Origin of the sequence: Desulfobacula sp. (assembly GCF_030145145.1) — a bacterium.
Taxonomy (GTDB): domain Bacteria; phylum Desulfobacterota; class Desulfobacteria; order Desulfobacterales; family Desulfobacteraceae; genus Desulfobacula.
Map to the genome: position 1 here is coordinate 1 of NZ_JAQYWD010000042.1, position 57671 is coordinate 57671.

Genomic DNA, 57671 nt, shown 5'->3' on the forward strand with positions numbered 1-57671 from the left:
GTGTAAAAACGAAAAGATTGAATGCAGCTTTAGACCCGAAATATCTGGAGGAAGTCATGTTCGGCTGACCATTGCCAGTTACCAAGACCATAGGGACCTTATAATATTTACTTGCGTTGGCCCTGCACTGAAAATACCCTTGCTTGCCATTTTCGATAAATTTGATTATCATGTGAAAAATTTTATGGATTGAATCGAGAAAATGCAGACTTCAGATACACTGGATAATACACCGTCAATGTCAGACCCATCAATTATTATAGACGTCCAAAATATCAAGAAAAAATACAATGGGCATACGGCCGTAAGTGGTATTTCCCTTGCCATTGCCCAGGGCAGTTGCTTTGGCCTGCTGGGACCCAACGGTGCCGGGAAGACCACCACCGTGGAGATGATGGAAAATATCATTGACCAGGATTCCGGGAAAATTTTTTACAAGGGCGGCCCGAGGAACAAAACCTTTAACCAGGAAGTCGGTATCCAGTTCCAGCACACAGAACTGCTGGCATTTTTAACCGTGGAAGAAACCTTAAAGACGTTTGCTGCGTTTTATGATACCCCTCTACCGGTGGAAGACATGATTGCCCTTTGTATGCTGGAAAATATTAAAACAAGCCTGAACAATAAAATATCCGGTGGTCAGCGCCAGAGACTGTTACTCAGCCTTGCCCTGTTAAATGATCCAGACCTTATTTTTTTGGATGAACCCTCCACCGGCCTGGATCCCCAGGCCAGAAAGCATATCTGGGAAATCATCCGGGACATGAATCAAAAGGGAAAGACCATTATTCTCACCACCCATTATATGGAAGAGGCAGAAACCTTGTGTGATACCGTTGCCATTATGGACAAGGGTCGTATCATTGCCCAGGGATCTCCCCAAAGTCTCATAGATACCCATTGTCAAGACATGGACGGCCCCTGGAACCTGGAATCCGTCTTTTTAAAACTAACGGGTAAGCGGCTGAGAGACTAAAATCATGAATTTTAAAAGAATGTGGGCCTTGTTTGTGGCCAGGAATTTTGAGTTTATACGAGACCGGGCCGGGTTCGGCTGGAATATTCTCTTCCCGTTTTTAATTGTGGCCGGATTTGGTGTGATGTTCAGTTCAGATTCCCGATCAGAGTTCAAGGTGGGGGTTTTCCCGGTGGTACCGGATCAGATGGTTGTCACGGATCTTGAGATCCCTGAACGGCTTAAAACCTATGATTACATCAAGATTGTTCCGTTTGAAACCTATGATGCCGCCGTGGACAAGCTCTTGCACCACAAGATCGACATGCTGCTGAAAAATAGCGGCCCGAAACTTCACTACTGGATCAATGCGTCCTCCCCCAAGGGAGCTGTATTGGAGAAAGTGGTCAAGGAATCTGTCATATCCGAAGACATGTTTGCCGAAAGAATGGTCAAGCAGCAGGTCAAGGGCAAGCAGATCCGGTATATTGACTGGCTCTTTCCGGGCATTCTCGGGATGAACATCATGTTTTCTTCGCTTTTCGGGGTGGGGTATGTCATTGTTCGATACCGGAGAAGCGGGGTGTTAAAACGATTGAAGGCCACTCCCGTGACCGCCTTTGAATATTTGACCGCCCAGCTGGCCTCCCGGGTGTGGATCATGCTGTGCACCTCTTTTCTGGTCTGGTTTGGATGTGATCTTTTGTTCGATTTTCAGATGGAGGGATCTTACCTGGATGCTGCGGTTATATTTCTGGCAGGCACCCTGTGCCTTGTCTCCCTTGGACTGATCCTGGCCTGTCGGGGGACCAATGAAGAATTGACCAATGGCATTATCAATTTTATCTGCTGGCCCATGATGTTTTTGTCTGAAGTCTGGTTTTCCCTGGAAGGGGCATCTGAATGGGTGAAGAGTATCGCCCGGGTGTTGCCCCTGACGCATTTTTTATCGGCAGTCAGAAAAATTGTCAATGATGGTGCCACCCTGGCAGATGTCTCATCTGAACTGGCCATTCTCCTTGTGATGAGTGTTGTCTTTTTGACCATCGGTTCCCTGCTGTTCTCCTGGACCAAATAAAAGCAATTTGCCGGCACACGCTCAGCAATTCTCATTATGGCCATAATTAAACCGGGTCAGGCTTGTGTTATTGTACTTTTGGCCTTAACCCGGACAATTTTATAAAGACTGCACAGCCAAAGTGTCAATAACGCAAGCCTGACCCATTGTCCGGCGACTATTACGTCTTATATGTAATGTGAATTGCTGGCACAGGATCATTCCTATTTATAAATAATTCAATATATTGTATAAACCAATAAAGACGTTGGTTTAATTTTCGGAGGTTAACATATGAAACCGGTTGTGGCCCTTCTGGGCAGACCCAATGTGGGGAAATCCACATTGTTTAACAGGATAATTCGCTCAAGACAGGCCCTTGTTGACGATTTTCCAGGTGTAACAAGGGATAGACACTATGCAGATGCACAGTGGAACGATATTGACTTTACCGTGATCGATACCGGTGGATTTTTAAGTTCGGATGATGATTATTTTGCCGTCCGGATTAAGGAACAATTGACGGCTGCAGCAGACCAGGCAGATGTCCTTATTTTTATTTTAGATGGCCGGGCCGGATTATCCCCCTATGACAGGGAGCTGGCGGATTTTTTACGCCGGATGGCCAAACCGGTATTTTACCTGATCAATAAAATAGAAAATTATTCCCAGCACAATGAGTTGTCCGAGTTCTATTCCCTGGGTATTGATCATTTCTACGAGGTTTCGGCCGAGCACGGCATTGGGGTGGGGGATTTTTTAGATGACCTGGTGGCGGCGCTGCCGAAATATGAGCCAGTGGCAGATGACGATGAGACAACCATCAAGATTGCCATTGTGGGCCGCCCCAATGTGGGAAAATCTTCCCTTGCCAACCAGCTGTTTGGTGAACAGCGGGTGGTGGTGGATGAAAAGGCCGGTACCACCCGGGATGCCATAGAGTTGGCTGTTGAGCATAAGGGCAGACAATTTGTCCTGGTGGATACCGCCGGTATCCGGCGCAAGGGCAAGGTCACCCAGAAACTTGAAAAATTTTCCATCCTCAAGGCATTAAAAAGCCTTGACGAGTGTGATGTGGCCTTGATTCTGATTGATTCCGATGAGGGCATTACAGACCAGGACATCACCATTGCCGGATACGCTGAAGACAGGGGGTGCGGCGCCATGTTCCTGTTCAATAAATGGGATCTCCTGGACAGGGACCGGAAAAGTGTCAAAAAATATATGGAAGACTTGAGGTATAAGGCAAAATTTTTATCCTATGCCCCTGCCATGACGATTTCCGCCCTTACCGGACAGCGGTGCCATAAAATTCTGGATGAAGTCGTTACCATTCACAACGAATATTGCCACCGGATTAATACCGGCGTTTTGAACCGGATCATTGGGGATGCGGTTTACAGGGAAGAACCCTCGTTGCATAAAGGCAAACGATTAAAATTCTTCTACGCCACCCAGGTGGCGACAAAACCACCCTGTTTTGTCTGTTTTGTGAATTTTCCCGGGGCGGTTCATTTTTCCTACAAGCGCTACCTGGTCAATCAGTTGCGCCAGATGATTCCGTTGTCAAAAACCCCCATCAAGCTCTTATTCCGGGAAAAGACGGGCAAGATTAAATTTTCCGGGGGATCCAGGGAAGATGAAAGAATTTTCAAGAAAAAGAAACGACAGATCACCCGAAAAGGCCAGCAGAGAAAAGAACAAAGCAAGCGAAAACGAGAAAGGGATACAGACAGCGCTTAAAAAACATGGATCTTTTTGAATCTCATCATTCCCGGGACGATGCGTTAACCCGTCCCCTGGCGGACCGGATGCGCCCCATGACCCTTGATGCGTTTGTGGGCCAGGGGCACCTGGTGGCAAAGGGAAGTCTTCTCCAGAAAGCTATAGCAGATGACAGGGTGTTTTCCCTTCTTCTATGGGGACCGCCCGGATGCGGAAAGACAACCCTGGCCGGAATTATTGCCAATGAAACAAAATCTGAATTTATTAAGATATCCGCTGTTCTGTCCGGGGTTAAAGACATCCGTGAGATCATTGCAACTGCCAAAAAGATGCGGGCGTTGTATCAAAAGCGAACCCTCTTGTTTGTGGATGAAATCCACCGGTTTAACAAGGCCCAGCAGGATGCCTTTCTTCTTCATGTGGAAAACGGGTTGATCACCCTTGTGGGGGCCACAACGGAAAATCCTTCTTTTGAAGTGATTCCTGCCCTGGTGTCCCGATGCCGGGTGTTTACCCTGGAACGTCTTGAAAAATCGAGTATTCTAACCCTTTTAAAACGGGCATTAACCGATCCGGAAAACGGCCTCGGGCTGTCCCGGGCCAGACTGTCGGATGACGCCCTGGACCATATTGCCCGGGTATCTGACGGGGATGCCCGGATTGCGCTGACCAATCTTGAAACCGCTGTGCTGCATTTCGCACAAAAAGCGCCCATTACGGTTCAGGATGTTGAGACCGCCATTGAAAAAAAATCATTCTTGTATGACAAGGCGGGTGAAGAACATTACAATCTGATCTCCGCCCTCATTAAAAGCATGCGGGGCAGTGATCCGGATGCCGCGATTTACTGGCTGGAACGGATGCTGATGTCCGGGGATGATCCCTATTTCATGCTCAGAAGAATGATCCGGTTTGCCACAGAGGATATTGGCATGGCAGATCCGGGGGCATTGACCATGGCTTTGAACGCCAATGAAAGCTTCCGGATACTGGGTCATCCCGAAGGGGAGGATGCCCTGTTTCAGGCAGCGGTTTATTTGGCCACCGCTCCCAAGAGCAATGCCGTGTATGCCGCCCATAAACAGGTAAAAGAAGTGATCCGGAAAACCGGTTATTCACCGGTCCCGCTTCACATCCGGAATGCCCCCACAAACCTGATGAAAGACCTGGGGTATAAAAAAGGGTACAAATATGCCCATGATTATACGGAGGGCTTTGTCCCCCAGTCCTATCTGCCGGATGAACTTGGGCACCAGCGGTTTTATTACCCCACTGACCGGGGATATGAGCGAACCGTAAAGCAGCGTCTGGATGTCTGGATCAAATTAAAACAGGATAAGGATTGACAGGTCCGGCTGGATTAAAAACAGCATCAGTTATGGGGCTGCCTGATTTTTTTGATCCTGCCCAGGGCCAGGTCATATTCGTTCCAGTCATCCAGATAGGAACTTAAGGCCTCCCGGTAATGGTGAACGGCTTTTTGTGTGTCTTGGTCGGCTTCTGCCCACAACCCCAGTGCAGTATGCAGGGTGATCAGTCGTTCCGGTGCCTTGCCGGCAAGCTTAATGGTCCTGTCCTCATCTGTTTTCATGATCAGGTGTTTGATGATAATGCGGTACCAGTGGGTATGGATCGCCTTTGAAAATTCTGTCAAATGGTCCAAGGCGGCCTGATTTTTCCCTGAAAGTTGCAGCAGTTCGCCTTTTAACAGCCCCAGGCTGAGACTTAACGCTGTTTCCCGGGAGGGCAGCTGAAAATATTGATCAACCGCGTCAACCGCTGCTTGCCAGTCACTGTGGGCGGCATGGAAAAAAGCGACATTTCCAATCAGGGTTCGGTTTTCCGGTGCCAGTTCAAGTAATTGGTCATAGATCGGAATTTTTTTTTCGTACGGGAGAAGGGCCGACTCCAATTGGCCCATCAATGTGAGGATCACCTGCCGCTTTTCCAAGATCTGCTGTCTGTTTTTTTTGGCTTTCTGCCGGAAAACATCCCTGGCTTTTTGATGGGCCAATTTGTCTTCCAGCACTGTGGCAAATCCGTCCTGGATATGGGAAAATCGTGAAAAAGAAAGATAATACACCCAATCATTGATATCGGCAGCTAAAATCGACTGTTCAAACGAGTTCACAGCCATATCCAGGGTATTGTTTTCTTCTGAAATAAGCCCTTCAATGAACAAACGCCAACTTTTTTCAGCCAGGCTTTCAAATTCCATGAATCCCGGGTCCATTCTTTTCCTTTGGTTTAATACGGTTGCCAGGTACCCTAGAAATTCATCTTCTTCATACCAGGCCATGGCAAACAGATCTTTTGTAAGGTCAGTGATCTGGTCCTGTCCTGAAACCCAGTCAATCATGTAGAGCATCAATTTTGACGTGGTGTTTTCCGGTTCAATCAGCGAAAGGGTTTTGAAAAACTGTCTGCTTTTATCCATATCCCGGGTGCAGAAATTCAGCATGCCTGCGGCAAACAGCAGAACAGGATCATTGCTTGTTTTGAGCATGGTTTCACTTAATTCTGCCGCTTCTTTGAACTTGTTTTCAAGCGCCAGGCCGGTAATCTGTTCCATTTTTAATTCCAGGGAAAAATCAATCCGGCCATCCCATTTGGGCCGGCCTGCTTTAATGGATTCAATAAATCGTGCCGGTCTTGAAATCGGCAGGATGAGGCCAAAATCTGACAGGGGTGTTGTCACCTTAAAATAGCCGGGTGTCTGATCGGCTATCACGCCGGAGGCAATCCCGATGACATGACCCTGGTCATTGATCGCAGGTCCACCACTGTTACCCTTATAAATCGAGGTGTCCACCTGGATAATTTCTTTGGAGGTCCTCCTGACATATCCCCTTGTGATGCTGGTATTGATATGGTCATCCTGTGTCAGGTGTCCCAGGGGGAATCCCAATATGACGACGGGTGAGAGGCGCTTGATGTCCTCGGGCGCTGTTACGTCTTCAAGAGGCAGTGGTTTCAGGTGGGGGGGGAGGGTATCAATTTTCAAGACGGCAAAATCATTTTTAAACGGGGATTTTATCCGTTCGCCGGTTTTGGCGGACGACCGGGGAACCCCGACGATTCTCAGGTTGCCCGGTCCGTTACTACTGTATGCCGAAGACAGATAATAGGCATCTGACAATTCCGGGCTGGTCCTTAAGGCCGGCAGCCGGTTAAAGGCTTTTTCCCCTTCAAACCACAAAAACATCCGGTAATCAAATTCAATGGGTTTTTTTAGTGTAGCAGACTGGTTATACGCCTGGAAAAGGAAAGGATCATCAAGCCAGGGGCAGGCCACATGGCGGTTGGTTAACAGGTATCCCCGGCTGTCCACCAGAAAGGCGGTGCCCTCCACCTTGCTGGTATAGACGATCTCGGTGCCATCCGACAGCCAGTATTCCACCATGATAAAGGCAACAGAACCGGCATAGACGTCTATGAAATCAGAAACACGGGTTTCTCGCTTGTTTTTATCAAAATGGACATACAGCCATGAGACAGAGCTCGCGGCAACAATTCCCATCATAATGACCACCAAAATCACCACCATTTTTTTAAACCATCGCAATTCTTTAACCAGACCGGTTTTTTTTTTATGGGCAAGGGATTTCGGGGGTGAATCGGGCAGCCGGTCCAGAATCCCTGCCAGGGCCGAGACCACTTTGTCCATGGTTTGAGGCCGCAGGTCCGGGTCATCCGACAGCATGATTTTGATCAGAACGGCCAGTTCCGGGTCAATTCCCTTTAATTGATCTACCTTTGCGGAAAAATCTTTCAGGTTGGGGTCAGCAGATAACATCTCAACAAAAATTTTCCCGAGAGACCAGATACCGCTTTTAAAATCAATGGCCTGTTGATTGATGATGTCCGGGTGGCATTCCAGCAGTTTTTCCATCATGGGGCCATGGTGGGTTGCCCTTGCGTTTAAAAATCGGGAGAGCTTGTAATTGATTTTAACCTGGAGATTTTTTGTCTTTTCTTTGGGAATCAGGATATCGTCCAGAATCAGGTACGGCATGAAATGATCCTGTCGATGCAACAGCGCAAGCACAGAGGCGATATTGTGAAAAAGGGTGACCATGTGGCGGGGGTCTTTCAATACCCCGGACATAAAGATAGACCCCCAGTCTGCTGCATCAACCCATTCGCTGACCCGGTACCAGAGCCCTTCACTGCTTTTCTTGATGGCATAATGCTCGACAAAGTGTTCTGACGGCAGTCGTTTGAGCTCTTCCAGCTCTTTTTCAAGCCGAAGGGCCACCTGATCATCTACACCTGATTTTTCTGTAAACAATCGGATGGATACAGATGGTTCACCAGTGCCTTTTACGGCTTTACAGACAAGAGATGCCTGACCTTCATGGATAATGGCCTGAATCCTGTAATCATCTATATAGGTGATGCCGCCCAGGGTGGGGCTGCCACAGTCAGGGCAGGTGGTAACCTTTTCAGAGAGAATTTGTCCGCATGATTTGCACTGTTTCATAAAAAGGCCTCTTTGTTGAAGTTATCCGTCTGCATGAAGACGGATGCAACCTTTCTCTTCTACCATAAAGTGCCCGGCAGAAATAGTCAAGAACGGCTGAAAGATCCGATCCCGATCAAATCTATTGCTTGACAGGTTTGGAGAATCGGTCTATTCAGGAGAGCAGGGAAAAGATTTGTACGGGAGCATGCGTTTCATGCTGAGAGGGAGTTGGCCCGACCGTTCATAACCTGATCCGGGTAATACCGGCGGAGGGAACGAATTTACCTTTAACCATCCTCTGATGATCCAATCTTTTTTGTCAGGGAATGGTTTTTTTGTTGGGAGAGAAGAAAATGAAAGTCAAGTATGTCTTATGGGTGTTTAGTGTGCTGATGGTCAGCCTTCTGGCCTGCTCAAACCAGGAGCAATCCCAGGAAGTACCCCAAATACAAGCAACAGCACTGCCGGTTATCACCATCATGACCCATGACAGTTTCAGTGTCAGCAAAGCGCTTGTTTCCGCCTTTGAACAGACGGTTCAGGCCAAACTGGTCATCCTGAAATCCGGTGATGCCGGTGAAGCACTGAACAAGGCGATTCTGTCAAAAAACAATCCCCTGGCAGATATTTTCTACGGGGTGGATAATACGTTTTTAAGCCGGGCTGTGGCAGCAGATATGTTTGTTCCCTATGCCCCTTTGCATCTGGATGCCGTGGACAATGCCTTGAAACTGGATCCGGAAAACCGGCTGATTCCCGTGGATTTTGGCGATGTCTGTATCAATTATGATATCTTCTGGTTTAAGGCCCATCATCAAGTGCCGCCGGTCATGCTGGAAGATTTAATCAAGCCTGAGTATAAAGGCTTGACCGTTGTTGAAAATCCGGCAACATCGTCTCCGGGCCTGGCATTTTTACTGGCCACCATCAGCCGGTTCGGTCAGGACGGGTATCTGGCATATTGGCAACGGCTGAAAGCCAATGACGTCCTTGTGACCAACGGCTGGAAAGAAGCCTATTGGGGACACTTCACGGCAGCCTCGGAGGGGGATAAACCCATTGTGGTCAGTTATGCCTCCAGCCCGGCAGCAGAGGTTTTTTATGCTGAAACAAAACCGGACCAGGCGCCCACAGGCGTTATGATCGAGAACGGATCTGCTTTTCGACAGATTGAATTTGCCGGTATTTTAAAAGGGACATCCCATCTTGCCCTTGCCCGGAAGGCCATGGACTTTATCCTGTCAAGGCCATTCCAGGAAGATATCCCGTTGCAGATGTTTGTTTTTCCGGCCAATGGCACCGCCGTATTACCGGCGGTGTTTCAAAAACACGCCCGTATGACAAAAACACCCGCGCTTCTGGCGCCCCGGTTAATTGATGACAAACGGGATGTCTGGATCAGGGAATGGACCGAAACGCTGCTTTAGTAAAACCCGGGTTCCATATCCATCCGTACGCCCTGGCCGGATTGGTTCCGGCCGTTTTTTTCCTCGTGTTTTATTTTTATCCCTTGTCCGGGATTTTTTTAAAAAGTTTTTTCCAGGAAGGGAGAATGGACCTTTCTTTTCTGGACCAGGTCTTCTCCTCAAAACGGATAATGAAAATTATAGGGTTTACGGTTTGGCAGGCCGGGCTGTCTACGCTGTTAACATTGGTCTGTGCGCTGCCCTGTGCTTTTGTCCTGTCCCATTATGCCTTTAAGGGGAAACGGGTGATTAAACTGCTGGCATCCATTCCCTTTGTCCTGCCGGCAGTGGTTGTGGCAGCAGCGTTTCAGGCCGGATTTGGAAAAAATGGCGGGTTGTTCGGGATAAAAATAGACCACCCGTTGGTGTTAATTCTTCTGGCCCATGTGTTTTATAATTTTTCGGTGATGTTACGGATTTTGACCGGGTTCTGGTCTTCTCTCCAGGGGCGGATCAGGGAGGCGGCCATGATGCTGGGGGCAGGACCTGTGCAGGTGTTTCTAACCATTACCCTGCCCTTATTAAAACCGGCCATCTATGCTGCCTCAACCCTGGTGTTTATCTTCTGTTTTTCCAGCTTTGGCATTATCCTGATCCTTGGGGGGCCTTCGGTTTCCACCATTGAAGCGGAAATATACCGCCAGGCCGCCCATTTGTTTAATCTTCCGGTGGCCTCTTTTCTGTCGTTGATTCAAATCGGGTTTACATTTGCCCTGATGTGGGTGTATACCTCGTTTACCCGAAAGGCTGTGCGGTTTTCCCCGGATGCGGAACAAGCAAATCTTAAGACACCGGTTCTGGTGTGGGAAAAACTGATCATCGCAGGGGTGATTCTCTTTATCCTCCTGCTGTGCGTTGCCCCGTTACTGGCCCTTGTGATCAAATCATTGACCCATAACGGCCAGTGGTCATTTGTCTTTTATACCGCATTGTTTGACAACCCATCGGATTCCATTTTTTATATTCCCCCGTTTCATGCCATCAAATTTTCGTTTCTGTTTGCCGGCACGTCTCTTGTGATCGCCCTTGTCACCGGGGTTTGCGCTGCCGTGTTCATCCGGTTTTGTGACCGACGATTCAACAACCAATGGACCGCTTTTTTTGATCCCATTTTTATGTTACCCTTGTCCACATCTGCCGTCACCCTGGGATTCGGCATTATTATTACCCTGGATAAACCCCCTTTGAATTTGAGGACCTCTATTTTTTTAATTCCCATTGCCCATGCCCTGGTGGGATTTCCCTTTGTGGTAAGGGCGATATTGCCGGCCCTGCGATCGATTCCCCAGCAGTTTACAGATGCGGCAGCCATGCTCGGGGCATCTCCTATGACCATATTTAAAACCATTGATCTGCCCCTGGTTGCCAGGGCCCTTGTGGCAGGGGCCATTTTTGCCTTTACCATCAGCCTGGGGGAGTTTGGGGCCACCATTTTTACGGCAAGACCGGAAACCCCCACCATTCCCCTGGCCATTTATCGATTCCTGGGTCAGCCCGGGGCAATGAATTATGGACAGGCCATGGCCATCTCCGCTATATTGATGGTCATTACCGCCATGGGGTTTGTTGTGATTGAAACGTTTAGAATTGACAGTTCAGAAGGATTTTAACTTTTTTTTTGATATCCGCTGGGGGTAACCATTGACAGACCGTGTTCAAGTCCATGAAGATTTTCAGACATTCCCACGAAAAAGTAGCCACCGGGATTCAAAGACTTGCACAGGCGGATGACAACCTTTTGTCTTGTGGGTGAATCAGAAATATCAGATGCATGGATCGTGAAGGTAAAGGAATTGGCCAGCTCCGGTTACCGTTTGGATACCAGTTTGAAAATGCCATGAATGTCAAGAATCAGTCCCACCTGCCCGTCAGCAAGGATAGCCCCCCCGGCAAGGCTTTCTAAATCCTCAAGATTTTTGCCAAGACTTTTGATGACATATTCGTCCTTGCCCAACAGCTCATCAATTAATAAGGCTCTTTTTTCATTCTTTGACTCAACCACAACAACAAGGCTGTCCCAGACAGATTTATTCTGACGGCTGGTGTTGTAAAGTTCACTCAATCGGATGACGGGAATCAAATTCCCTCTGTCCCTGACCATTTCATTTTTTCCTTCCACTGTAAAACAGTCTTCCTGGTCAGGCTTAAAGGCTTTCTGGATGGCCATGGTGGGAATGATATACTTTTCCTGGTCAACCCTCACCAGCATTCCATCAATAATGGCCAGGGTGAGGGGCAGGCTGATGGTAAATTTTGTTCCCACCCCTTTTGATGATTTGATATTCAGCTGTCCCCTGAATTTTTCAATTCCATCCTTGACCACATCCATTCCAACGCCTCTACCGGATACATCAGTGATCTGTTTTGCGGTGGAAAACCCGGGCTGAAGAATCAGATCGTAAATTTGCGCATCCGTCATCTGTTCATTTCCGGTAATCAGATCAGTGGCTTTTGCTTTTTCCAGAATTATGTCTTTATCCAGTCCTTTGCCGTCATCTTCGATTTCAATGATAATATGACCGCCTTTGTGATAGGCCCGGAGAATAATCGTCCCCTGGGAAGGCTTTCCCTGTTCAAGACGATGGGAGGGGTGTTCAATTCCATGATCAACAGAGTTTCGGATCATGTGCACCATGGGTTCATACAGTGCATCCACCACATTCCGATCGATTTCAGTCTCTTCCCCCACCATGTCCAGGGCAACCGTTTTTCCGGATTTACGGGAAAGATCCCTGACAAGCCGTATCATTTTCGTGAACGTGGTTTTAATGGGAATCATTCTCATGGACATGGCAATATTCTGCATATGGGTTACAATCTGGCCGAGTTGTGACACATTCTGACTCAAAGAGGGGTCATTTGAGGTCTTCTGTCTCAGCATGGATTGGGCAATGACAAGCTCTCCTGCATAATCCACCAGGTCATCCAGCTTTTGAGTACTCACTTTTATCTGGGAGGCTGTTGGGTTTTTGGGCATGCTTTGTTCCATAAGGGCTGAGGCCACTTGTTTGGGTTCTGTCTGTTTTCCCTCAACCAGTATTTCTCCGATCTTTTTTTCCGGATTTTCTGTCTGGAATTCAAGGGCCTGGTTAAGCTTTTCCCGACTGATGGCCCCTTTTTGAACCAGTATTTCTCCCAAAGGATGGCTATCCCCCCTGGTCATGGCCATCTGGATGTTTTGAAGTTTTTCCCTCAAGACACTAACATTGATATCCTCATCCGGCTGTTTGATCCTGGTTTCAGTACTCAGTTTTACCCTGGCTAAAAGGGCTTTCAACATGTCCACGGCTTCCAGAATGGCATCTGTTGCCATATCATCGATGACAAGGTCACCGCTGCGGGCACTGTCCAGAAGGTTTTCCGTGGTATGGGCCAGTGTGTTTATTTTTTTCAGGGATAAAAATCCGGAAACCCCTTTAATGGTATGAAACGGGCGGAAGATATCATTGATGATATCCTTGTTGGACGGGTCCTGTTCCAGATCAATCAGGCTGACTTCTATTGTATAAAGGTTTTCCTCCGCTTCAGATACGAAATCAATGAGGATCTCCAGATCGTCGTCTGATATTTTTTCCGGTTCTTTTTGGGCATCAATTACCGGGATTTTTTGGGAGTCTATTTTTGGATCGTCTTCCTTTTGTGTGCTATTTTCACGGGTCTTTTCCTGTTCAAGGCCGGTATTTAATATGTCCAAAACATCTGAATATTCATACCCAAAAATTTCCCCTTTTTTCAGATGACGCATAATGGACTTTAATAGTAGCACGCCTTGTTCCAGGGGGGCTGTTGCAGGGATGTTTTTCAGTATCATGAATTCTACATACCGTTTACAGGCAAGGCCAATCTCATGGAAAATGGCGAACTCTTTCTCTTCTGACCGGTCAATCAGCGTATCCAGGGTATTGAGCATTTCACCCAGATGGGGGATATCTCCAGGACAAAATTCAACCATCAGATGGGAAAATGTATCAAGATCTTGTTGAAGTTGATCCAGGACAAGTTTCGCTTCTTCCGGATCAGGGGGCAAGGCCTTTGAAATATCTGTTATCATTTCTCTCGTCTTTAAAATTTCGTTGGCCTTACCGGTCAATGAAACTTCCATACATTTTCCATGGAGCCGTTTGAGAATCGGCAACAAGCAAGACAACGTTTCCGGCTCCTTTGGGTCTGCCAGAATAAAATCACAAGAGATCGTCTCCATTAAATTTTGAATAATTTCAACTGTCATAACATTGCCTTTGTTTTTTGCATTTTCCGGGACTACCGGGGGGGCATCATTTTATCACTGCAAAGGGCACAGGGCATCTGGGCAGATCCCCTGTGCCGGGGATTCATTAATTTAAAAATTTTCAAAATTATCGTCATCGTCAAAGGGAATGACCTGATCCGGTCTGACTTCATTGGGTCTTGAGGATAGTTGCTGTCTTTTTCTCACCGGCCGGGCAGGATGATGCGGAACAACGAGACGCGTAGTTTTTTCCGTGGTTATTGCCGGGGTCCTCTCATGGGTGCCGGAAATTACCCTGACCAGGTCCCCCAAATATTCCTTGAGCTGCTCTGCCTGGGCATTCATTTCCTCAGATGCGGATGCGGATTCTTCGGCAGTGGCAGCATTCTGTTGCACCACCTTGTCCATTTCCGACACCGCAATATTCACCTGCTCAATTCCCTTGGACTGTTCACTGGATGCTTCGGAAATCTCAGCCACGAGATCTCCAACCTTTCCGGCACTGACGGCAACCTTGCCAAAGGAGTCATTGGACTTTGATACAAGTTCTGACCCTTCTTTAACCTTTTTAACGGTTCCTTCAATGAGTTGGGCCGTATTTTTTGCGGCGTCCGCAGCTCTCATGGCAAGATTTCTCACTTCGTCGGCCACCACGGCAAACCCTGCCCCGGCTTCACCGGCCCGGGCAGCTTCAACCGCTGCATTCAATGCCAGAAGATTGGTTTGGAAGGCGATTTCATCAATGGTCTTAATAATCTTAGATGTCTCTTCGCTGGCCTTGGAAATATCTTCCATGGAGTGCGTCAGTTGTGTCATGGAATCATTGGCCTCAACCACCAGATGCGCGGCGTCTTTCATCAAATTGTCCGCATGTTTTGCATTTTCAGCATTTTTCTTGGTCATGGACGACATCTCTTCCATGGACGAGGAGGTTTCCTCAATGGACGCGGCCTGCTCAGACGCCCCTTCGGCCAGGGACTGGCTTGATGAGGAAACCTGGCTTGATGCGGCTGCCACCTGGTTGGACCCCTCACCTAGTCCCGCGATAATCCGGTTGATGGGCAATGTAATGCTACGGGAGAACCAGAGTATGCCCATAAGGGTTATGAACAGAAAAATTCCTCCGGCAATCAGAACTAGATTTCGAATGGCATGGACCGGACCCATAAATTCTGCTTCATTCTGGGTCACTCCAATACTCCAGCCTGTCATTGTCACCGGCGCATAACCGGCAATTTTCTTGATACCCTTAAAAACATAATGGTCCACACCGGATTTATGGGCCAGCATCTGGCTTGTTATGGATTCCATACCATTGACCTGGCTAAGGTTCAGTACAAGGATATTTTCTGTGTTGGGATGGGCAATGGTAAGGCCGGTCTTGTCCATCATAAACGGATAACCGGTCTGGCCTATTTTTACTTGGCTAATTCGTTCAGACAATATATCCAGCTTGAGCACGGCTCCGAAGATACCGACAATTTGGCCGGCACTGTTTTTTACAGGTACCGCCACCACGAACACGGGTTTACCGCTGGCCTTGGATTGCACCGGTTTGCCAATGCTGATCTTTCCGGTTTTGGCTGAAATAAAATAATCCCTGTCTACCACAGATAATTTTTTTGCCCGAAGGGCACCGCCCAAGCTGTCCGATACGAGCAAACCACGGGTATCCGCGATAAACAGAGTATCATAGCTGCTGCCGATCTGTTCAAAAACCGTTACGAAAAAACCGTCCACAGCCTCTAATTCGGCACTGGTATTATCCATCCCGTTTTTTGACAGCTTGTCGAGCGCATCCACTATTATTGGCACAAGGGCCATCTCCCTGGCCAGCTTGACTTCCTGCTCAATGGTCACATCTGTCATGGCTGCCAGATTTTCAGCGACTTGTGCTGCCTGTCCTTTTGCAGCGGTCACCAGTGCTTTTGAGGATTGATTGATTGAAAAGATACCCACAACCGCCAGGGGAACAATAACCGCTAGAATCCCGCCAAAAATTAATTTGAATTTAAGTGATCGTTTTTTCATTTGTATCCGTCTCCATTTAAAATTTTTATTTAATGATTTTTGTAATTTTCATTTGCCGTCTGATCCAATGAGGACACTTCATCTGCATTCAACACCCGGTTGATATCCAGAAGAATTTTGACGTCCCCTTCCATTTTGGCCATCCCCAGAATATACGATGCATCCAGATTGGCGCCAAAATTCGGGGTGTCCTCAATATCCCGGGATCTGATATTTAAAACTTCGGAAACCGCATCCACTACACAGCCCATATGGATATGGCCGGCGGCCCCCTGGATCTCCACAACAATGATGCAGGTCCTGTCTGAATACGCTGTGGCCGCCATCTTGAATTTAACTCGAAGATCTATTACCGGAATGACTTTCCCTCTAAGATTGATGACGCCTTTTACAAATTCAGGTGTCTGGGGGACCGATGTGATGGGCATCATTCCAATGATTTCCCTGATTTTTAAAATACTGATCCCGTATTCTTCCTTGGCCAGAATAAAGGTCAGGTATTTGCCCTCCCTTTCTGCCATGACCTTTACGGCCTGATTCATTGTTTCCATCGACTCAGCCATGTTGCTTTTTCTCCTTTGTTTTTTTTAATATTTGTTTTAAAACAGAGGCGACATCCTGCAAATCACTGTCAACATAACTGACAAAACTGGGTTTCAATTTACACCCCAATGCAAGTGTCTGTTTTTTTCTGTCAGGCAATATCAAGATGATCTTGATATCGTCAAAAAGTGTGCCCATCAAATTGAATTCAACCAGGTCATTTATAGAGGCAATCCAAAGGATAACCACAGACAGGTTGTTCAATGGTTTTCGGAGTATTTGAAACAGACCCTCAATTGAAGTGCAGGTTTTAATCTTTATTCCATTGACTTGTGCATGGATGATGGTTTCGAGATGGTCTCCCATCTTGTCTATCCCTTTCGCATACAAAACTGTTTTCATACCGCATTCCCCTTGTGCCGTTCCGTCTTTGTTATTGAAAAAGAGGTTGTTGATTTATATTCAGGTATAGCAGAAAGCATGCCACGGGGTGGCATCTTTAAAATTTTAAATAATAACAGGTAGTTGTGATTGTTAAGATAGGACGATGCAACGGAATTGAATGGCGCATTCCTATAAACAGGAAAAATATTATTCCTGTTTATAGGAATGGAGAATCAGAAGCTTGAATAACCCTTAGGTTGAGACTGTCTAATATTTTCAGGAGGCGCTGAATCCGGACAGATGGTGCTTTTTTAGCAGGCTGTATAGCCGGGACTGGGAGACCCCGGAAATCCGGCTTGCTGCCTCCCGGTTTCCCTTAGCCCTGCGCAGCAGTATTTTTAGATACGTTTTTTCAATTTGATTTCGATACGCCTGCAAAGTGGGCAGGTCATCTCCGGCATCCAGGCTTTCAACCGTCTGCGGCCTGGGGTTTGTTCCCGAAACCGGATCAAACGCCAGCCGGGCTGCCCGGTATTCCGGCGGAAGGTGTTTGGGAAATAAGGTGGGGTCCTGTCCTGCCGAAGCCAGTACATATTCTAGAACATTCATCAGTTCGCGCACATTTCCAGGCCAATGGTGGGCTGCCAGGGTTTGAAAAAATTCTGGAGAGATTGCCTTTGTTTCAATGCCGTAGCGCTGTGCCAGCACATGTGTCTTTTTAATGGTGATGTCTTCAATATCCTGCTGCCCCCGTTCCCGTAAGGGAGGAAGCTGGATTTCCATGGCCCGGATCCGGTATAAAAGATCTTCCCGGAATGTGTTTTTTTTGACCATTTCATCCAGATTCAGGTTGGTTGCTGCAACCAACCTGAAGTCCACCCTTTTTTCCGATTTGCCGCCGATGCGTCGCACATAGCGTTCCTGGAGCGTACGTAAAAAAGTTTTCTGGATATTCAATGGCAGATCCCCCACTTCATCCAGCAAGAGTGTCCCGCCATCCGCCTGGGCAATCAAGCCATCCTGTCGATTATTCGCACCTGTAAATGCGCCTTTTTCATGACCGAACAGGGTGCTCTCCACCAATGTTTCGGGCAGTGCCCCGCAATCCACGGCAATAAAAGGCTTTGTGTTTCTTTTACTGTTTTCATGGATAGCCCTGGCAAATAACTCCTTGCCAGTACCGGTTTCACCAGTAATCAAAATACTTGCATCGGTCACTGCGGCCCTGGCAACATTTTCCAGGCATTTGCGAAGGGCATCTGATTCCCCCACAATATTTGATCGAATCAAAGGAACCGGAGGGCTCGAGGTCTGTTTTTCCCTGCGGTATTGCAGGGCCCGGGTAATGGGAAGAGACACCTCGTCCAGAAGAAAGGGTTTTTGCACATAATCCCATGCCCCGTATTTAAACGCCATTTCAGCTCCCCTGATATCTCCTGTACCCGTAATAATGATAACTTCAGGTCCGGACGGTGCCTTCATCAGGTCCGGCATGATTTCCAGACCATTGCCGTCGGGAAGCTCCAGGTCCAGAAGGATAAGGTCAAAACACGATTCAGTGTTGAGATCAAGACCTTTTTTCAGGGTATTGGCAACATAGGGCTCATGCCCCATCTGTTTTAGCAGCTGGCTGAAGAACAAACAGATTTTTGGATCGTCATCAATTATTAATACCTTGATCATACCACTCCCTATTTTTTAGTTTTTTTGCCCAGGGCCTTGGTGACGACCTGGGCGAGCTCGCCGGCGATCATGGGTTTCATGATCATTTCAAAAATTCCATGATCTTTCATCCGTTGTGCCGTTAACCCCTCGCTGAAACCCGTACACAGGATGATGGGGATATCCGGCCTTAATGCCATTATCTGTTTTGATAATTCAAGACCGTTCATTTGGGGCATGGCCATGTCGGTTAACACAAGATCATAACCCTTGGGGTTTTGTTTGAATTTTTTAAGTGCAGCCAGGCTATCGCTCATGCTGACCACCTCATATCCGAGTTTTGACAGCACCTGCTGCATCCAGTCAACAATGGGTTTTTCATCATCCACCAGAAGTATTCTGCCATAGTGGGTCATCAAAGTAAAATCAACAGGCACTTCACCTGTTAAGGGGGCTCCCGAATGTTCCGGCAGCAACACCTGAAATGTGGTTCCCTTACCCAATTTGCTGTGAACTAAAATCGCCCCCCCCATATCTTTAATGATCCCGTAAGCCATGGACAGGCCCATTCCAGTGCCTTCAACCCGTCCTTTGGTGGTGAAAAAGGGTTCAAAAATTTTTGAAATCACCTGTTCCGGGATACCGCACCCCGTGTCGGCAACCGTTAATTGAAGATAAGGGCCCGGTTTTAATTCTTTTGCCTGGCAGATCTCAGCGGAAAGGGTCTTCATTGCGGTGAGTCGGACATCAAGAATTCCCCCGTTTTGTTTCATTGCATAAGCTGCATTGGTAAAAAGGTTCATGAGAACCTGGTGAATCTGGGTGGCATCGGCCATCAAAAGGCTGTCCGTTGTTTCAAAATGATGTTTGATTACTATGTTGGTTGATACCGAAGCCCTTAAAAACTTCAGACATTCTTTGATCAATGGCGTGATTTTTATTGATTGTTTCTGGACGTCTGCCCTTCGGCTGAATGTCAATATATGCCTGACCAGATCCCTGGCCCTGATCCCTGCGGCCAGGACTTGATCCAGGTTCTCTTTTGTCTCCTCATCTACTTTGTTTCCCAGTTTTGCCAATTCTGTAAACCCCAGGACAGAGGATAGAATATTATTAAAATCATGGGCAATTCCACCGGCCAGGGTTCCCAGGGCCTCCATTTTCTGGGCCTGTTGAAGCCTGTTCTCCATCTCTTTGCGTTGGGTGATCTCCCGGGTGATCCCCAATACCCTGTCGGGTTTTCCATCTTTGTCCCGTAAGAAACGGGCTGTCACCTCTGTCCATATGGTTGATCCATCTTTTCTGACCTGATCCAGCTCCAGCACCCGGTGTCGGTTGGGATCCTCCCCGTCCCTCCTGTCTTTTTTCAGTTCTTCGGATATGGTTGCAGATATTTTTTTCAAAGCAGCCGGGGTCATAAATTGTCCCATATCCAGTCCAAGGAGTTCCTTGGGGGTATATCCCAAAATTCGTTCCATGGAGGGGCTGACATAGGACAAGGAAAAATTGGAAAGCTGCAATATCCAGAGGCTATCCGCTGCATTTTCCGCCAGCAGCCGATACCGTTCTTCACTTTCACGCAAGTCATCTTCAGCCTGTTTTTTTTGAATGATGTTCCACATTCCGTCCATCATCAATTGCACCTGGCGGAGATCAGATTCATTATAGGCCTCATCTTTATTCCCGACTCCGGCCAGTGCCACAATCTTTCCATTGTCGAATATGGGGATATTCATCACCCGGGAAATCTTGATGTGCCCGGGGGGATATCCCTTTTTATTCGGTGAGGTATCATAATCATTGGTAATAACAGGCTTTTTGAGTCTTATGACGTCGGCCCACAGCCCTGTTTCCTCTACGGGGCACACCAATGGCTTATCCGTGATGCCACATTGTTCCATGGCTTGTTTTGACCAGGTATGAAGGGTCAGCTGGGTTTCATCCGCATTTAAAAATGCCAGGTATCCAATACAGCTCTGGCTCAGTTTTATGGCTTCCTCCACTGCGAACTCCGTCAGTTCTTTTTGTGATGCATCGGTCATTCGACTCAATTCCAATAATTTTTCAAGACGCACCTCATTGAGATATCTGGCTGTTTCCGCCCGGCTCTTTTTCTTTTCGATTTTAACGGCCTGCCAGGTGATATAAAATGACAGGAGAATCACAATGAACAGCACGCCCGTAAACAGTTTGACAAACCCTTGGAGGGTCACTGCTGTCTCCTGGCGGATATCTTCGATATAGAGGCCGGTTCCAATGACCCAGTCCCAGGGAAGAAATCCCTTTACAAAAGAAATTTTAGGAACAATTTTTTTGGGATCATCTTTCCATTGCCATACATAGTCCACATACCCTTCACCGCTCATTTTGACCGTGTTGACAAAGGTCTCAAAAATATGCTTTCCCCTGGCATCAGTGAATTCTGTCTGATCTTTGCCTTCAAAATCGGGCCGGTAAGGATGCATGACCGCCTGGTTCTGCATATCCACTATCCAGAAATAATCCTTGCCTTCGGGGCCATAGCGCAAATTTCGAAGCGTTTTTATGGCGTTTTGTTGTGCCGCTTCAAGACTTAATTCTCCTGTCTTTACCCGTTGATCATATTCTGACACCAGGCTCCAGGTGATATTGGTCAGTTCACGGATCATTTCTTTTTTCTGATCCATCATGTGTGTTTTTTTCATGGGGATAAATATCAGAAAAATAGTCAGAACAAACAGACCATAGGTTGCATACATGGGAATAATAATTCTTAAAGATGCTGACACTGCTTTTTTTTTAGTGGCGATCATACCTCCTATTCCCTTTTTGGTGGTTCTTATAAAATATGATGGTGAATGGTCGTGGTTCGGCTTTTTTAAACCATCCCCGGCCGCCTTTTTGGGGGGGGGGGGAGGGGCGGTTGGATCGCCATCAAAGGATGACTATCATGCAACGATACGTATCAGGATGTCAATAAAATATTTTTTCACGGATTGAAGGTGCCAGGGACATCTATTGCTTGACTATGCCGGGGAATCATTCTATTCCGGAGACCAGGGAAAAAATTGTACACAAAGGGAGTTTAATGGAAAACGAACTTGTCCTTGAGCAGGTCAGTAAAAAATTTGATGATGGCAGTCTTATCCTGGAAAATATTCATCTAAGACTGCCCCGGGGCACAAAGCTGTCGATCCTGGGTCCTTCCGGCTCCGGGAAGACCACCTTGCTGAGACTCATTGCCGGACTTGAAACACCGGATTCCGGTACCATTGTGTTTAACGGTGTGTCCCTGGCAGCCTGCCCGCCCTATAAACGGAATTTTGGCATGATGTTCCAGGACTTTGCCCTGTTTCCCCATCTGAATGTAGTGGATAACATTGCCTATGGCCTGAAAATGAAAGGTATGGGAAAAGCGCAGATCGCGGCCCGGGTAAAAGAGATGCTGCTCATGACCGGCCTTACGGGGTTTGAACACCGCCATATGGATGACCTTTCCGGTGGGGAACGCCAGCGGGTTGCCCTGGCACGGACCCTGGCTCCCCAGCCCCGACTGTTGATGCTGGATGAGCCCTTAAGTTCCCTTGACAGGGTGTTGAGAAAGCGCCTGCTGTTAGAGCTGACAAGCATCATGTCCACCCTCAACATCACCACGATATTTGTGACCCATGATCATGAAGAAGCCTTTACTGCAGGCAACCGGGTGATGATCATGAATCAGGGCAGAATAGAGCAGACCGGTACGCCAATGGAACTTGTCCACACCCCGAAAAATCAATGGGTTAAAGCGTTTTTAGGGGTATAGCCCCTGGGAATAGACGGTGAGTTGACCAAATCCTTTATATCAGATCGGCTATATTCACGTTTCTATCAGGATCAAAGCGAAGCCTCACGCTGCGGCCAACCCAATTTTCAGAGGTGAGTGCCTTGAAGATATCCGGATGGTTGGGGGTGTGGGCAATAAATCGGAAATGATCCCGGGTTCGCCCATACACCACGGCATAGGAAGGGGTTTGATCGGTTGCATAAATGACCGTATACGTCTCAATGGTACCGGTTCCGGTGACCTGGTCTTTTATGTTAACGGGGGGGTTGCCGGCCAGATTTTCTTTTTGATCGGTTAGATCATGGGCGGTTAGATCACCCGGAGACGGCGTTGACCCATATATGCCGGCAGCATGTTTGTGCATGAACCAGCCCAGGGCCGTGACAAGGCCGTTGGCGCGTTCTCCCGTGGAAATTTTTTCAGCAAGGGTGGCCACTGCATGGAGGTTATAATTATTGCCCGGGCCGCCAAAAAACCCCAGGCCGCCTGTCAGGGTGAGGGGTCTTGGGTCATTATCAGCCAGGCCGATCATTTTTTTTGCAATGGAAACCGCACAGGGAAAGCAGGAATACAGATCAAAACACGCCAGGTGTTCCAAGGCGGTGCCGGACCGCACCAGGGCTTTCTCAACGGCTGCTTTGAGGGGGGGGCTATTCGTAAAGTCAGATTTTTCTATCATAAACCGCTGGCGGTCCTGGGCATACCCACCACCAAGAAAATAAACGGTCTGCCGGTTTTTTTGGGAATATTTTTTGGCCGTTTCCGCTGACATTAAAATGACGGCAGCCCCCTGATCAACCGTAACAAAGGAATTCATGTATTTGGTATAGGGAAAGGAAACCGGCCGGTTCAAGGGACCGGGGGTGATGATGTCTTCGGGGGTTTTTACGGTCCGTGTCCAGGCATGGGGATGATCTGCTGCGGTTTTGCTGAACCCGGACCACATTTGACCCACCTGCATGAGATAGGGTTTCAGATCCAGACCCGAGGCCGCCCATAAAGCGGTTTCGAACAAGGGAAATCCCTGGAGGGGGTGTTCAATCCCATGGCGCCGCTCCAGGGGGGTGGACCCGATCAGGTCATCACCGGGATAATCTTCGGGAATGCCCCTGAAAAGGGCGCTATCCACTCTTTTAGACCCCCCGTCTCGCTGGACATAGGCTTCAGCCCCCACAATGAGAACCGAATCCAGCTCCTGCCGGGCAATCATCCCGGCAGCGCGATTGATTAGGGTCTGGGGGGAGTTGCCGCCAATCCCGGAAACATGGGCGAACTTTGGGGTGGCCCCTAACCGCCGGGCCAGGTCCTGGGCCGGTGCAGCATAGTGGCGGCTCACGGTTCTGACCACCATGATCCCGTCCAGGTGGGTCAGAACCGTTTTCGACCCCATCATTTGTGCGGCTTGTCTGGACGCCTGGGCCATCAACCCCATGGGGTCCTTGGCGATTCCGTCTATGTGCTTGGGTTGCGTGACCTGCCCCCATCCTGCAACAACAATGTTTTGTTTCATAAGTGATCTTATCCTTGCGTCAAACTGAAGTGATGCCATGATTCAGGCGGGGAGAAAAAAATGGCAATCGGTAAAGATCCCCTTGTTTTCAGGGGAATAGGTTCGTTCTACCATCGTCAGGGAACCGCCCTGGTCCATGAGCATGACCGTGGAGGACCGTGTGCCGTAGGTATCACTCTGGATGAATATCGGGGACAGGATCCTTTCCCATTCACGGGTCACCCCGGTCTGGGGAAGCTGATGGTCATGGGGAACGGATTGATCTGCCAGGATCTCGAACAGGCCCTCTAAGGTGACAGTATCCCGGACCAGGGCCTGCAGTGCGGTTTTACCCGAGGTCACCTTGGGCCAGGGGGAGTCCAGAAACCGGTTGGAAAGCCCGTGGATGCCGGGGGATATGGGTTGGATCTGGTTTTTCAGATTGGAGTACCAGAAAAGGGTGCTTTTGTTGCCAAACAACAGATTAAATCCATTATATGCCCCAGCCTTCTGGGTAAATTCATTAAAGTGGGGTTCCGGGGGGGTGCCGGATGCTAGAAAATCAACGATAATTTCACCCCGTGAAGGGGCATCCGGCCGGATTGAGTCCGGGTCCCGGTAATTGGTAAGGGCCGCAAAGGTGCCGTTTTGATGCACCCCGAACCATGTACCGCCCTGCTCCAGATCTTTTCCTGCCAGGATGTCCGGGGGGGTATGCCAGAAATCCATGGCCGCAGTGGGCCTCTGGTAAAACTCATCCCGGTTGGCAGCCAAAATAAGGGGATATGGTTTGGACACTTTATATCCAAACAGGATTAAGCACATGTATAATTCCTTGTTTTTTATTGGTCTGTTTGATATTTATCTCATAATATAGTTAAAATGTAACTGTTAATGAAAAAAAAATCAATATTGATGGAGGCTTTAAATGAAAAATGTTGTTATCGTCAGTGGGTCTAGAACGCCGGTAGGGTCTTTTGGTGGATCATTAAAAACGGTTCCCGTGGTTGAGCTGGGGACGTATGTCATGAAGGATGTTCTCAAAAGAGTTGGGTTAAAACCGGTTGTGGATGCATCCCAGGATGAATTTTCTCCGGATACATTAAAAGATCAGGGCATGATTGATCTTGAAAAAAAAGGATATGATTATGATGATGCATTAACCCCGGTATGGATTGATGAAGTGATCATGGGCAATGTCCTCCAGGCCGGACAAGGCCAGAATACCGCCCGGCAGGCCATGATTGCATCGGGTATCCCCAGACAGACCACCGCGTTTACCGTCAATAAAATCTGCGGATCAGGCCTTAAAGCCATTGCCCTTGGTGCCCAGGCCATTATGGCGGGCCAGGCAGAGGTGATCCTTGCCGGCGGCCAGGAAAGCATGAGCAATGCGCCCATGGCATTGAACAAGGCCAGATGGGGTCATCGAATGGAACTCACCGGTGTGGGACAGGTCCATGACTTGATGGTATTTGACGGATTGTATGAGATTTTTTACGGATACCACATGGGACTGACGGCTGAAAACATTGTAGAAAAATACGGTATCACACGGGAAGAACAGGATCAACTCGCCTTAATGAGCCACAACAGGGCGTTCGCTGCGGTACATGACGGGACATTTGCCCAGGAAATCGTACCCGTGGTGATCAAATCCCGCAGGGGCGATACCATTGTGGATAAAGATGAACGGCCCATGGAAACCAGCATGGAAAAAATGGCCAAACTTCGCCCGGCATTTAAAAAAGACGGCAGTGTGACCGCTGGAAATGCATCCGGGATCAATGATGCCGCCGCAGCAGTGCTGTTGATGACCGAAGAAAAGGCAGATGCGCTGGGGCTTGAAAAACTGGCAACCATTAAAGCGTTTTCATCCGGCGGACTGGACCCGGCTTACATGGGATTAGGCCCTGTACCGGCCATTAGACGCGTGCTCAAACAAACGGGTATGAGCATGGATGATATTGATATGATTGAACTGAACGAAGCCTTTGCTTCCCAGGCCATTGGCTGCATGCGGGAACTCAATATTGATGTGGAAAAACCCAATGAACTGGGATCCGCCATTTCCATCGGTCATCCCATCGGCTGCACCGGGGCAAGACAAATGGTCACCGCCATTAACCAGATGAAAAGAAAATCCTATTCCACAGGCCTGATTTCCATGTGTATTGGCGGGGGGATGGGAATGGCAATGATTATCGAAAGATAAGCAGCAATTTTTATTATGGCTATAACTAAACAGGGTCAGGCTTGTGTTATTGTGCTTTTGACCAAAGCCTGAACAATTAAGGGCAGAAGCCGGCAAAAGTGTCAATAACGCAAGCCTGACCCATTGTCCAGGGACGAGCGTTTTATAATGAGAATTGCTGAAAGATAAGGTTTCCCCTTTACTTGGAAGCATTAAAATGGTAAAAAAATTTATAATTTTAACCGGGTATTAAACATTTGAAATGAGATGCATAAAGAGGTGTTATTATTATGGATATTCCCAGGAAATTAGGCATATTAATTTATACGGCAGTGCCGGCCATCGTTGGCGGTGGAATTGTATACCATTTTTTCGGAAGTTTTCTTCAAGTCATTATCTTTGAGATACTACTTGCCCTGGCAGCGTTTGGTGTGATCCGAAATTAAGGCAGGATGTTTGGCGTATTTATGTAAAGCCGCATTTGTGCAAATTTTTTGCATATTGCGGCTTTACATGGTTTTTTTATCCTTGATTTATTTCCTTGACCCCGGACGGATAGAGTGGTGAACGCCTTGGAGCAGAATATTTCTCAAAAAGCGGTGTTTGTTTTTTTTATTGTGCTGTTCTGCAGTGTGATTTTTCTTGCAGGCAAGCTGTTGGCGCCTTTTTTTGCCATTATCATATTGGGGGTGGTCTGCACCGGTGTTTTTCGACCCATTTTCAGATTTTTTTTAAAACAGCTGTCCCCCCGGGTGGCATCTGTTTTGACCTGTGCGCTGATTTTTTTTGTGATTTTTATTCCAGTGGTTTTTTTTGTGGGGGTGATTTCCAAAGAGGCGTTTACCCTGTATTCCATGGCCAAGGATGCGGTGTTTTCCAATCAATTAAAAACCCTGCTGGAAACGACCCAGGCCCTGGACCGGTTCAATGATCTGCTGGAAAGGTCAGGGATTGGCATTGTGGTGTCCTGGGATGAATTGATCCGCCCCATCTCAGAACTGGGAAAGGTGGTGGGATACTCATTGTTTGAACAGGCCAAGTTTATCACATCCAATGTGGTTAATCTGGTGCTGTATTTTGGACTCATGTTGATCGTGGTGTTTTATATGTTCATTGACGGGGATAAAGTGACGAAATATATCTACGACCTGTCTCCCCTGCCGGATGAACATGATGATAAACTCTTTGAAAAATTTATGAATATGGCCGGGGCAGTCATGATTGGAAATGGTCTTGGCGGATTGATTCAGGGGGTTGCCGGCGGGATGCTCTTTTTTTTACTGGGGTGGAACTCTCCCTTCCTCTGGGGGGTCATCATGGGATTTCTGGCGTTTTTACCCATTGTGGGGATCGGGATTGTGATGATTCCCACAGCTGCCATTTTGATGCTGAAATCACGGCTTGTTTCAGGGATTGTGGTGCTTGTGTTTTATGTTGTGCTGTCCTGGGGAATTGAGTATGTCTTTAAACCCAAAGTCGTGGGTGACCGGGTCAGCATGCATCCGTTAATCGTTTTTTTTGCCATTATCGGTGGTCTGAAAGCCTACGGCATTTTAGGTATTATTTACGGCCCCTTGATTGCCACCCTGTTTTTAACCCTTGCAGATATATATTTTTCAAGTTTTCAATTTATGATTGAGCCTGGAAAGGTTCTCAAAGAGAAGTAATTGGAGTTTTAACGTTGATGACGAATACAGACAGTAACGTGACCAGCATTGAGAAGGAAATGAAACAATCCTATCTCGAATATGCCATGAGTGTCATTATCGGAAGGGCACTGCCCGATGTCCGGGATGGCCTGAAACCGGTTCACCGGCGCTCGTTGTATGCCATGCAGCAAGTACGGAACGACTGGAATAAACCCTATAAGAAGTCTGCCCGTATTGTCGGTGATGTCATGGGTAAGTATCATCCCCATGGGGACTCTGCCATATATGACACCATTGTTCGAATGGCCCAGGATTTTTCCCTTCGATACATGCTGGTGGAGGGTCAGGGGAACTTTGGATCTGTGGATGGTGACTCTGCCGCTGCCATGCGGTATACCGAGATCCGGATGCAGAAGATTGCCCATCAGATGCTGGCTGACCTTGAAAAAGAAACCGTTGACTTTATTCCCAATTATGATGAAACCCTTGAAGAACCTTCGGTCTTGCCCACCCGACTGCCGGCACTGCTGGTCAACGGCTCCACGGGTATTGCCGTGGGAATGACAACCAATGTCCCTCCCCATAATTTGAGGGAGGTGGTTTCCGCATTAATCCATTTGATTGACACGCCTTCAATGGACGTCAATGACTTGATGGAATTCATTCCCGGGCCGGACTTTCCCACCTATGGTCATATTTATGGTACCAAAGGCATCCATGAGGCCTATAGCACCGGGCGGGGCATTATTACGCTGCGTGCCAAAGTTGAGGTTGAAGAAAACAAAAAAAACAGCCAGGAAACCATTGTTGTGACCGAGCTTCCCTACCAGGTCAACAAGGCAAAGTTAGTTGAGAAAATAGCGGAGCTCATGCGGGACAAGGTCATCACCGGTGCCTCCTTTGTCCGGGATGAATCCGACCGGGAAGGGATGAGAATCGCGGTGGGGCTGAAAAGGGATCAGATCGCGGAAGTTGTGATCAACCAGTTGTTTAAGCATACCAACCTCCAGACCAGTTTCGGCATTATCCTTCTTGCCGTTGTCAACAACCGGCCCCAGCTGTTGACATTAAAGGAAATTCTCAATCATTTTATCGAACACCGAAGAAATGTCATTGTCCGGAGAACACGATTCGATTTAAGAAAGGCAGAAGAACGGGCCCATATTTTAGAAGGCTTGAAAATCGCCCTGGATCATCTGGATCAGGTGGTGGCACTGATCCGGGCCTCTCGTTCTCCTGAAGAGGCCAGAAATGGACTGATAGCGACCTTCAGCCTGACTGCTGTCCAGGCCCAGGCCATACTTGATATGCGTCTGCAACGGTTAACCGGGCTTGAAAGGGAAAAAATCATTAACGAATATGAGGCCCTTTTAAAGGACATTGCCTGGTATAAGGAGATCCTTTCAAACGATACCGTGGTCATGGGACTGATCAAGGACGAACTGGTCGAGCTGGATGAAGAATTCGGTGATCCCCGGCGGACCAAAATCGTTGAAAGCACAGCTGAAATCAGCATTGAAGACCTGATTACCCAGGAAGACATGGTGGTGACGGTGAGTCGAAGCGGGTATATCAAGCGAAATCCAATCACCCTATATACAAGCCAGCACCGGGGGGGTAAAGGCAAAACCGCCATGGGAACAAAGTCTGATGATTTTGTGGAACATCTTTTTGTGGCGTCCACCCATGCCACCTTTTTGTTTATCACCAATCTGGGCAAGGTGTACCAGTCTAAAGTGTATGAATTACCCATGGCCGGGCGGTCAAGCCTTGGCAAAGCCATTGTCAACCTGTTGAATTTTGATGAGGGGGAAAAACTGGCCACGGTATTAACCGTTGATGAGTTTGTTGCGGACAAATATGTGGTCATGGCCACTAAAAAAGGACGGGTGAAAAAAACCGACTTGATGGCCTATTCACGACGGCGATCCGGCGGACTGATCGGGGTGAAGCTGGCTGAGGGCGATGAGTTGATCGCCGCAAGAATTACCGATGGGAACATGGATGTTTTCCTGGGCTCTGAAGGGGGAAAGGTGATCCGCTTTCACGAGAAGGATGTCCGTGCCACTGCCCGGGGCTCCATGGGCGTCCGGGGAATGCGCATTGACAAAGACGCAAAGGTGGTTGGCATGGCTGTCCTGGAAACAGAGGATACCCTGCTGACGGTAACGGAAAATGGATATGGGAAACGGTCTTCCATTGAAGACTACAGGACTCAGACCCGGGGCGGTAAAGGTGTTTTTTCCATTAAAACCTCAAAGCGGAACGGCAAAATGGTTTCCCTGATGTTGGTGGATGACCATGATGAGCTGATGATGGTGACCGATAAAGGAAAGCTGATACGCATATCCATTGAAGGGATTAATGTGATCAGCAGAAATACCCAGGGGGTAAAACTGATTAACCTGTCGACCAAAGAAACCTTAATCGGCATTGCAAGACTTCCCGAGGACGACCACTCACTGGAAGCAGATGAGCAGGAGGGCGATCCGGACGATACGCATTCGGGAGAAGTGCCGGATGAAGAGGCGCATATTGACAAGGCAGATCCCACCGATTCATAGGGGCGAAGGCCACCGGAAGCGGCTGAAGGACCGGTTTCTTAAAAATGGCCTTACCGGATTTCATGATTATGAAGTCATTGAGCTGCTGCTGACCCTGAATACCCCGAGAAGGGATTGCAAACAGAGTGCAAAATTACTGTTAAAGCGGTTTAAGACATTTCAGGCAGTCCTGGAGGCCGGGCGGGAATCCCTTTGTGAAGTTGATGGTGTGGGTCCGGAAAACAGTTTGGGTATCCGGTTGATTAAAGAAGTGTCGGACAGGTACCTTGAAAGTAAAATCCTTGCCAAAGACGTGGTGCAAAACCCCAGAGACCTGAGGGAATATTTGAATCAGACCATTGGGCATAAAACAAGAGAAGTCTTTGTGGGGATTTTCCTGGATGCTAAAAACAGGGTCTTGACATCCAGCATCCTGTTTAGCGGAACCTTGACCACCAGTTCTGTGTATCCCAGGGAAGTGCTTATCAGTGCATTACAGCACAATGCCGCTGCCGTGATTTTTGCCCACAACCATCCGTCAGGGGATGTTGAACCGTCTGCCAGTGATATCCAGATTACACGGCACCTGTTTTTTGCACTCAAGTACGTGGGAATCGTTTTGCATGAGCATATGATCGTGGGGAATGAAGGGGTTTACAGTTTTGCAGCCCAAGGGTTAATATCAAAATTTAATACAGAGTTTGAACAGACAAATGAATAAAAAAAATGACATGCCCCCGTGTTTTGGTGATCTGGAACGCGTATTTCCCATGACCGATAAGGGGCTGCGGCAGACACCGGATGAGTGCTTTTACCACTGTCCGATAAAAACACGCTGCCTTCAGCAGGCCATGGCCACCCGGGCGGGGGGTCAAGTGGAAGAAGAAATCCTTGAAAGGGGAACCCGGTCCGGGGCCATCAGTTTTTTTGAACGCTGGTCCCGGAAAAAACAGATGGCCCGAAAAATGACCGACTAATTTTGGAGGAATCCGTGAAATCCTTACGAAATATTGATGTAACCTCAAAAAGAGTTTTTGTCAGAGTAGACTATAATGTCCCTGTTGATGAAACATTGACGATTACAGATGACAACCGGATAAAGGCAACCCTGGAGCTTATTCGATATCTCCTGGCACATCATGCAAAAATTATTCTGGCCTCTCACATGGGCCGGCCCAAAGGGAAAAACGTGCCCGCCCTCAGCCTGGCAACGGTTCGCCAGCGGCTGGCACAATTATTAAATCAAGCGGTCCTGTTTGCCGATGACTGCATTGGCGAGGACGTGACAAAAAAGGTCAACCAACTTCAGGACGGCCAGATTCTGATGCTGGAGAATTTGAGATTCCATACAGAAGAAGCCGATAATGATGACGGTTTTTCAAAAACACTGGCGGGTTTTTGTGATGTATATGTGAACGATGCCTTTGCTGTTTCCCACCGGGATCAGGCATCCATTACCGGTATTCCCAAATTCGCGCCTGAATCTGCCCCAGGATTTTTGCTTGAAAAAGAGCTTCAATTTTATTACGATTCGGTTGACCGTCCTAAACGGCCCCTGGTAGCCGTCATTGGTGGTGCAAAAGTATCCAGCAAGCTGGCAGCCCTGGAGAATTTGCTCAAATTCGTGGATCGGATGATTATTGGCGGGGCCATGGCCAACACCTTTTTGAGAAGCCAGGGCATTGACACCAAGGGGTCAATGATTGAAGCCGATCTCCTGCAGACCGCATCCGGTATTATTCAAACGGCCGAAGAAAAAGGCATCGCGTTTCTGCTTCCCCGGGATCTTGTTTGCGCGGATAAATTTGATGCCTCGGCCCGGGTGAAAAACTGCCGACTGGATCAGATCCCGGACGATTGGATGGCCCTGGATATTGGCCCTGAAACAGCCAAAGCGTATGCAAAAGCCGTTGCCGATGCCGGCACCATTGTATGGAACGGCCCCATGGGGGTTTTTGAAATGGAAAAATTTATGTCCGGAACCCAGGTTGTCGCAGATGCCATTGCCGCCTCCCCGGCGGTTTCAATTTTAGGCGGCGGGGATACCGGGCTGGCAGCGAAAAAATGTGATATTGCCGATAAGGTCAGTTATATTTCCACTGGCGGTGGTGCTTTCTTGCATTTGATGGAAGGCAAACGACTACCGGGGGTGGTGGCCCTGGAATAAAATGAGACTAGGACCGCAGATGGATCAATAGACAAGCAATTTCGCTCAAGTTATAAAATTTGTGGTCCTTAGCAAGAAAAAGGAACGATAGTGATATCCTATACGCACAGAGAGTGTTTGAGCCGGGAAGAAAGACTCCGAAGGTCTTATTATGAGGTGTTGCGCGACGAGCTGGACCAATTTGCCCTGGCATACGCCCTTGTGGGATCATATGATAATTTCATCCGCCTGCGGGAACCCTATCCGTTTGTAGAATTAAGGGAACTGAAGCCCCGGGCCCGAATTCCATCGGTTGAGTTTGACGCCCAGAATACCTTTTTGATCATTTTTTCCGAAGATTTTATCGATAAAAATCATAAAAAATACATTCGATATTTTGATGCCAATAAAACCACCAAAGAAAATTTATTAAGACATAAATCTTTTCCAGATGTGGAAAATTTTAATCGGAACCTGAAATTTTTCGAAACCCAGGGGTTTTTTTCTTTTCTAGGTTCATTACTGCCCATTGATTATGCATTGTTGATTCAACGGAACCAGCAATGCAAGGTCAGGTATGCATTGACCCATTTCCATGTGAGGATCGACTGGCCCATTGCGGATGCGTCTGAAGCACTTGCCAAGGATTTGCGGTATATTTCAAAAGATCTTTATGAAAAAGGGGATAAATATGCTGAAGATTTTCAAAAGAAATTTTTTGAATACTATGGGGTCCCGGTTCTGTCCGGGGGACGAAGAACCGCCGCCATCGTAGCGGCCCAATATTTCAGGCAACTGCCGGGAATCGCCACTATTTACCTGTCATCCAGTGAAGCCAGAACACTGTTGCGGATTGATGAAATCGGGGTCTCCAAGTCGGTGTTGGTAAAACTGCCGGTGGATGAAATAAAAAAACTGGCAGAGACGGCGGGTATTACCCAAAACAGTTTTACCAAAAATTATGTTGTTGCCCGGGAGCGGAAAAAATTTGTCTGCATGTTAAATGTAAAATACGATTATACCAGTCATGCATTGCCCTCGGAGGGGGGCAGACTTCGGGAGTTAAAGCCTGACACCAACTGGCTGACCGTATCCCAGGAACTGATATTACCCCGGCCATCCGTCAGCTTCCATCCACCGATTTCTTATAAAATGGTGTATGTATAACCTAAATTTCGAACGGGTGCTTATAACTTTTTAAGCATGGCAACTTCATCACAATTGGGGAAATGGACACAACTGATACAATCCGACCATACTTTGATGGGCAGTTCATTTTTATCAATGGTGGAAAATTCAAACCGCTGAAAAAAGCCGGGCCGGTAGGTAAGGGTAAACAGATCCTTTATCTTGAAATAAAACGCTTCCTGGATCGCCCTTTCAGTCATAAGTGTACCAATGCCCTGACCCGTGAAAGCGGGGTCCACGGCCAGGGATCGGATTTCCGCCAGATGTTCCCAGCAAAACTGCAAGGCGCAGCAGCCCACCACTTTATCCTTCTGGGGGTCGATAAATACCCAGAAGTCTCTTAAATGGTCGTATATCTTACTAAGGGGCCTGGCCAGCAACTCACCCTTTTTACTATAGAATTGAAGTAGCGCGTGGATGGCGGTTACGTCATCCAGTATGGCTTTGCGTATCATTTTTGATCCTTTGTCTTAATCAATACCTTTACTGTGTTCGACATTTTTTCAAGGGTTGTCTGCCCGGTATCGGGGTCCATGTATACCATTTTTGTGCCATCCGGTATATCAAAATATTGATAGGGTCTGTTGGACAGACCCTGTGTCATCACATCCATCCAGATGGGCAGGGCAGCCCTGGCACCGGTCTCATTTTGGCCCAGGGAGGAGGCATCATCATTGCCCACCCAGACGCCCAGGGCGATATCCGGTGAGAATCCGACAAAAAGGGCGTCTTTATAATTGTCGGTTGTGCCGGTTTTTCCGGCAATATCTTTTTGGATGATCCTGGCCCGCTTTCCCGTACCTTCCCGGATGACCGCTTTTAACATGTCCGTCATAATGGCAGCGTCTTGCCGGGACATGATGGCCTGCTTCTGGATCTCGGTTTTGTAAACAACCCGGCCGGTTGAATCGGTAATTTTAACGATGGCAAAGGGGGCGACCTTAATGCCCATATGGGCGAAGGGAATATACGCTGCCGTCAGCTCCATCAGGGTGACCTCCGATGTCCCCAGCGCCAGGGAAAGGGTGGGATGAAGAACCGATGAGATGCCGGCTTTTTTTGCAAATTCAACCACCCGGGATGGACCCATGGCCTCCAGGAGCCTGACCACGGGTGTGTTTTTGGATAAGGCCAGTGCGTTGCGAAGGGGGATGTCACCCCCATATTTTTTTGAAAAATTATTCACCTGCCAGGTTTGATTGTCGGGCAGATGATAGGACAACGGCGCATCCTGCACAAGATCTGCCTGGGAGAATCCCAGGGTAATGGCGGTGGCATAAACAAAGGGTTTAAACGCGGAACCGGGCTGTCGTTTCGCCTGAACCGCCCGGTTAAAGGGACTGGTATTAAAGGCCCGGCCCCCCACCATACTCAAAATGGCACCGGTTTTAGTCTCAATGGCCACCAGGGCACATTGGAGTTTTGAGCTGGACCGTCCCTGTTCTTTCATGCGGGTTTCAAGCTGGGCCATTCGGTTTGCCACCGATTGGTTGGCAGCCTTTTGAAGATCTAAATCAAGGGTGGTATAGATATTGAGGCCTTTTGAATAGAGGGTTTGCAGATCAAACTGCTGTTTTAAAATATGGGTCATATATGCGGTAAAATAAGCGGCAGGATGCAGCCGTGCGGTTTTCGACGGCGCTTTGACCGGGGTGGCTTTGGCGATAGTGTAGTCCTGGACAGGGATGAGGTTCATGGCCCGCATTTGCTTTAGAACCAGGTTTCGTCTTTTTTGGGCCAAATCCGGATGGTTGATGGGAGAGTAAACCGAAGGGGCCTTGGGGAGTCCGGCGATCAACGCTGCCTGGGCCAGGGTAAGGTTTGCCACGGAGGTGTCGAAATAGGTCTGGCAGGCGGCTTCAACGCCATAGGCCCCGGACCCCAGGTAAATCAAATTCAAATATAATTCCATAATTTCATTTTTTGTATACCGTCTTTCGATCTGCAGCGTTAAGATCACCTCTTTGATTTTCCGGACAATTGATTTTTCAGGCGTGAGAAACAGTGTTTTTGACAATTGCTGGGTTAAGGTACTGGCGCCCTGTTTGAATTTTCCGGCCTTAAGATCATAGATAATGGCCCTGACAATGGCTTTTAAATTGATGCCGGAATGGGTATAAAAGTTTCGGTCTTCTATGGCCACAATGGCATTGATGAGGTTTTTGGGTATTTGTTCAATGGCCACTGGAAATCGTTTTTCAGTATAAAACTGGGTAAGAATCTGGTTGTTTGATGAAAAAACCGTGGTGACAGCCGAGGGGTTAAATTGCTTGAGGTGGTTTATCTGGGGCAAATCATGGAGAAGACTGAAAAAACCGCCGGCAGGGATTCCCAGAAAAATACCTGCAAAAGCAATGACCCATAAAATGCGCCGGGGTTTGAGCATGGTGATCCCTTTATTGATCCTTAAATTGATAGAAGACGGAGTTAAGATATCTTTTTGGGGAAAAAAAATCGATATCATTTACAAGGGATTCCGTTGATCCGATGATCAGGTATCCATCCGGTTCCAGATGTTTTGAAATGTTATGGTAAATCCGTTTGCGAACGTGGCTGGAAAAATAAATCATCACATTCCGACACAGAATAATATCAAATTTATCCAGCCCGACCCATGGGTTGATCAGGTTCATTTTCTTAAATTGCACCATGGCCCTGACCTCATCTTTGATTTTATAGCCATTCTCCTGTTTGTCAAAGTATCGGTTCAGGCGGTTTTGATCCAGTCCCCGGGTCACTTCAAAGTTGTTGTACAGCCCATAGCTTGCCTGGGCGATGGCGGCATCGGAAATATCGGTGCCAAACAGTTTAATATGATACTGATCTGGTGTGATCCCCATTTCAAGCAGGGTCATGGCAATACTATAGATTTCCTGGCCCGTTGAGTTGGCGGCACTCCACAAACGGATGACCGGCTTTGAAGCCGGACTTTTTTTATTGTGTTTGTCGATGAGATCCGGGAAAATTTTATGCTGCAACAATTCAAAAGGGGCCTTGTCTCTGAAAAAATAGGTTTCATTGGTTGAAATGGCATCGATGATGTCATTTTCAATTTCTTTTTTGATATCAGTTTTTGCCTTTTGCAGCAATTGGGAATATGAAGAACAATTAAATTTGTGGACCAGGGAATTCAGTCGGGTTTCCACTAAATATTCTTTTCCCGGGTCAAGGACAATTCCGGAAATATCCAGAATATACGTTGAAAAGGTTTTAAATTCTTCCGGGCTGACTTTAATGTTTGTCATAGATTTGGTGTTCAAAAAATTAAAGCGGTTTCAAGCGTGAATGGTGTTTAAAATTTCCTGGGCAATGTTCTCCAGGGGGGCGACAATATCGGCGACACCGGACTCTACAGGTTCCTTTGGCATCCCATAAACGGTGCAGGTCTCCTGGTTTTGGGCAATCACAAACCCGCCCTTGATTTTCATCTGGATCAATCCTTTCAGACCATCTGACCCCATACCGGTCATAATGACGCCGGTGGACCGCCCTCCATACTGCCGGGCAAGGGATCTGAACAGGTAATCAACCGAAGGCTTACAGCTGTTTTCCGGCGGGTCATCGGTAATTTTGATCATTTTTGTAACCCCATCGGCCCGGGTAACAACTTTCATCTGTCGGCCGCCCGGTGCAATAAAAATCCTGCCGGCCACCAGGAGGTCTCCGCTTTCAGCTTCTTTTATCTCAAGGGGTGATTTGTTGTTCAGACTGTTGGCAAGGGACGCGGTAAACAGGGGCGGCATGTGTTGTACAATTAATACCGGCACCTTCAGGTCCCCCGGGAGCATGGGGATCATCCGGGTTAAGGCATTGGGGCCCCCCGTGGAAATGCCAATCCCGATAATGTCTGATCCGGACCTGATGACAGGGGGGTGAAGCTGCCGGGGCGGCTGTTTGAGTGAACTGACCCGGTGAGCCGGGGGCAATGGGCTGGGTTTCTCAAAGCGGTTAACCCGGGCTGTTTTCTGTCGCTTCAACGCATCAATAATGGGGACAAGGGCGGCATTAACGGTTTGCATATTTTCAGCCATACCACCGCCATCGGGTTTTGGAACAAAATCAAATGCCCCCAGCTCCAGGGCTTTTATGGTCATTTTGCTTCCCTGGTGCGTCCGGCTGGACAGCATGATCACAACCGGGGCATGGGCGTGGTCCTTTAAGGCCTGCAAGACTTGTATGCCGTTCATCTCCGGCATTTCAATGTCCAGGGTAATCAGATCCGGTTTAAGGGCCGCCATTTTTGATAGGGCGATTCTGCCATTGTTGGCCGTACCAACAACCTCAACCCCGGGGATGGCTTTTAAAATATCCCCAACGATTTTTCTGTAAACAATTGTGTCATCCACAACCAGTGCCCGGATCGGTGCCATTATTCTTTGAGTACCTCATCAATATCAAGGATGCCAATCAGCCGTTTTTCAGTTTTCAAGACCCCTTGGAAGTATTTCCTGTTAACCCCGCCAATATTGGACGGAACCGGTTCAATATCGGTGTTTCCGGCCCGGACCACATCACTGATCGCATCCACCAGCAGGCCGATATGTTCATCTTCTGAACTGACAATGATATTCCGATTGTCTTTTGTTTGTTTGACCGGTGCCAGGCCCAGTTTTTTACCCAGATCAATAATGGTCACGATGCGTCCGCGCAGGTTTAAAATCCCCTGGATATAGTCGGGCGCCTGGGGGACCTGGGTAATTTCAAAGTGTTTGTTGATTTCCTGAATATTTAGGATGTTAATGCCGCAAAGGGCGCCGCCAACATAGAAAGTGGAAAATTCCAAACCGTCAAAATAGCTGTCCATCGCCGTTCCTGCCATCTTTTCCTCCTTAGGGGTAGACCGGTGCGGTTACCGGGTCAAATTCAGGTGCTTTTTGATGATTTTTATCAGTTTTTCCCTCGTCCTTAAACCATTCAGGGTTTAGCATTTTTACCATTTCGAAAATATCGACCAGGAGCGTGATATGGCCATTAATAATTATAGACCCGCTGATGATCGATTGTTTCAGGGTGTTTTCATCGATATCAAGGGTCACTTCCAGCGCATCCACCGGCGGTGTTATCATGAGACCCAGTTCCCTGCCTTTGATTTTAAAAACAATGACTTCCTGCTGGTCTTTCCGGGGTAGCGGACTGAAATCAGCCACCTGGGAGAGTTCATAGAGGGGCAGTGCCTTTCCCCTGTATTGCACGACTTTTCGATTACCGAACTGTTCAATGTCGGTGGTTTGAATTCTTTCAATTCGTTGGACAATATTCAGGGGGGCAGCAAAGTATTCTGTTTCGGAATTTTTAAAGATCAGCAAAGCCGCCTTGTCCTTTGAGGCTTCTGCCGCTTGTTCGGCGGCCCTGGTCATCTGTCCGGCCGTGGAGATGGCTGCCAGGTCAGCCATTTGGGCAAGGTTTGAAATATCAAGGATCAGGGCCACTTTCCCGTCGCCCATAATGGTGGCCCCGGCATAAGCCGTACATTTTTTAAGGTGCCGGCCCACGGGCTTGACAACAATTTCTTCAGAATCATATAATTGGTCCACAATCAGGCCATATTTGAACGTCCCCGCAGAAACAACGGCAATGTTTATGGCGCTTTTCGCATGATATCGCCGGTCTGTGGCCCTTCTTTTTTGGGTCGCCTTTTTTTCAACAGCGGTTTCCCTGATCATTCCCTCCGGGGTAATGGTATGCTGTCTGGATCGCCTGTCTGCAATGCGTTGTCTCCGGTCCGGAAGCGGTTCATCATTTTCCGGGGAGTCATATGTCTTTTTGATGCCCAGGATGGCTGAAAGATCCAATAACGGCAGCAGTTCTCCTCTTAACCGGACAACGTCGGCATTTCCGACGGTTTCGATTTTCTCTTTGATCTGGGCTGCCGGTATTCTAAGCAGCTCATTCAGGTTGACCTGGGGGACGGCATATCTTTCGTTTCCCACAGCCGTAATCTGGCTTGGGATAATGGCCAGGGTCAACGGCAGCTTGATTTGAATATCCGTACCTTCTCCGTAAATCGAAGTCACGTCAATAATACCGCCAAGACTTTCAATGTTGGTCGTGACAACATCCATGCCAACGCCCCGGCCCGATACATCGGTAATTTGCTTGGCCGTTGAAAAGCCCGGCATAAAGATGAGTTCTATTTTTTGTTTATCCGATAGTCCTGCTGCCTGTTGTGCTGTGATCAGGCCTTTATCAATGGCCGCGGTGGCTATTTTGTTCGGATCAAGGCCTTTGCCGTCATCTGAAATGACAATGTTGACCTGGCCGGCCTCATGGAAAGCCCTTAAGATGATTTTCCCGGTGCCGTTTTTCCCCATTTGCTCTCTTTCCATGGGCGTTTCGATCCCATGGTCAACAGCGTTTCTTACCAGGTGGGTTAACGGATCACTGATGGATTCAAGAATTTTTTTATCCAGTTCAACCTCTTTTCCTTCAATAACCAGGTTAATGGATTTTCCCAGCTGGTGCGACAGGTCCCGGACCACCCGGGTGAATTTGTTTAAAATATTGGAAATGGGTTGCATCCGGGTTCTCATGATGGCTTCTTGAAGCTCAGACGTGATCATATCGATGCGCTGACTGGATAATTCAGTGGCTTTCAGGTTGGAAGCGCTGATTCCTTGAAGTAACTGGTTCCGGCTTAAAACAAGCTCGCCTGCCAGATTCATCAGGGTGTCTAAAAGACCCACATTCACCCGTAATGAGGATGGGGGTTTGGCCAACTTTACCTCACTGCCTGTTTTGGAAGACGGCGGGGGGGCAGAAAGGTCCTCTGCCGCCAAAAGGGGTGCCGGCTCTTTGGGGGACGGCATGGCCCCGGGCAAAGGATCCATATCCGGCCCTTTGGCGGAAACGATCATATCCTCTGATATGGCATGAATATAGCGCTTCTCAATATCAAACAGGGTTTCCGTCATGTCATATTCAAGAATGGACGCGAAAACAACCTGGAACGGTATCCTGCAGGCAACAGGACCATCAGAAAGGGTGCCCACCGCATCAAAATCGATTCGGGACTCGATAATTGTACCGGTTTTTTCCAGGGTGTTTAAAATGTTTAAAGGGTTTTTCCCTTTTTCCTGAATATCCTGGATTAAATCGTATTCAACAAGGAACAGGTTTTTGCCTTCTGATACAGGGTCCTGGATGTCAACGGCCGAAACCTGGGGGAACACCCTGCCATCGGTAAGAACAATATCCACGAATTCGGTGACCCCGGCGGGGTTGTCTAGGGGCAGGGAAGTGTTGGTGATGGCTTCCAGGGCTGAGATATGGTCTGACACATCCATGTCATTGCTGGTTTTAATGTTTTTTATCAGGGTTTCCAAAGTATCAAATCCTTCCAGCAGGACGTTGATCCGGTTTGAATCCGGTGTAAGTGATTTGTTTCGGATGAGCCCCAGGACGTTTTCCAGGTGGTGAGCCAGGTCTTTAATGGTGGTCAATCCCATGAAACCCGCACCCCCTTTAATGGAATGCGCGGCTCTGAACACCGTGTTTACCAGATCCAGGTTAATGGATTCGCCGGATTCCTCAATGGCTAAAAGGTCGCTTTCAATATCCGCCAGATGATCCAATGATTCTTCAATATACATTTGCAATGTCTCGTCATCATCAAACATACGCAGTCTCCTGATCTCGGTTATATTTTACGGATAATATCATGGGGGCGGCAGTTAATGTCAAGTTTGATCAGCACCATGGTATTGGGTTGGGCGCAGGGGATGGGGGTGTGATCCATGTCCAGCAGTGCGTTGATCTTTGTTCTTGCGGGGTGCCCCAAGGGGGACAGCACTTCAATGGTATCCCCAACACAGAGTTTGTTTCGAATGCCAACCCTGTAGGCGTGATCGTCTGTCCGGCTGATAATTTTGCCGATAAAACTATGGATTTTGCCGTGATGGATATTGTTATAATTGGGTAATTGTTCGTCTGAAGGACCAAAGTAAAAACCGGTACTGTATTCCCGGTGAAACACTTGATACAATTCAGCCACCCATTCCGGATCTGTCACGTATGTGTCTGGGGCTTCAATATAGTCGTCAATGGCATTTCGGTAGGTTTTAACCACAGACGCCAGATAGTTGATCCCCTTCATTCGGCCTTCAATTTTTAACGAGGTGATGTTGGCGTCAATCAATTCAGGAATGTGTTCGATCATGCACAAATCTTTTGAGTTGAAGATATACGACCCCCGGTCATCTTCCATGAGCGAATGATATTCGTTGGGCCGAAGGTTTTCCACCACAGCGTATTGCCACCGGCAGGGATGACTGCAAAGCCCCCTGTTGCTGTCCCGGCCACTTAAGGCAGAACTGAGCAGGCATCGACCGGAATAGGAGATACACATGGCCCCGTGAACAAAGGTTTCCGTTTCCATGGCACACCGGGTGGCAATATCGGTGATCTCAGTTAACGACAATTCCCTTGCCAGGTTAACTCTTTTTACCCCCTGGCTGTGCCAGAATCTGACGGCGTTCACATTGGTTGTATTGGCCTGGGTGCTCAGGTGGATATCGATATCCGGGATCATTTGCCGGGCCAGATAAAGGATGCCCGGATCGGATAAAATAATGGCATCCGGACCCATTCGAGCGGTTTGCTCTAAAAAGGTTTTCAACGCCTCCTGATCATGGTTTCTTGAGTAGATATTGCAGGCCAGGTAGACCTTTACCCCATGGTGATGGGCCAGGCGGACCGCCTCAACCAGTTCTGTGTCTGTAAAGTTGCCTGAAAAATTTCTCAGGCTGAAATTTTTACCGGCCAGGTAGACCGCATCCGCACCATAATGGATGGCAATTTCAAGTTTTTCAAAACTTCCGGCAGGGGCTAACAGTTCGGGTTTGATCGGGTGTTTTTTCATGGGGCCTGTCAATGGATGGTGCCCCCGGCAGGAATCGAACCTGCGCTCAAGGATTAGGAATCCTATGCTCTATCCACTGAGCTACGGGGGCATGGGTGTTTAAAAGTTTCGATATCATTAACATAATCAAGGCTTTTAGGCAATACCTGGAAGCTCCTTTCATGCTGGCTTTCTGCTTATAATGGATTATGGTTAAAAATTCAACAATTAAAATTGATAAGTCTGTTTTTTGTTTATTTTTCAATTACTTATTGTTAATTTTATCATTGGTTTAGTTGGCAACCATTTTTAACAGTTTTACCTTGATGGGCACAATTTAGGCACACCCAGGCACAAAATTAAAAGTTCTTTTTTCCGCTCTATTGAAGCATAACCGAGGTTAATTGTAGCGACCTGACTTTATGATCACCCTGGTCCGCAATTATCCTTGAACCTCGGTTCAAATTAATTGATTCTATCCGTTGAGCCTGGCCCAATTAAATGCAACTGAGACCACATTAAGTGATTTTATAATATTTTTTTGGGAATTAACTTGCAATAGCAATTGACTTCCGGATGAAATCCAAAAACATTCATGTTATAATAATCTGTATAATCATTCACTAAAAAAGGGATAGCTATGAAAGACGACAAGGGTAAAATATGGTTTTCTGCAATGACATATGGCTTTGGTTGGGGATTGCCAATCACTTGGCAGGGCTGGGTTGTATATATTCTATTCTTTATCTTAATTTTCATTGGCGTTCATTTTCTGTCAACCACTCCGATTGGAACTGTGCTGTGTGTTTTATACAAATGATGCTAAAATAAGTTTTATCCCGCGTACAATAATCCTATCGTTCTATGATAAATAAAAGTTGTAGGGCCTAGCACCTGCTTTCTAATTTTAATCAATTTCGGTGTTGTGATTCTATGATGATGGGTACCTGACCAATAAATATTTCAGGATAAACCAGGCACAATCATGGGCACAATCGATTTTTTTTCTAAATCTTCACGGGTTGGATTATTCAAGGATTAATTTTTGACCGGGGAAGATCTTGCTTTTTTTGTTCAAATGATTCAAGGCAAGGAGGCGATTTAAACTGATTTTATGCCTTTTGGCGATGGTAAACGGGCTGTCTCCTGACCGGACCTGGTATTTGGAGGCCTTTTTGGCCGCCACGTTTACTGGGTTAATGTTTGAGTGTTCACCCGATGTAATATAAAGGCTCTGACCGATGTTTAATGTGGTGCCGGTCAGATGGTTGGCGGTCATGATGTTTGTTGTTGTTGTGTCAAATTTTCTGGCAATATTCCAGAGATTGTCGCCCCTTCTGACCTTGTATTTGAGTGTTTTTGATGGTTGCTTCGGTTGATTGGCAGCCGTTGAATACGATTGTGCGCCGGATTTGCTGCCGGGAATTTTTAAGACCTTGCCGGCAAAGATTTTATGGGTTTTGTGAATATTGTTGGCCCTTGATATGGTGCGGATGGAGGTCTTATATTTGTCAGCGATTCCCGATAAGGTTTCTCCTTTTTTAACGCGGTGGAAGACCACCTTTGGCGGTGGAGAAACCGATGTTTTAAATGTATCAACCTTTGAAAGAAAGACCTGGACCTTTTCCCGGGGGACTCGCAGCTGATAGGTTTCCGGTGGGAGAAGCGCATATCTCAGTTCGGGATTCAACTCTTTTAACAGGACCGTTTCCACACCGATTTGTCTGGCAATATCTTTGAGCCTGACCTGCTTTGTGATTTCACAGAGTTGATAGTCAATGGGCTGTGCGGGATTGTTAATTTTGATATTGTATGTGTCCAGATTGTTGACAATATGGAGGGTGGCCAAAAATCGGGGAACGTACCGGGATGTCTCCCGGGGTAGAGACTGGTAAAGATCCCAGAAATTATCAAGGTAATTTATTTTTTGTTTTCGGATGATTTTTAATACTCGTGATTCCCCGCAATTATATGAGGCAAGGGCGGTTGTCCAGTCCCCGAAAAGATTGTGAAGTTCTTTTAAATAGGCAATGGCTGCCCGGGTGGCTTTTTCAGGATCTAATCGTTCATCAATATAATAGTTGCGGTTCAGCCCGAACTTGTACCCGGTGGAAGGGATAAACTGCCATAATCCCAGGGCCCTGGCTGGAGATAGGGCCCTTATTTTAAAGCCGCTCTCGATTAATGGAAGCCAGGAAAGCTCTTCGGGCAGACCGGCTTTTTTTAATTCAGCGACAATGAACGGTCGATACCGTTGGGACCGTTCAAGAGAGCGGACAAAAAACCTTTTTTCAGGACCGGTGAGCCGTTTTATTTCCGTTTGCACATAATTGTTCAGGGTAATGGGAATTTCATCGTATTGTCCGTTGACCACAATCTGCCGGGAGGCATAAATTTCAAGAATGCGTTTGGATATCAGATATCGGATGTCTTCTTTTTGCTGGTTGAATTCTGGCGTTACGTCCGCATCAATTTCAAGGATGGAATAATAGGCAGAATCAAGGTTGGCCAGCGCGTCTTCTAATTTACCGGTTTCCCACATCTGCTGGGCATAATCACAAAGTTCAAGGGCTTGATCAATTTTTTCCCGGGTGCTGAGATTGGATTCCTTTTCAGCAGGTGAGTCGGCGGAGTCGGCGGCATGAGCATCTGTCACCGTGACCTTCGCTGTTGTCTGTTCCGGTTCATCACTGCTTTGGATAACAAGGGTTTTCCTGTCTGATAGTGCGGTGTCAGGATGGGGGGGCGGGGTCAACATGTTCGAGGAGGCGGCCTTGTGGTATGTCTGTTGACAACCTGCAGTGATCATAAGTGCCATTAAGATTAGAGCAAGTTTGACGTTAAACATTTTTCTCCTTGAAGGGTACATTTATAAGTATATGTAGTATAAATGCTTTAAATATAAAATTCGGAAAGGCTTGTCAAGGATATATCTATCCCGGATGTGGCGTTGCAGCGCACCGTGTCAAGGTGCTTACCAACGATGAAGATAAATATCTTGTAACTTTTATTTTATTTGTGTATAATTAAGAGTTATTAAATTTTTAGTCCTGATTTATTACGGTAATTTCCGGTTGATTGGTGCTCGGCACACTAAATAGCGCTGAATTTAAACAAAAGACAGGAAATCGGAGTAAAAAGGGTGAATATGCTGGTAAACTTAATATTCGAATGTTTAATAGCCGAAAACACCAGGAATTTAGAGTTGATTATCTTGAGTTGCTCTGATATTATCTGCCGGTCTTTTCGATGTGACAATATTGTTGCAAACACAAGATAGGCCGATATAGCTCAGTTGGTAGAGCATCTCACTTGTAATGAGAATGTCCTCCGTTCGATTCGGGGTATCGGCTCCAAAAAAAATCGGTGGGGTTCCCGAGTGGTCAAAGGGATCAGACTGTAAATCTGACGGCTCAGCCTTCGGAGGTTCAAATCCTCCCCCCACCACCAGTTTGTTGTGTAGGAGATCTGATAGTGTTTTGGGTGGATCGTTACTACATAGCTAATTATAAATTTGTTAGCTATTTTAGTTTCTTTGCCTGCGGGAGTAGCTCAGTTGGTAGAGCTTCAGCCTTCCAAGCTGAATGTCGCGAGTTCGACTCTCGTCTCCCGCTCCACTTCATTTCAGATTTCCACTGGAATAATGGTTTAAGTTAAATATACCTTATGTTAATTTGAATCGCCTTTTCGAGCCCATGTAGCTCAGTCGGTAGAGCGCTTCCTTGGTAAGGAAGAGGTTCACCAGTTCGATTCTGGTCATGGGCTCCAAAACTACGGCAGGAGGAATTAAGAAGATGGCTAAGGAGAAATTTGAGCGGACAAAGCCGCATGTGAACATCGGCACAATCGGTCACATTGATCATGGAAAGACGACGCTTACAGCAGCGATCACCAAACATTCAGCACTGAAGGGTGGCGGTACGTTTGTTCCGTTTGATGAGATTGACAAGGCCCCCGAAGAAAGAGAGCGTGGTATTACCATTGCTACAGCCCATGTGGAGTATGAGACACCCAATCGTCACTACGCTCATGTGGATTGTCCCGGCCATGCGGACTATATTAAGAACATGATTACCGGAGCGGCCCAGATGGACGGTGCCATTCTGGTTGTCAGTGCAGATGATGGCCCCATGCCCCAGACAAGAGAGCATATCCTTCTTGCCCGCCAGGTAGGGGTGCCCACGATTGTTGTGTTTTTAAACAAATGCGACATGGTGGATGATGAAGAGTTGATTGAACTGGTGGAGATGGAACTTCAGGAGCTTTTGGATACCTATGAATTCCCTGGAGACACTACCCCCATCATTCGCGGCAGTGCATTAAAAGCCCTTGAGTGTGATGATGTGGATGGCGATGATGCCAAATGTATATTTGAACTGCTTGACACCCTTGATTCGTATGTGCCCGAACCGGTGAGAGATAAGGCAAAGCCCTTCTTGATGCCGGTGGAGGATGTGTTCAGTATTTCCGGTCGGGGAACAGTTGTGACCGGACGGATCGAGCGCGGTGTGATCAAAACCGGAGAAGAAATTGAGATCGTCGGTATTCGAGAGACAAACAAGACCGTTTGTACGGGTGTTGAAATGTTCAGAAAACTTCTGGATCAAGGTGAGGCAGGCGACAATGTCGGTCTGCTGCTCCGGGGAACCAAACGGGACCAGGTGGAAAGAGGCCAGGTCGTTGCCAAACCCGGAACCATTACCCCCCATACAAAGTTCAAGGCAGAAATGTATGCCTTAAGCAAAGAAGAAGGCGGTCGTCATACCCCATTTTTCAGCGGATACAGGCCCCAGTTCTTTTTCAGAACAACAGACATTACCGGTGTGTTGACCCTGGAAGAAGGTGTGGAAATGATTATGCCCGGAGATAATGCAACCATTAACGTGGAGTTGATCAACCCCATTGCCATGGAAAAAGAGCTCCGGTTTGCCATCAGAGAAGGTGGCCGTACCGTTGGCGCCGGCGTTATCGGTGAAATTGTAGCGTAAAGTCCTAAGGAGTTAATAGTGGACCGAGTAAATATTGCTCTTGCCTGCACAGAGTGCAAGAGAAGGAATTATACGACAACGAAAAATAAGCGTAAAACTCCTGATAAAATAGAGTTTAAAAAATATTGTAAATTTTGTAATAGGCATGTGCTGCATAAAGAAACAAAGATCAAGTAATTCTGGGTTTTTTACAGGTCAGTAGCTCCAATTGGTAGAGCGCCAGACTCCAAATCTGGATGTTGGGGGTTCGACTCCCTCCTGACCTGCCACATTTTTAAGATGACGGTTTGAATCTTAAGCGTGATGTGGGCCTAAAAACAAACATAGGAGTTGTATGTCACGGTTAAAAAAAAAGATACCTGCGGGTGATAAGAAAAAGAAAAAAGAGGATGCCGATATACCCACTGATAATTCGGTAAGCACCCCTTCTTTTTCAAGCTCAAAATCGGCGGCGGTAGCAAGTCCTTTGAAATCAAAACTGGAAAAAAGCTTAGCCGAGACGCAATCCCGGGAACCGAATTTAATTCAAAAGTCAATGGAATTTTTCAGGGAAGTCAAGGTTGAGTTAAAAAAGGTCACCTGGCCAACTCGAAAACAAACCACTGGAACGACCATTGTTGTGATTGTCTTTGTTTTTGTTGTCGCAGCTTTTCTCGGACTTTTTGATTTCGGCCTTTCAAAGCTTGTTCAGGTTGTCCTGACATAATATAAGGGAAGAAACATGTCTCTAAAGTGGTATGTCGTTCATGTGTATTCAGGTCATGAGCAGAAAGTAAAGGTGGCTCTGGAAGAGAAAATAGCATCTTCCAAGCACCCTGAAAAGTTCGGTGAGATCCTTATACCGACAGAAAATATTGTAGAGCTCGTGGACGGCAAGAAAAAAGAGTCTTCAAGAAAATTTTATCCTGGCTATATCCTGGTGAGAATGTACTTGGATAATGAGACATGGCATATTGTCACATCTACTTCAAAGGTAACAGGGTTTTTGGGTGGGAAAAATAAACCCGCACCCATAACTGACAAAGAAGCTCAAAGCATTGTGGATAAAATGCAGCAGGGCAAAAACAAACCCCAGCCAAAATACTTTTTTGAACCGGGAGATGATGTCAGGGTAATTGATGGGCCCTTTTCAAACTTCAATGGTACAGTGGAAGATGTATCTCCTGACAAGGAAAAAATTAAAGTTCTGGTGAGTATCTTTGGGCGGGCAACCCCTGTGGAATTGAATTTTATACAGGTTACCAAAATATAATAATAGCGTAATGCGTAATGATGGATGGGCAATGGGATGTTTTTTCAAATCTCAAATCTCAGATCTCATTGCTAAAGTAGAGTATCAGGAGTTAAAACAATGGCAAAAAAAGTAATGACACAAATAAAGCTTCAGGTTGTAGCAGGTAAAGCCAATCCATCTCCCCCCATCGGACCTGCATTGGGCCAGCATGGGGTTAATATCATGGATTTTTGTAAGGCGTTTAATGCAAAAACCGCCAATGACACCGGATCTATTATTCCCGTCGTCATAACGGTTTACCAGGACAGGTCTTTCAGCTTTATTACCAAAACGTCACCGGCATCCAGATTGTTGCTGGCTGCAGCGAATATTGCAAAAGGGTCTGGTGTGCCCAATAAGGACAAGGTCGGAAAAGTTACCATGGATCAGCTGATTGCAATTGCCGAAACCAAAAAAGAAGACTTAAACGCCTCAGACATTGATGCCGCTGTGAAAATTATTGCAGGGACTGCCAAAAGCATGGGGATAGAAGTAGTTTAACTTTAAGTAAAAGAGTGATGAAAAATGGCAAAGCGGAGTAAAAAACATACAGAAGCACTTAAGAAGGTCGATAGAACGGTTCAATACGATCCAATAAATGCCTTGGAATTGATGGTTTCATCAAGCTATGCTAAATTTGATGAAACAGTTGATGTGGCCGTAAGGCTGGGCGTTGATCCGCGGCATGCCGATCAAATGGTTCGGGGTACGGTTGTATTGCCCAATGGACTGGGTAAAGACGTAAAAGTTTTGGTTTTTGCAAAAGGTGAGAAAGAAAAAGAAGCACTGGATGCAGGCGCAGACTTTATTGCAGATGAAGAGACGATTGAAAAGATTCAAAACGGATGGTTTGGTTTTGATAAAGCCATTGCAACGCCGGATATGATGGGCGCCGTCGGAAAACTGGGTCGGGTATTGGGGCCCCGGGGCCTGATGCCCAATGCAAAAACAGGAACGGTTACCTTTGAAATTGAAAAAGCCATCGCAGAATTAAAAGCGGGTAAAATTGATTTTCGAGTTGAAAAAGCAGGGATCGTTCATGTACCGGTGGGAAAAGTGTCTTTTGGCGCAGAAAAATTAGTTGAAAATGTTACGGCATTTTTAGATAAATTGATTGCGCTGAAACCAGCAGCCAGTAAGGGTGCCTACTTAAAAACCATCAGTGTATCATCAACAATGGGACCGGGTATTAAGGTCGATCCCATGTTGTTAAAATAAAAGTTTAATCCTGTCACAGACAGTAGGTGTACTTTTAGTTTAAAAGTATATAATCGGATTTGCCGGCCTGCCGAGACACAAGAAAATTGCAATTTGTTTTGGTTTAGTCGACACCTTCGAAAAAATTCAATTTATGAAAGGAGGTGTAAAAAAAATGCTGAATATTTCACAAAAAAAAGAACAGGTTAAGCGGCTCGCTCAAGAGTTGTCAGAATCTGAGATTTCAATACTGGTGGATTACAAAGGTCTGGATGTATTGAAAATGACCGATCTTCGGTCCCGGCTCCGAAATGCAGGTGTCCGGATTGAAGTGGTTAAAAATACATTGCTGATTAGGGCATCTGAAGGAACAGATGCGGCCTTGATGAAAGAGTTTTACAAAGGGCCCAATGCCATAATTTTATCAACAGATGATCCGGTTGCTCCGGCAAAAATTCTAGTGGATTTCGCCAAGGACAATGATAAGCTTGAGATTAAGGCCGGTGCCTTATCCGGGAAGCTGCTCAGTCTTGATGAGATCCAACAACTGGCCAAGATGCCATCCAGAGAAGAACTTCTCGGTCAACTGGTTCGCACGCTTAATGCCGTTCCAACCTCATTTGTTACCGTACTCGCCGGTGTCCCCCGCGCTTTTGTTAATGTTCTTAATGCAATTAAAGATCAAAAAGAAGCTGCATAACGATTTTTATATATTTTTTAGAAAACATATTCCATATGGTTTTATTAGGAGAAAAAAATGGCTGATATCACAAAAGATGATGTAATTGAATTTATATCCAATATGAGCGTTCTTGACCTTTCTGCGCTCGTAAAGGAGCTTGAAGAAAAATTTGGTGTAAGCGCTGCTGCACCCATGGCATTTGCAGGTGCAATGCCGGTGGGCGATGCTGCTGCAGCTGAAGAAGAACAAACTGAATTCGACGTTGTTCTTGAAACCTTTGGTGATAAGAAAATTAATGTCATCAAAGAAGTGAGAGCAATTACCGGCCTGGGCCTTAAAGAGGCCAAAGCGCTTGTTGAAGAAGCACCCAAACCGATTAAAGAAGGCGTTTCAAAAGATGAGGCTCAGAAAATAAAAGAACAGTTAGAAGGTGCGGGTGCACAGGTTACTGTAAAATAACAGATGTAACATCCGTTAGTTTACACCGTTTCCAAGTGCATAAAATTTATGCGGGGGCAAGGCAATTGGGCCATGTCTCCGCTTTTACGGTTGGAAAAACTCACACTGGGAGATATCATGACCGGAAGTCTTTTGACGAATAAGCGTATGAGAAAAGAGTTTGGCAGCAGAAGAAAAATCATTGATATTCCTGATTTGATAGGAATGCAACGAAATTCTTATGAAAGCTTCCTTCAAAGGGACGTCTTGCCTGAAAACAGGGAAGTAAAAGGACTCCATGCTGTTTTTAAATCTGTTTTTCCCATTAAGGATTTTACAGATACATCATCATTGGAATATGTTTCCTATTCTTTTGGTGAATCAAAGCATTCAATGAACGAATGTACTTCAAGGGGAATGACCTATGATATTCCGGTAAATATCAAGGTTCGGCTTGTGGTTTACGATCACGATAAGGAAACCGGTATCTCAACGATTCGGGATATTAAGGAACAAGAAATTTATTTTGGCACCATCCCCTTGATGACACGACAGGGTACTTTTATCATTAATGGGACCGAAAGAGCAGTTGTCAGTCAGTTACACCGGTCCTCGGGTGTGTTTTTTGATCATGATAAAGGGAAAAATTATTCTACGGGAAAAATTATTTACAATGCCAGAATTATTCCTGTCAGAGGGTCCTGGATTGATATGGAAATCGATATCAAGGACATAGTGTATATCAGAATAGACCGGCGACGGAAATTCCCCGTATCTATCCTTTTTAAAGCTTTTGGTTATACCAGTGAAGATATTTTAGATTTTTTCTATAAAAAAGAGCATATTATTAAAAAGGATGGATCGTTTTTTAAAGAGTTTTCCCAGGAAAATTTGAAACGTCAAAGAGCCAGTTTTGATATTAAATCTCCAAAGACAGGAGAAGTTTTTGTCAAAAAAGGAAGAATCTTTACAAAACGAGCGTTAAAACAATTGTATGATGATGGACTCGATTATATTCCCATTTCTGAAAGTGATTTAATCGGTAGGGCCTTTGCAACAAATATTATTGACCAGGAAACCCAGGCAGTCATTTTAAAAGCCGGTGATCTGATCGGTGAAGACAGTTTTGAGTATTTGCAGGAAAAAGGGCTTGATGATTTCAATATCCTTTATGTGGATCCCCGAAGTTCTGATTCCATGCGGAAAACCCTGGTTTCAGACAAAATTGAAAAAAAAGAAGAAGCCTTAATGGATATCTACAGGCGGCTTAGACCGGGAAATCCGGCTACCATAGAAGTGGCCCAGGATTTTGTTGATCACCTGTTTTTCCGGCAGGCATATTACGACCTGTCCCGGGTGGGACGGTTGAAAATGAACCATCGCCTGGCTGTTGATACCAAAATTGATGTGAAAACACTGCGAAAAGAAGATGTGTTGTTGACGGCATCCACATTGATTGAACTCAAAGATACCCAGGGTAAGGTCGATGATATTGACCATCTGGGCAACCGGCGGGTCCGGGCAGTGGGGGAACTGCTTGAAAATCATTATCGCATCGGACTTGTCCGAATGGAAAGGGCCATCAAGGAAAAAATGAGCATGCAGGAAGTGGATGCCATGATGCCCCATGATTTGATTAATCCCAAACCGGTATCCGCCGTTGTAAGGGAATTTTTTGGTACCTCCCAGTTGTCCCAGTTTATGGATCAGACCAATCCCTTATCTGAAACCACGCACAAGCGACGGTTGTCTGCCCTGGGTCCCGGCGGTTTGACCCGGGAAAGGGCCGGGTTTGAGGTCAGAGATGTTCATCCCTCTCATTATGGCCGGATTTGTCCCATTGAAACCCCTGAAGGTCCGAATATCGGTTTGATCGTTTCTCTGTGTACCTTTGCCCGGGTCAATGATTTCGGGTTCATTGAAACGCCTTACAGAATTGCCGACCAGGGAAAGGCGTCCAAAGTTATTAAGCATTTGACCGCCTTTGAAGAAAAGGATCATCCCATTGCCCAAGCCAATGCCCCCCTTGATGTGGACGGAAATTTTTTAAATTCCCTGGTTTCTTCCCGGGTGGCCGGTGAATTTGAGATGATCGAAAATCAGGATGTAAAATTCATGGATGTCTCGCCCAACCAATTGGTCTCTGTGTCTGCATCCTTAATTCCGTTTCTTGAAAATGATGATGCCAACAGGGCCTTGATGGGCTCGAACATGCAGCGTCAGGCAGTCCCGCTGATTATCAGTGAAGCACCGCTGGTGGGGACCGGGATGGAAAGTATTGTGGCCCGGGATTCCGGTGTGACCATTGTTGCAGATTATGATGGGGTTGTTGTTGAAGTGGACTCCAAACGGATTGTGGTTCGAAATAATGAAATGGATAATCTGGACGGAAATTTTGAGAAAGTCGTATCTATTTATAATTGCCGAAAATTTGTCCGTTCCAACCAGAACACCTGCTTTAATCATAGGCCCATTGTTAAAAAGGGCGAAACCGTTAAAAAAGGTCAGGTTATTGCTGATGGCCCTTCCACTGAGATGGGGGAGCTGGCCCTGGGTAAAAATGTGACCGTGGCATTTATGCCCTGGGATGGGTATAACTATGAGGACTCTATTCTTGTCAGCGAACGATTGGTGAAAGACGGGGTATATACCTCTGTTCATATAGAGCAGTTTGAAGTGCTGGCCCGGGATACGAAATTAGGCAAAGAGGAAATTACTCGGGATATTCCCAATGTAGGGGAAGAAGCGTTAAGAAATCTGGATGAGAGTGGTATCATTCGCCTGGGGGCTGAAGTTGTCTCCGGGGATATTCTGGTGGGTAAAATTACACCCAAAGGGGAAACCCAACTCTCGCCGGAAGAAAAATTGCTCCGGGCCATTTTTGGTGAAAAAGCAGGCGATGTTAAAGATACGTCTCTTTGTGTGCCACCGGGTGTTAAAGGCAAGGTTATCGATGCGAAAGTTTTCTCAAGAAGGGGGCTTTCAAAAGACGATCGCACCCGGCTCATTGAAGATAATGAAATTGAAAGATTTGAGAAAGACAGGGATGATGAAATTAAAATCATATCCGGCGTAGCCCGGGAGAAAATTGAGTCCATCCTGGACGGTCAGAAGGTCCTCACGGACCTGGAACGGACCGGAAAGGTATTGGTTAAATCCGGTACTCTGGTAAAACCGGGCCTTTTTGAAGGCATCCCTGTGTCCGTGCTGGTCCATGTCGCAGTAAAAGATGCGGTTGTTACTGAAAAGGTACAGACGATATTAGAGAGTGCCCAGGATCAAATTAAAAAAGCAAGAGACCATTTTAACCGCCAGGTATCCCGGTTCGAAAAAGGGGATGATCTTCAACCGGGTGTGCTGAAGATGATCAAGATCAGCGTGGCCATGGAAAGGGTTCTTTCCGTGGGGGACAAAATGGCAGGGCGGCATGGGAACAAGGGCGTTGTTTCCCGGATTTTAAGGGTGGAAGATCTGCCCTATTTTGAAGATGGCCGTCCCGTGGATATGGTGCTCAATCCCCTGGGGGTTCCCTCTCGGATGAATGTGGGCCAGATATTGGAAATTCATCTGGGACACGCCGCTTTTGCCCTGGGACAGCGGATTGATGAGCTGTTGGACCAGATGAAACTCGATAAATTAAGGGAGAAGGTCATTGAAGTTTTTTCCATGACAGAAACCCAGAAAGCTGATTTAAAAGAAGATACACTGGTCACAAAAATTGAAAATATGTCCTCTCAAGAATTGGTGGAATTTGCAACCCTATACCGAAAAGGCGTGCATATGGCAACGCCCGTATTCGATGGGGCCACTGAGGCGGAGATCAAATACTTGATTGATGTTGCCGGATTTGATACCTCCGGTCAATCCATACTTTACGATGGCAGAACCGGTGAACCGTTTGATAAACCCGTAACCGTGGGGACCATGTACATGCTCAAACTCCATCACCTGGTGGACGATAAACTGCATGCCCGTTCCATTGGACCCTATTCTCTGGTTACCCAGCAACCCTTAGGCGGGAAGGCCCAGTTCGGCGGGCAGAGACTGGGTGAGATGGAGGTCTGGGCCATGGAAGCCTATGGTGCTGCCCATGCATTGCAGGAGTTCCTGACGGTCAAGTCAGATGATATGATCGGCAGAACCCGGATGTATGAAAAAATAGTCAAAGGCCAGAATGTTCTTGAACCTGGAATGCCTGAATCCTTCAGGGTTCTTACCAAAGAGCTGAATAGTCTGGGTTTGGATATGAATCTTATAGAAGGAAACAAATAAGGAGAAGACATTGGATAATATATACGATTTCTTCGCAAAACCAAAAGATCCTAAGATTTATCAGGGCGTTCAAATCAGCCTTGCATCTTCAGACCAGATTAGAGAGTGGTCTCATGGTGAAATCAAAAAACCGGAAACCATCAATTACCGAACATTTAAACCAGAAAGAGACGGACTTTTTTGTGCAAAGGTGTTTGGTCCGACCAAGGATTACGAATGCAATTGCGGTAAATACAAACGCATGAAACACCGCGGGGTTGTCTGTGAAAAATGCGGTGTGGAAGTGATCCAGTCAAAAGTGCGTCGGGAGAGAATGGCGCATATCGAATTGGCGTCTCCGGTGTCCCACATCTGGTTTTTAAAAAGTCTGCCCAGCAAAATCGGCAATGTGCTGGATTTAACCCTGAAGAACCTTGAAAAAGTCCTGTATTTTGATTCTTATCTGGTGATTGATCCCAAGGACACGGGGTTGAAAAAACTGCAGCTGCTGTCCGACGATCAATATTATGAGGCGTTGGAAGCGTTTGGTGATGAGTTTGAAGCCGGTATTGGTGCAGAAGCCATTTTAAAATTACTGGAAGAGATTAATCTTCAAGAGGTGCATGATGAGCTGAAACAAGATATCAGCCTGACCAATTCCGTTGCCAAGAAACAAAAGATGTCCAAACGCCTTAAAGTGATTGACGCGTTTTTGAATTCCGGGATCGAGCCCACCCGAATGATTTTGACGGCCTGCCCCATTTTGCCGCCGGATTTAAGGCCCCTTGTCCCCCTGGAAGGCGGACGGTTCGCCACATCTGACTTGAATGATCTGTATCGACGGGTGTTAAACCGCAACAACCGGTTAAAACGGCTGGTGGATCTGAATGCCCCGGATATTATCGTCAGAAATGAAAAAAGAATGCTCCAGGAAGCCGTGGATGTTCTGTTTGATAATGGCCGCCACGGCAGGGTGGTGACGGGGACGAACAAGCGGCCCCTAAAATCATTAAGTGACACCTTAAAAGGCAAACAGGGACGCTTCAGGCAGAATCTCCTGGGGAAACGGGTGGATTACTCCGGTCGTACCGTTATTACCGTTGGTTCGGAACTGCGGCTTCATCAATGCGGTATTCCGAAAAAGATGGCCCTGGAATTGTTCAAACCCTTTATTTATAATTATCTGGAACAAAAAGGCCTTGTTTCAACAGTCAAAAGTGCCAAAAAAATGGTGGAACGGGAAGAGCCCGAGGTTTGGGATGCCCTTGAATCGGTTGTAAAAGAATATCCGGTCATGCTCAACCGTGCCCCCACGCTTCATCGCCTGGGGTTTCAGGCATTTGAGCCGGTCTTGATCGAGGGGAAAGCCATCCAGCTCCATCCGTTGGTCTGCCCCGCGTTTAATGCTGATTTTGACGGTGATCAGATGGCGGTTCACGTTCCGCTTTCCCTTGAGTCTCAGCTGGAAGCAAGGATCATGATGCTGTCGACGAACAATATCCTGTCTCCGGCAAACGGCCAGCCCATCATTGTTCCGACCCAGGATATTGTTCTGGGTATTTATTACATGACCCGGGCGGTGCGGCATCAAAAGGGCGAAGGGGTCATATTTTCAGGTATTGAAGAAGTCAGATATGCCTTTGATGCCGGAGAACTGGCGCTTCATGCCAAAATAAAAGTCCGGATTGATGGTGAAATATACGATACGTCTACGGGACGGGTTCTCCTCTGGGAATCCATTCCCGGTGATACGCTTCTGTCCTTGACCCGGATCAGGACACAAACCCTGGAATATTGTGAAGCGGCAATGGACGAATTAAAAGCCGGCAAAAATTTTGATAAGGTTTTAAAAAAGTATTCTGATGACGAAATTAAGAAAACCAAAGGCAAAACCGATCTGTTGACCCGGAAGGAATTTAAAAACATCTTCCAGGTGTCTGAGATTGTCGTCGAACAGCTGTATGGATTGAAAAAAGATCAGTTTACAGACATCAGAAAAGTGGGGAACTATTATACCATTTTTAAAGTCGATGAACGGGAAACCACTCTGCCGTTCACGCTGGTTAACAAGCTGATGGACAAGTCTTCCATCGTAAAATTGATTGACTATGCCTACCGGAATATCGGTTTGAAAGAAACCGTTATTCTGTCCGACCGGTTGAAGGATATCGGATATAAATATTCGACCCTGGGCGGACTGTCCATTTGTGTGGATGATATGATTATTCCGGATGAGAAATGGACGATTATTGCCAAGGCAGAACAAAATATAGAAGATATAAAAGTCCAATATTCCGAAGGATTGATCACCCAGGGAGAGAAATATAATAAGGTGGTGGATATCTGGGCCCAGGCAACGGATGATATTGCCAATGCCATGATGGAAGTGATGAAAAATCCCACAGGTGGCAAGAGTGAAGGGGCACCTGAGGAATATAATGCCGTGTATGTTATGGCAGATTCCGGAGCCCGGGGG

General features: G+C 46.9%; 43 protein-coding genes, 6 tRNA genes and 1 riboswitch (1 of these 50 running past the window's edge). Of the genes, 31 read left to right on the forward strand and 18 right to left on the reverse strand.

The window, feature by feature from the left end; all coding sequences use genetic code 11:
* The 5 genes from Q1Q15_RS20725 to Q1Q15_RS20745 form a co-directional block, all read left to right on the forward strand.
* On the forward strand, window positions 1-193 hold a 193-nt coding region (locus Q1Q15_RS20725; RefSeq protein WP_300464254.1), incomplete at its 5' end, for a hypothetical protein.
* A 9-nt stretch (window positions 194-202) separates the two neighbouring features.
* Window positions 203-976 carry an ABC transporter ATP-binding protein gene (locus Q1Q15_RS20730; RefSeq protein WP_300464255.1) on the forward strand — a complete coding sequence of 258 codons (774 nt, stop codon included), beginning with the start codon at window positions 203-205 and terminating at the stop codon, window positions 974-976.
* 4 nt (window positions 977-980) lie between these two features.
* Window positions 981-2033: an ABC transporter permease gene (locus Q1Q15_RS20735; RefSeq protein ID WP_300464257.1), complete on the forward strand. Its 1053-nt coding sequence runs from the start codon at window positions 981-983 to the stop codon at window positions 2031-2033.
* Window positions 2034-2306: 273 nt separating this feature from the next.
* Entirely contained in the window at window positions 2307-3755 is a 1449-nt protein-coding gene (gene der / locus Q1Q15_RS20740; protein ID WP_300464258.1) for a ribosome biogenesis GTPase Der, read from the forward strand.
* A 5-nt stretch (window positions 3756-3760) separates the two neighbouring features.
* Window positions 3761-5083, forward strand: a complete 1323-nt coding sequence (locus Q1Q15_RS20745; protein ID WP_300464260.1) for a replication-associated recombination protein A — start codon at window positions 3761-3763, stop codon at window positions 5081-5083.
* A gap of 26 nt (window positions 5084-5109) precedes the next feature.
* Here Q1Q15_RS20745 and Q1Q15_RS20750 read toward each other — a convergent pair whose 3' ends face one another.
* The gene (locus Q1Q15_RS20750; protein WP_300464261.1) at window positions 5110-8220 is read right to left on the reverse strand and encodes a trypsin-like peptidase domain-containing protein; all 3111 of its coding nucleotides are present in this window, start codon (window positions 8218-8220) and stop codon (window positions 5110-5112) included.
* Window positions 8221-8389: 169 nt separating this feature from the next.
* A riboswitch (TPP riboswitch) is annotated at window positions 8390-8494 on the forward strand.
* 61 nt (window positions 8495-8555) lie between these two features.
* Here Q1Q15_RS20750 and Q1Q15_RS20755 point away from each other — a divergent pair.
* Together Q1Q15_RS20755 and Q1Q15_RS20760 are read left to right on the forward strand one after the other, a co-directional pair.
* Complete coding sequence (locus Q1Q15_RS20755) at window positions 8556-9629, forward strand: thiamine ABC transporter substrate-binding protein (RefSeq protein WP_300464263.1); 1074 nt, start codon at window positions 8556-8558, stop codon at window positions 9627-9629.
* Complete coding sequence (locus Q1Q15_RS20760) at window positions 9608-11278, forward strand: iron ABC transporter permease (protein WP_300464265.1); 1671 nt, start codon at window positions 9608-9610, stop codon at window positions 11276-11278. The genes Q1Q15_RS20755 and Q1Q15_RS20760 overlap by 22 nt, the downstream gene beginning before the upstream one ends.
* A 197-nt stretch (window positions 11279-11475) precedes the next feature.
* Here the strand turns inward: Q1Q15_RS20760 and Q1Q15_RS20770 are convergent, their stop codons facing one another.
* From Q1Q15_RS20770 to Q1Q15_RS20795, 6 genes are all read right to left on the reverse strand, one after another.
* Window positions 11476-13896: a chemotaxis protein CheA gene (locus Q1Q15_RS20770; RefSeq protein ID WP_300464266.1), complete on the reverse strand. Its 2421-nt coding sequence runs from the start codon at window positions 13894-13896 to the stop codon at window positions 11476-11478.
* A 111-nt stretch (window positions 13897-14007) separates the two neighbouring features.
* Window positions 14008-15927 carry a methyl-accepting chemotaxis protein gene (locus Q1Q15_RS20775; RefSeq protein WP_300464268.1) on the reverse strand — a complete coding sequence of 640 codons (1920 nt, stop codon included), beginning with the start codon at window positions 15925-15927 and terminating at the stop codon, window positions 14008-14010.
* Window positions 15928-15956: 29 nt separating this feature from the next.
* Entirely contained in the window at window positions 15957-16490 is a 534-nt protein-coding gene (locus tag Q1Q15_RS20780) for a chemotaxis protein CheW (protein ID WP_300464269.1), read from the reverse strand.
* On the reverse strand, window positions 16483-16872 hold the full coding sequence (locus Q1Q15_RS20785) for a hypothetical protein (RefSeq protein WP_300464271.1): 390 nt from the start codon (window positions 16870-16872) through the stop codon (window positions 16483-16485). Before Q1Q15_RS20785 ends, Q1Q15_RS20780 begins: the two co-directional genes overlap by 8 nt.
* Window positions 16873-17130: 258 nt before the next feature.
* Window positions 17131-18537, reverse strand: a complete 1407-nt coding sequence (locus tag Q1Q15_RS20790) for a sigma-54 dependent transcriptional regulator (protein WP_300464273.1) — start codon at window positions 18535-18537, stop codon at window positions 17131-17133.
* An 8-nt stretch (window positions 18538-18545) separates the two neighbouring features.
* On the reverse strand, window positions 18546-21308 hold the full coding sequence (locus Q1Q15_RS20795) for a cache domain-containing protein (RefSeq protein ID WP_300464275.1): 2763 nt from the start codon (window positions 21306-21308) through the stop codon (window positions 18546-18548).
* 275 nt (window positions 21309-21583) lie between these two features.
* Between Q1Q15_RS20795 and Q1Q15_RS20800 the strand changes: the two genes are divergently transcribed.
* Complete coding sequence (locus Q1Q15_RS20800; RefSeq protein ID WP_300464276.1) at window positions 21584-22300, forward strand: ABC transporter ATP-binding protein; 717 nt, start codon at window positions 21584-21586, stop codon at window positions 22298-22300.
* 34 nt (window positions 22301-22334) lie between these two features.
* Here the strand turns inward: Q1Q15_RS20800 and Q1Q15_RS20805 are convergent, their stop codons facing one another.
* Together Q1Q15_RS20805 and Q1Q15_RS20810 are read right to left on the reverse strand one after the other, a co-directional pair.
* Window positions 22335-23831 (reverse strand): hypothetical protein, encoded by a 1497-nt coding sequence (locus tag Q1Q15_RS20805; RefSeq protein ID WP_300464277.1) that lies wholly within the window; start codon window positions 23829-23831, stop codon window positions 22335-22337.
* Between the two features lie 42 nt (window positions 23832-23873).
* The gene (locus tag Q1Q15_RS20810; RefSeq protein ID WP_300464278.1) at window positions 23874-24635 is read right to left on the reverse strand and encodes an NRDE family protein; all 762 of its coding nucleotides are present in this window, start codon (window positions 24633-24635) and stop codon (window positions 23874-23876) included.
* A 103-nt stretch (window positions 24636-24738) separates the two neighbouring features.
* On the opposite strand from Q1Q15_RS20810, the gene Q1Q15_RS20815 reads away from it, so the two are divergent.
* From Q1Q15_RS20815 to Q1Q15_RS20850, 8 genes are all read left to right on the forward strand, one after another.
* Window positions 24739-26025, forward strand: a complete 1287-nt coding sequence (locus Q1Q15_RS20815; protein WP_300464279.1) for an acetyl-CoA C-acetyltransferase — start codon at window positions 24739-24741, stop codon at window positions 26023-26025.
* 269 nt (window positions 26026-26294) lie between these two features.
* Window positions 26295-26450 (forward strand): hypothetical protein, encoded by a 156-nt coding sequence (locus Q1Q15_RS20820; protein WP_300464280.1) that lies wholly within the window; start codon window positions 26295-26297, stop codon window positions 26448-26450.
* 117 nt (window positions 26451-26567) lie between these two features.
* Window positions 26568-27671, forward strand: a complete 1104-nt coding sequence (locus tag Q1Q15_RS20825) for an AI-2E family transporter (protein ID WP_300464326.1) — start codon at window positions 26568-26570, stop codon at window positions 27669-27671.
* A 17-nt stretch (window positions 27672-27688) separates the two neighbouring features.
* Complete coding sequence (gene gyrA, locus Q1Q15_RS20830) at window positions 27689-30217, forward strand: DNA gyrase subunit A (RefSeq protein WP_300464282.1); 2529 nt, start codon at window positions 27689-27691, stop codon at window positions 30215-30217.
* Window positions 30174-30917, forward strand: a complete 744-nt coding sequence (radC, locus tag Q1Q15_RS20835) for a DNA repair protein RadC (protein WP_300464284.1) — start codon at window positions 30174-30176, stop codon at window positions 30915-30917. Before gyrA ends, radC begins: the two co-directional genes overlap by 44 nt.
* On the forward strand, window positions 30910-31173 hold the full coding sequence (locus Q1Q15_RS20840; protein WP_300464286.1) for a hypothetical protein: 264 nt from the start codon (window positions 30910-30912) through the stop codon (window positions 31171-31173). Before radC ends, Q1Q15_RS20840 begins: the two co-directional genes overlap by 8 nt.
* A gap of 14 nt (window positions 31174-31187) precedes the next feature.
* Entirely contained in the window at window positions 31188-32363 is a 1176-nt protein-coding gene (locus tag Q1Q15_RS20845) for a phosphoglycerate kinase (protein ID WP_300464288.1), read from the forward strand.
* 93 nt (window positions 32364-32456) lie between these two features.
* Window positions 32457-33509 (forward strand): hypothetical protein, encoded by a 1053-nt coding sequence (locus Q1Q15_RS20850; protein WP_300464328.1) that lies wholly within the window; start codon window positions 32457-32459, stop codon window positions 33507-33509.
* 20 nt (window positions 33510-33529) lie between these two features.
* On the opposite strand, the gene Q1Q15_RS20855 is transcribed toward Q1Q15_RS20850, so the two are convergent.
* The 9 genes from Q1Q15_RS20855 to Q1Q15_RS20895 form a co-directional block, all read right to left on the reverse strand.
* Complete coding sequence (locus Q1Q15_RS20855) at window positions 33530-33985, reverse strand: N-acetyltransferase (RefSeq protein WP_300464290.1); 456 nt, start codon at window positions 33983-33985, stop codon at window positions 33530-33532.
* The gene (locus Q1Q15_RS20860) at window positions 33982-35994 is read right to left on the reverse strand and encodes a PBP1A family penicillin-binding protein (RefSeq protein ID WP_300464292.1); all 2013 of its coding nucleotides are present in this window, start codon (window positions 35992-35994) and stop codon (window positions 33982-33984) included. Before Q1Q15_RS20860 ends, Q1Q15_RS20855 begins: the two co-directional genes overlap by 4 nt.
* Complete coding sequence (locus tag Q1Q15_RS20865; protein WP_300464294.1) at window positions 35927-36775, reverse strand: protein-glutamate O-methyltransferase CheR; 849 nt, start codon at window positions 36773-36775, stop codon at window positions 35927-35929. Before Q1Q15_RS20865 ends, Q1Q15_RS20860 begins: the two co-directional genes overlap by 68 nt.
* A gap of 30 nt (window positions 36776-36805) precedes the next feature.
* The gene (locus tag Q1Q15_RS20870; RefSeq protein ID WP_300464296.1) at window positions 36806-37900 is read right to left on the reverse strand and encodes a chemotaxis response regulator protein-glutamate methylesterase; all 1095 of its coding nucleotides are present in this window, start codon (window positions 37898-37900) and stop codon (window positions 36806-36808) included.
* Entirely contained in the window at window positions 37900-38349 is a 450-nt protein-coding gene (locus tag Q1Q15_RS20875; protein ID WP_300464297.1) for a chemotaxis protein CheW, read from the reverse strand. Before Q1Q15_RS20875 ends, Q1Q15_RS20870 begins: the two co-directional genes overlap by 1 nt.
* A gap of 10 nt (window positions 38350-38359) precedes the next feature.
* A complete protein-coding gene (locus Q1Q15_RS20880; protein ID WP_300464299.1) occupies window positions 38360-41146 on the reverse strand; it encodes a chemotaxis protein CheA in 2787 nt (928 codons plus the stop codon).
* A gap of 20 nt (window positions 41147-41166) precedes the next feature.
* The gene (locus Q1Q15_RS20885) at window positions 41167-42387 is read right to left on the reverse strand and encodes a U32 family peptidase (RefSeq protein ID WP_300464300.1); all 1221 of its coding nucleotides are present in this window, start codon (window positions 42385-42387) and stop codon (window positions 41167-41169) included.
* 16 nt (window positions 42388-42403) lie between these two features.
* Window positions 42404-42478: transfer RNA gene (locus Q1Q15_RS20890), tRNA-Arg, on the reverse strand.
* Between the two features lie 915 nt (window positions 42479-43393).
* Window positions 43394-45214, reverse strand: coding sequence for a lytic transglycosylase domain-containing protein (locus Q1Q15_RS20895; protein ID WP_300464302.1), 1821 nt, complete (start codon window positions 45212-45214; stop codon window positions 43394-43396).
* Between the two features lie 432 nt (window positions 45215-45646).
* Between Q1Q15_RS20895 and Q1Q15_RS20900 the strand changes: the two genes are divergently transcribed.
* The 15 genes from Q1Q15_RS20900 to rpoC form a co-directional block, all read left to right on the forward strand.
* Window positions 45647-45722, forward strand: a tRNA-Thr gene (locus Q1Q15_RS20900).
* Window positions 45723-45731: 9 nt separating this feature from the next.
* Window positions 45732-45816: transfer RNA gene (locus Q1Q15_RS20905), tRNA-Tyr, on the forward strand.
* A gap of 91 nt (window positions 45817-45907) precedes the next feature.
* Window positions 45908-45983: transfer RNA gene (locus Q1Q15_RS20910), tRNA-Gly, on the forward strand.
* A gap of 74 nt (window positions 45984-46057) precedes the next feature.
* Window positions 46058-46134: transfer RNA gene (locus Q1Q15_RS20915), tRNA-Thr, on the forward strand.
* A 26-nt stretch (window positions 46135-46160) separates the two neighbouring features.
* Window positions 46161-47354 carry an elongation factor Tu gene (gene tuf, locus Q1Q15_RS20920; protein ID WP_300464304.1) on the forward strand — a complete coding sequence of 398 codons (1194 nt, stop codon included), beginning with the start codon at window positions 46161-46163 and terminating at the stop codon, window positions 47352-47354.
* 18 nt (window positions 47355-47372) lie between these two features.
* Window positions 47373-47531 (forward strand): 50S ribosomal protein L33, encoded by a 159-nt coding sequence (rpmG, locus tag Q1Q15_RS20925; protein WP_300464306.1) that lies wholly within the window; start codon window positions 47373-47375, stop codon window positions 47529-47531.
* A gap of 15 nt (window positions 47532-47546) precedes the next feature.
* A tRNA-Trp gene (locus Q1Q15_RS20930) sits at window positions 47547-47623 on the forward strand.
* Window positions 47624-47688: 65 nt separating this feature from the next.
* On the forward strand, window positions 47689-48060 hold the full coding sequence (gene secE / locus Q1Q15_RS20935) for a preprotein translocase subunit SecE (protein ID WP_300464308.1): 372 nt from the start codon (window positions 47689-47691) through the stop codon (window positions 48058-48060).
* Between the two features lie 15 nt (window positions 48061-48075).
* Window positions 48076-48606: a transcription termination/antitermination protein NusG gene (gene nusG / locus Q1Q15_RS20940; RefSeq protein WP_300464310.1), complete on the forward strand. Its 531-nt coding sequence runs from the start codon at window positions 48076-48078 to the stop codon at window positions 48604-48606.
* Between the two features lie 99 nt (window positions 48607-48705).
* The gene (gene rplK, locus Q1Q15_RS20945) at window positions 48706-49128 is read left to right on the forward strand and encodes a 50S ribosomal protein L11 (protein WP_300464312.1); all 423 of its coding nucleotides are present in this window, start codon (window positions 48706-48708) and stop codon (window positions 49126-49128) included.
* Between the two features lie 24 nt (window positions 49129-49152).
* Window positions 49153-49845 carry a 50S ribosomal protein L1 gene (rplA, locus tag Q1Q15_RS20950; RefSeq protein WP_300464314.1) on the forward strand — a complete coding sequence of 231 codons (693 nt, stop codon included), beginning with the start codon at window positions 49153-49155 and terminating at the stop codon, window positions 49843-49845.
* A 154-nt stretch (window positions 49846-49999) separates the two neighbouring features.
* A complete protein-coding gene (gene rplJ, locus Q1Q15_RS20955) occupies window positions 50000-50524 on the forward strand; it encodes a 50S ribosomal protein L10 (RefSeq protein WP_300464315.1) in 525 nt (174 codons plus the stop codon).
* Window positions 50525-50590: 66 nt separating this feature from the next.
* Window positions 50591-50965, forward strand: coding sequence for a 50S ribosomal protein L7/L12 (rplL, locus tag Q1Q15_RS20960; RefSeq protein ID WP_363321024.1), 375 nt, complete (start codon window positions 50591-50593; stop codon window positions 50963-50965).
* A gap of 117 nt (window positions 50966-51082) precedes the next feature.
* On the forward strand, window positions 51083-55216 hold the full coding sequence (gene rpoB, locus Q1Q15_RS20965; RefSeq protein WP_300464330.1) for a DNA-directed RNA polymerase subunit beta: 4134 nt from the start codon (window positions 51083-51085) through the stop codon (window positions 55214-55216).
* Window positions 55217-55226: 10 nt separating this feature from the next.
* Window positions 55227-57671 carry the 5' portion of a DNA-directed RNA polymerase subunit beta' gene (gene rpoC, locus Q1Q15_RS20970; RefSeq protein ID WP_300464319.1) on the forward strand. It continues 1935 nt past the right edge of the window, so the window shows 2445 of its 4380 coding nt (coding positions 1-2445); it begins with the start codon at window positions 55227-55229; the stop codon falls past the right edge of the window.

Excerpts from the sequence above, each read along its gene's own strand:
- Q1Q15_RS20730 (WP_300464255.1), top strand. The coding sequence starts at position 203 with ATGCAGACTTCAGATACACTGGATAATACACCGTCAATGTCAGACCCA.
- Q1Q15_RS20735 (WP_300464257.1), top strand. The coding sequence starts at position 981 with ATGAATTTTAAAAGAATGTGGGCCTTGTTTGTGGCCAGGAATTTTGAG.
- der (WP_300464258.1), top strand. The coding sequence starts at position 2,307 with ATGAAACCGGTTGTGGCCCTTCTGGGCAGACCCAATGTGGGGAAATCC.
- Q1Q15_RS20745 (WP_300464260.1), top strand. The coding sequence starts at position 3,761 with ATGGATCTTTTTGAATCTCATCATTCCCGGGACGATGCGTTAACCCGT.
- Q1Q15_RS20750 (WP_300464261.1), bottom strand. The coding sequence starts at position 8,220 with ATGAAACAGTGCAAATCATGCGGACAAATTCTCTCTGAAAAGGTTACC.
- Q1Q15_RS20755 (WP_300464263.1), top strand. The coding sequence starts at position 8,556 with ATGAAAGTCAAGTATGTCTTATGGGTGTTTAGTGTGCTGATGGTCAGC.
- Q1Q15_RS20760 (WP_300464265.1), top strand. The coding sequence starts at position 9,608 with ATGGACCGAAACGCTGCTTTAGTAAAACCCGGGTTCCATATCCATCCG.
- Q1Q15_RS20770 (WP_300464266.1), bottom strand. The coding sequence starts at position 13,896 with ATGACAGTTGAAATTATTCAAAATTTAATGGAGACGATCTCTTGTGAT.
- Q1Q15_RS20775 (WP_300464268.1), bottom strand. The coding sequence starts at position 15,927 with ATGAAAAAACGATCACTTAAATTCAAATTAATTTTTGGCGGGATTCTA.
- Q1Q15_RS20780 (WP_300464269.1), bottom strand. The coding sequence starts at position 16,490 with ATGGCTGAGTCGATGGAAACAATGAATCAGGCCGTAAAGGTCATGGCA.
- Q1Q15_RS20785 (WP_300464271.1), bottom strand. The coding sequence starts at position 16,872 with ATGAAAACAGTTTTGTATGCGAAAGGGATAGACAAGATGGGAGACCAT.
- Q1Q15_RS20790 (WP_300464273.1), bottom strand. The coding sequence starts at position 18,537 with ATGATCAAGGTATTAATAATTGATGACGATCCAAAAATCTGTTTGTTC.
- Q1Q15_RS20795 (WP_300464275.1), bottom strand. The coding sequence starts at position 21,308 with ATGATCGCCACTAAAAAAAAAGCAGTGTCAGCATCTTTAAGAATTATT.
- Q1Q15_RS20800 (WP_300464276.1), top strand. The coding sequence starts at position 21,584 with ATGGAAAACGAACTTGTCCTTGAGCAGGTCAGTAAAAAATTTGATGAT.
- Q1Q15_RS20805 (WP_300464277.1), bottom strand. The coding sequence starts at position 23,831 with ATGAAACAAAACATTGTTGTTGCAGGATGGGGGCAGGTCACGCAACCC.
- Q1Q15_RS20810 (WP_300464278.1), bottom strand. The coding sequence starts at position 24,635 with ATGTGCTTAATCCTGTTTGGATATAAAGTGTCCAAACCATATCCCCTT.
- Q1Q15_RS20815 (WP_300464279.1), top strand. The coding sequence starts at position 24,739 with ATGAAAAATGTTGTTATCGTCAGTGGGTCTAGAACGCCGGTAGGGTCT.
- Q1Q15_RS20820 (WP_300464280.1), top strand. The coding sequence starts at position 26,295 with ATGGATATTCCCAGGAAATTAGGCATATTAATTTATACGGCAGTGCCG.
- gyrA (WP_300464282.1), top strand. The coding sequence starts at position 27,689 with ATGACGAATACAGACAGTAACGTGACCAGCATTGAGAAGGAAATGAAA.
- radC (WP_300464284.1), top strand. The coding sequence starts at position 30,174 with ATGAAGAGGCGCATATTGACAAGGCAGATCCCACCGATTCATAGGGGC.
- Q1Q15_RS20840 (WP_300464286.1), top strand. The coding sequence starts at position 30,910 with ATGAATAAAAAAAATGACATGCCCCCGTGTTTTGGTGATCTGGAACGC.
- Q1Q15_RS20855 (WP_300464290.1), bottom strand. The coding sequence starts at position 33,985 with ATGATACGCAAAGCCATACTGGATGACGTAACCGCCATCCACGCGCTA.
- Q1Q15_RS20860 (WP_300464292.1), bottom strand. The coding sequence starts at position 35,994 with ATGATATCGATTTTTTTTCCCCAAAAAGATATCTTAACTCCGTCTTCT.
- Q1Q15_RS20865 (WP_300464294.1), bottom strand. The coding sequence starts at position 36,775 with ATGACAAACATTAAAGTCAGCCCGGAAGAATTTAAAACCTTTTCAACG.
- Q1Q15_RS20870 (WP_300464296.1), bottom strand. The coding sequence starts at position 37,900 with ATGGCACCGATCCGGGCACTGGTTGTGGATGACACAATTGTTTACAGA.
- Q1Q15_RS20875 (WP_300464297.1), bottom strand. The coding sequence starts at position 38,349 with ATGGCAGGAACGGCGATGGACAGCTATTTTGACGGTTTGGAATTTTCC.
- Q1Q15_RS20880 (WP_300464299.1), bottom strand. The coding sequence starts at position 41,146 with ATGTTTGATGATGACGAGACATTGCAAATGTATATTGAAGAATCATTG.
- Q1Q15_RS20885 (WP_300464300.1), bottom strand. The coding sequence starts at position 42,387 with ATGAAAAAACACCCGATCAAACCCGAACTGTTAGCCCCTGCCGGAAGT.
- Q1Q15_RS20895 (WP_300464302.1), bottom strand. The coding sequence starts at position 45,214 with ATGTTTAACGTCAAACTTGCTCTAATCTTAATGGCACTTATGATCACT.
- tuf (WP_300464304.1), top strand. The coding sequence starts at position 46,161 with ATGGCTAAGGAGAAATTTGAGCGGACAAAGCCGCATGTGAACATCGGC.
- secE (WP_300464308.1), top strand. The coding sequence starts at position 47,689 with ATGTCACGGTTAAAAAAAAAGATACCTGCGGGTGATAAGAAAAAGAAA.
- nusG (WP_300464310.1), top strand. The coding sequence starts at position 48,076 with ATGTCTCTAAAGTGGTATGTCGTTCATGTGTATTCAGGTCATGAGCAG.
- rplK (WP_300464312.1), top strand. The coding sequence starts at position 48,706 with ATGGCAAAAAAAGTAATGACACAAATAAAGCTTCAGGTTGTAGCAGGT.
- rplA (WP_300464314.1), top strand. The coding sequence starts at position 49,153 with ATGGCAAAGCGGAGTAAAAAACATACAGAAGCACTTAAGAAGGTCGAT.
- rplJ (WP_300464315.1), top strand. The coding sequence starts at position 50,000 with ATGCTGAATATTTCACAAAAAAAAGAACAGGTTAAGCGGCTCGCTCAA.
- rpoB (WP_300464330.1), top strand. The coding sequence starts at position 51,083 with ATGACCGGAAGTCTTTTGACGAATAAGCGTATGAGAAAAGAGTTTGGC.